51 protein-coding genes (1 of these 51 running past the window's edge) are annotated in these 57,671 nt (G+C 43.5%); 47 read left to right on the top strand and 4 right to left on the bottom strand.

The genetic code is table 11. The annotated features are described in order from the left end of the window. From ESE_RS0110070 to ESE_RS0110040, 7 genes are all read left to right on the top strand, one after another. Window positions 1-1,296, top strand: the 3' portion of a protein-coding gene (locus ESE_RS0110070; RefSeq protein WP_010374986.1) for an acyltransferase family protein. Its footprint begins 588 nt before the window's first position; only the last 1,296 of its 1,884 coding nucleotides appear in the window; its start codon lies beyond the left edge, outside the window; its stop codon occupies window positions 1,294-1,296. Between the two features lie 138 nt (window positions 1,297-1,434). Further along, entirely contained in the window at window positions 1,435-3,099 is a 1,665-nt protein-coding gene (locus ESE_RS0110065) for a phage tail family protein (protein WP_010374985.1), read from the top strand. A 24-nt stretch (window positions 3,100-3,123) separates the two neighbouring features. Next, window positions 3,124-4,146, top strand: coding sequence for an SHOCT domain-containing protein (locus ESE_RS12590; RefSeq protein WP_010374984.1), 1,023 nt, complete (start codon window positions 3,124-3,126; stop codon window positions 4,144-4,146). A gap of 126 nt (window positions 4,147-4,272) precedes the next feature. Further along, complete coding sequence (locus tag ESE_RS0110055; RefSeq protein ID WP_010374983.1) at window positions 4,273-4,737, top strand: MarR family transcriptional regulator; 465 nt, start codon at window positions 4,273-4,275, stop codon at window positions 4,735-4,737. Between the two features lie 123 nt (window positions 4,738-4,860). Then, window positions 4,861-5,808, top strand: a complete 948-nt coding sequence (locus tag ESE_RS0110050) for a metal ABC transporter solute-binding protein, Zn/Mn family (RefSeq protein WP_010374981.1) — start codon at window positions 4,861-4,863, stop codon at window positions 5,806-5,808. Then, window positions 5,808-6,503, top strand: a complete 696-nt coding sequence (locus ESE_RS0110045) for a metal ABC transporter ATP-binding protein (RefSeq protein ID WP_010374980.1) — start codon at window positions 5,808-5,810, stop codon at window positions 6,501-6,503. The genes ESE_RS0110050 and ESE_RS0110045 overlap by 1 nt, the downstream gene beginning before the upstream one ends. Further along, window positions 6,496-7,278 carry a metal ABC transporter permease gene (locus ESE_RS0110040; protein WP_010374979.1) on the top strand — a complete coding sequence of 261 codons (783 nt, stop codon included), beginning with the start codon at window positions 6,496-6,498 and terminating at the stop codon, window positions 7,276-7,278. The genes ESE_RS0110045 and ESE_RS0110040 overlap by 8 nt, the downstream gene beginning before the upstream one ends. A 173-nt stretch (window positions 7,279-7,451) precedes the next feature. Here ESE_RS0110040 and ESE_RS12080 read toward each other — a convergent pair whose 3' ends face one another. Continuing rightward, entirely contained in the window at window positions 7,452-7,667 is a 216-nt protein-coding gene (locus tag ESE_RS12080; RefSeq protein ID WP_010374978.1) for an ATP-binding protein, read from the bottom strand. 240 nt (window positions 7,668-7,907) lie between these two features. Here ESE_RS12080 and ESE_RS0110030 point away from each other — a divergent pair, with 240 nt between their 5' ends. Together ESE_RS0110030 and ESE_RS0110025 are read left to right on the top strand one after the other, a co-directional pair. After that, window positions 7,908-9,539, top strand: a complete 1,632-nt coding sequence (locus ESE_RS0110030; RefSeq protein ID WP_010374977.1) for an ABC-F family ATP-binding cassette domain-containing protein — start codon at window positions 7,908-7,910, stop codon at window positions 9,537-9,539. A 149-nt stretch (window positions 9,540-9,688) separates the two neighbouring features. Next, a complete protein-coding gene (locus tag ESE_RS0110025; protein WP_010374976.1) occupies window positions 9,689-11,062 on the top strand; it encodes an MATE family efflux transporter in 1,374 nt (457 codons plus the stop codon). Between the two features lie 314 nt (window positions 11,063-11,376). On the opposite strand, the gene ESE_RS0110020 is transcribed toward ESE_RS0110025, so the two are convergent. Further along, window positions 11,377-11,892, bottom strand: a complete 516-nt coding sequence (locus tag ESE_RS0110020) for a hypothetical protein (RefSeq protein ID WP_010374975.1) — start codon at window positions 11,890-11,892, stop codon at window positions 11,377-11,379. Between the two features lie 145 nt (window positions 11,893-12,037). Beyond that, window positions 12,038-13,123: a GntR family transcriptional regulator gene (locus ESE_RS0110015; RefSeq protein ID WP_010374974.1), complete on the bottom strand. Its 1,086-nt coding sequence runs from the start codon at window positions 13,121-13,123 to the stop codon at window positions 12,038-12,040. Between the two features lie 410 nt (window positions 13,124-13,533). On the opposite strand from ESE_RS0110015, the gene ESE_RS0110010 reads away from it, so the two are divergent. Further along, a complete protein-coding gene (locus ESE_RS0110010; protein ID WP_010374973.1) occupies window positions 13,534-14,508 on the top strand; it encodes a glycoside hydrolase family 43 protein in 975 nt (324 codons plus the stop codon). A 26-nt stretch (window positions 14,509-14,534) separates the two neighbouring features. After that, a complete protein-coding gene (locus ESE_RS0110005; RefSeq protein ID WP_010374972.1) occupies window positions 14,535-15,812 on the top strand; it encodes an oligosaccharide MFS transporter in 1,278 nt (425 codons plus the stop codon). Window positions 15,813-16,167: 355 nt separating this feature from the next. Here ESE_RS0110005 and ESE_RS11690 read toward each other — a convergent pair whose 3' ends face one another. Continuing rightward, window positions 16,168-18,084 carry a metallophosphoesterase gene (locus ESE_RS11690; RefSeq protein ID WP_010374971.1) on the bottom strand — a complete coding sequence of 639 codons (1,917 nt, stop codon included), beginning with the start codon at window positions 18,082-18,084 and terminating at the stop codon, window positions 16,168-16,170. Window positions 18,085-18,783: 699 nt separating this feature from the next. On the opposite strand from ESE_RS11690, the gene ESE_RS0109995 reads away from it, so the two are divergent. From ESE_RS0109995 to ESE_RS11950, 36 genes are all read left to right on the top strand, one after another. Next, window positions 18,784-20,451, top strand: a complete 1,668-nt coding sequence (locus ESE_RS0109995; protein WP_010374970.1) for a xylulokinase — start codon at window positions 18,784-18,786, stop codon at window positions 20,449-20,451. Next, window positions 20,420-21,133, top strand: coding sequence for an L-ribulose-5-phosphate 4-epimerase (locus ESE_RS0109990; RefSeq protein WP_010374969.1), 714 nt, complete (start codon window positions 20,420-20,422; stop codon window positions 21,131-21,133). The genes ESE_RS0109995 and ESE_RS0109990 overlap by 32 nt, the downstream gene beginning before the upstream one ends. 33 nt (window positions 21,134-21,166) lie before the next feature. Further along, window positions 21,167-22,594 carry an L-arabinose isomerase gene (gene araA / locus ESE_RS0109985; RefSeq protein WP_010374967.1) on the top strand — a complete coding sequence of 476 codons (1,428 nt, stop codon included), beginning with the start codon at window positions 21,167-21,169 and terminating at the stop codon, window positions 22,592-22,594. 419 nt (window positions 22,595-23,013) lie between these two features. Continuing rightward, the gene (locus tag ESE_RS0109980; protein WP_010374966.1) at window positions 23,014-23,862 is read left to right on the top strand and encodes an aldo/keto reductase; all 849 of its coding nucleotides are present in this window, start codon (window positions 23,014-23,016) and stop codon (window positions 23,860-23,862) included. 85 nt (window positions 23,863-23,947) lie between these two features. Continuing rightward, window positions 23,948-24,916, top strand: coding sequence for a Fic family protein (locus tag ESE_RS11685; RefSeq protein WP_010374965.1), 969 nt, complete (start codon window positions 23,948-23,950; stop codon window positions 24,914-24,916). A gap of 456 nt (window positions 24,917-25,372) precedes the next feature. Further along, the gene (locus tag ESE_RS0109970; RefSeq protein ID WP_010374964.1) at window positions 25,373-25,588 is read left to right on the top strand and encodes a hypothetical protein; all 216 of its coding nucleotides are present in this window, start codon (window positions 25,373-25,375) and stop codon (window positions 25,586-25,588) included. A gap of 23 nt (window positions 25,589-25,611) precedes the next feature. Beyond that, window positions 25,612-25,839: a DUF2922 family protein gene (locus ESE_RS0109965; RefSeq protein WP_010374963.1), complete on the top strand. Its 228-nt coding sequence runs from the start codon at window positions 25,612-25,614 to the stop codon at window positions 25,837-25,839. A gap of 215 nt (window positions 25,840-26,054) precedes the next feature. Next, a complete protein-coding gene (locus tag ESE_RS0109960) occupies window positions 26,055-27,128 on the top strand; it encodes an acyltransferase (protein ID WP_010374962.1) in 1,074 nt (357 codons plus the stop codon). A gap of 218 nt (window positions 27,129-27,346) precedes the next feature. Continuing rightward, the gene (locus ESE_RS0109955; protein WP_010374961.1) at window positions 27,347-28,750 is read left to right on the top strand and encodes a sugar porter family MFS transporter; all 1,404 of its coding nucleotides are present in this window, start codon (window positions 27,347-27,349) and stop codon (window positions 28,748-28,750) included. Window positions 28,751-28,965: 215 nt separating this feature from the next. Continuing rightward, window positions 28,966-29,697: an amino acid ABC transporter ATP-binding protein gene (locus ESE_RS0109950; protein ID WP_010374960.1), complete on the top strand. Its 732-nt coding sequence runs from the start codon at window positions 28,966-28,968 to the stop codon at window positions 29,695-29,697. A gap of 17 nt (window positions 29,698-29,714) precedes the next feature. Continuing rightward, window positions 29,715-31,178, top strand: coding sequence for an ABC transporter substrate-binding protein/permease (locus ESE_RS0109945; protein ID WP_010374959.1), 1,464 nt, complete (start codon window positions 29,715-29,717; stop codon window positions 31,176-31,178). 82 nt (window positions 31,179-31,260) lie between these two features. Then, complete coding sequence (locus tag ESE_RS0109940; protein WP_010374958.1) at window positions 31,261-32,109, top strand: metallophosphoesterase family protein; 849 nt, start codon at window positions 31,261-31,263, stop codon at window positions 32,107-32,109. Between the two features lie 53 nt (window positions 32,110-32,162). Continuing rightward, window positions 32,163-33,224 (top strand): GNAT family N-acetyltransferase, encoded by a 1,062-nt coding sequence (locus ESE_RS0109935; RefSeq protein WP_010374957.1) that lies wholly within the window; start codon window positions 32,163-32,165, stop codon window positions 33,222-33,224. A 128-nt stretch (window positions 33,225-33,352) separates the two neighbouring features. Continuing rightward, on the top strand, window positions 33,353-34,270 hold the full coding sequence (locus ESE_RS0109930; RefSeq protein ID WP_229103694.1) for a hypothetical protein: 918 nt from the start codon (window positions 33,353-33,355) through the stop codon (window positions 34,268-34,270). Window positions 34,271-34,294: 24 nt separating this feature from the next. Next, window positions 34,295-34,435, top strand: a complete 141-nt coding sequence (locus tag ESE_RS12390; protein ID WP_010374955.1) for a hypothetical protein — start codon at window positions 34,295-34,297, stop codon at window positions 34,433-34,435. Between the two features lie 375 nt (window positions 34,436-34,810). Then, the gene (locus tag ESE_RS0109920; RefSeq protein ID WP_010374954.1) at window positions 34,811-36,319 is read left to right on the top strand and encodes a helix-turn-helix domain-containing protein; all 1,509 of its coding nucleotides are present in this window, start codon (window positions 34,811-34,813) and stop codon (window positions 36,317-36,319) included. Between the two features lie 184 nt (window positions 36,320-36,503). After that, window positions 36,504-37,379 (top strand): hypothetical protein, encoded by an 876-nt coding sequence (locus ESE_RS0109910; protein ID WP_010374952.1) that lies wholly within the window; start codon window positions 36,504-36,506, stop codon window positions 37,377-37,379. Continuing rightward, window positions 37,372-37,518, top strand: coding sequence for a hypothetical protein (locus ESE_RS12385; protein ID WP_010374951.1), 147 nt, complete (start codon window positions 37,372-37,374; stop codon window positions 37,516-37,518). The genes ESE_RS0109910 and ESE_RS12385 overlap by 8 nt, the downstream gene beginning before the upstream one ends. Then, a complete protein-coding gene (locus tag ESE_RS0109900) occupies window positions 37,518-38,828 on the top strand; it encodes a glycosyltransferase family 2 protein (RefSeq protein ID WP_010374950.1) in 1,311 nt (436 codons plus the stop codon). The genes ESE_RS12385 and ESE_RS0109900 overlap by 1 nt, the downstream gene beginning before the upstream one ends. Window positions 38,829-38,838: 10 nt before the next feature. Further along, complete coding sequence (locus ESE_RS0109895; RefSeq protein ID WP_010374949.1) at window positions 38,839-39,966, top strand: glycosyl hydrolase family 8; 1,128 nt, start codon at window positions 38,839-38,841, stop codon at window positions 39,964-39,966. Next, window positions 39,959-41,062, top strand: a complete 1,104-nt coding sequence (wecB, locus tag ESE_RS0109890) for a non-hydrolyzing UDP-N-acetylglucosamine 2-epimerase (protein ID WP_010374948.1) — start codon at window positions 39,959-39,961, stop codon at window positions 41,060-41,062. The genes ESE_RS0109895 and wecB overlap by 8 nt, the downstream gene beginning before the upstream one ends. 122 nt (window positions 41,063-41,184) lie before the next feature. Continuing rightward, window positions 41,185-41,679 (top strand): YbaK/EbsC family protein, encoded by a 495-nt coding sequence (locus ESE_RS0109885; RefSeq protein WP_010374947.1) that lies wholly within the window; start codon window positions 41,185-41,187, stop codon window positions 41,677-41,679. A 2-nt stretch (window positions 41,680-41,681) separates the two neighbouring features. Beyond that, window positions 41,682-42,401 (top strand): membrane protein, encoded by a 720-nt coding sequence (locus ESE_RS11960; RefSeq protein WP_010374946.1) that lies wholly within the window; start codon window positions 41,682-41,684, stop codon window positions 42,399-42,401. Between the two features lie 19 nt (window positions 42,402-42,420). Continuing rightward, window positions 42,421-43,095, top strand: coding sequence for an HD domain-containing protein (locus ESE_RS0109875; protein ID WP_010374945.1), 675 nt, complete (start codon window positions 42,421-42,423; stop codon window positions 43,093-43,095). 9 nt (window positions 43,096-43,104) lie between these two features. After that, window positions 43,105-44,490: an MDR family MFS transporter gene (locus ESE_RS0109870; protein ID WP_010374944.1), complete on the top strand. Its 1,386-nt coding sequence runs from the start codon at window positions 43,105-43,107 to the stop codon at window positions 44,488-44,490. Between the two features lie 183 nt (window positions 44,491-44,673). Next, complete coding sequence (locus ESE_RS0109865) at window positions 44,674-45,258, top strand: sugar transferase (RefSeq protein ID WP_010374940.1); 585 nt, start codon at window positions 44,674-44,676, stop codon at window positions 45,256-45,258. 88 nt (window positions 45,259-45,346) lie between these two features. Beyond that, the gene (locus ESE_RS0109860) at window positions 45,347-46,078 is read left to right on the top strand and encodes a GntR family transcriptional regulator (RefSeq protein ID WP_010374938.1); all 732 of its coding nucleotides are present in this window, start codon (window positions 45,347-45,349) and stop codon (window positions 46,076-46,078) included. A 209-nt stretch (window positions 46,079-46,287) separates the two neighbouring features. After that, window positions 46,288-48,747 (top strand): phosphoketolase family protein, encoded by a 2,460-nt coding sequence (locus tag ESE_RS0109855; protein WP_010374936.1) that lies wholly within the window; start codon window positions 46,288-46,290, stop codon window positions 48,745-48,747. Between the two features lie 270 nt (window positions 48,748-49,017). Next, window positions 49,018-50,568 carry a lipopolysaccharide biosynthesis protein gene (locus tag ESE_RS0109850; protein WP_062358849.1) on the top strand — a complete coding sequence of 517 codons (1,551 nt, stop codon included), beginning with the start codon at window positions 49,018-49,020 and terminating at the stop codon, window positions 50,566-50,568. Then, window positions 50,561-51,640: a polysaccharide pyruvyl transferase family protein gene (locus ESE_RS0109845; protein WP_010374933.1), complete on the top strand. Its 1,080-nt coding sequence runs from the start codon at window positions 50,561-50,563 to the stop codon at window positions 51,638-51,640. The genes ESE_RS0109850 and ESE_RS0109845 overlap by 8 nt, the downstream gene beginning before the upstream one ends. Then, the gene (locus ESE_RS0109840) at window positions 51,637-52,626 is read left to right on the top strand and encodes a glycosyltransferase family 2 protein (RefSeq protein ID WP_010374931.1); all 990 of its coding nucleotides are present in this window, start codon (window positions 51,637-51,639) and stop codon (window positions 52,624-52,626) included. Before ESE_RS0109845 ends, ESE_RS0109840 begins: the two co-directional genes overlap by 4 nt. Window positions 52,627-52,770: 144 nt before the next feature. After that, window positions 52,771-53,772, top strand: a complete 1,002-nt coding sequence (locus tag ESE_RS11675; protein ID WP_010374928.1) for a stealth family protein — start codon at window positions 52,771-52,773, stop codon at window positions 53,770-53,772. Between the two features lie 6 nt (window positions 53,773-53,778). Next, window positions 53,779-54,774 carry a glycosyltransferase family 2 protein gene (locus tag ESE_RS11955; protein WP_010374926.1) on the top strand — a complete coding sequence of 332 codons (996 nt, stop codon included), beginning with the start codon at window positions 53,779-53,781 and terminating at the stop codon, window positions 54,772-54,774. Window positions 54,775-54,797: 23 nt separating this feature from the next. Then, window positions 54,798-55,631, top strand: coding sequence for a glycosyltransferase (locus ESE_RS0109825; protein ID WP_010374924.1), 834 nt, complete (start codon window positions 54,798-54,800; stop codon window positions 55,629-55,631). A 27-nt stretch (window positions 55,632-55,658) separates the two neighbouring features. Beyond that, the gene (locus ESE_RS0109820; protein ID WP_010374922.1) at window positions 55,659-56,645 is read left to right on the top strand and encodes a glycosyltransferase; all 987 of its coding nucleotides are present in this window, start codon (window positions 55,659-55,661) and stop codon (window positions 56,643-56,645) included. 2 nt (window positions 56,646-56,647) lie between these two features. After that, window positions 56,648-57,646, top strand: coding sequence for a glycosyltransferase family 2 protein (locus ESE_RS11950; protein ID WP_010374920.1), 999 nt, complete (start codon window positions 56,648-56,650; stop codon window positions 57,644-57,646). The last annotated feature ends 25 nt before the right edge of the window (window positions 57,647-57,671 follow it).

The following is a 57,671-nucleotide window of genomic DNA, read 5'->3' as shown; positions in this document are numbered from 1 at the left end:
ATCAATCGCGCTTATTACGGGACAGATACACGTATTTTCGCGGTGCTGTTTGGAACGGCCTTGGCGTTTACGTGGCCCTCAAATCGGATGAAGATGACGTTGTCACCACGTGTGAAACGCAACTTGGATATGTTGGGGATTGGTAGTTTAGTGCTAACGATTATTGGGTTCTTCTGGCTCAATGGTCAATGGTCAGCGACATACATGGGCTTGATGTTTGTCTTTACGGCAGTCATTGCGGGCTTGATTGCGATTACGTCGCACCCGGCATCCTTCCTGAGTCACGCCTTGGATAACAAGGTGCTGAATTATCTAGGAACGCGTTCATATAGTATCTATTTGTATCAGTTGCCAGTCTTTGTGTTCTTCGACAAGTTTACGCATCATAATGATTCATTCATCGTGAACTTATTGAAGATTGCGGTTGTCTTGGGAATTGCGGAATTGAGTTATCGCTACGTCGAAAATGTTTTCCGTCGTTTCAAGAAGCCAGCTATGCAACCAGGTGTAACGCTGAAGGCGCGCTTCTTTGCGAGTCGCCAGGCGAAAATTATGGCGACCGTCGCAGCAGTATTCTTGTTGGGAACGGTTAATGCGGTGGCTGCCAAGCAATCAGCAAAACCACGCCCTGAAACGCAATTGCAAAAGCGTCTTCACGCCAATGCATCGGAGATTAGTGCGAAAAATAAGCGTGCACTTGAGGCTGCGAAGGCATCAAATGCGAAGAAGAAGTCAGCTAAGAAGGGTTCGGCGGCAGCTAAGGCGGTTGACCCAGCCTTGTTAAGTAAGTACGGTCTAACCAAGGACCAACTTGGCAAGATTAGCGGTAACGCGGTCACGGCAGTTGGTGACTCAGTCATGGTTGACGTCGCGCCAGATTTGCAAGAATTGATGCCGAACACGGTCGCAGATGCGGCGGTTGGTCGTCAGGCCTACTCAGTGCCAGGCATCTTGCAATCGTATGCTGGTCGCGGTGTCTTGGCACCGAACGTCATCATTTCGATTGGGACGAACGGTACGATTGGTGAAGATGTCTTTAAGCAAATCATGAATACAGTCGGTGACCGCCAAGTATACTGGGTTAACGGTTATGCGGATCGTTCATGGATTGCGACAAACAACCAATTCCTCACTAGCCAAGCAAGTCAGTATCCAAATCTGCACATTGTGGATTGGTATGATGCTGTTAAGGATCACGCTGATTGGTTAGGCGACGATCATGTCCACCCAAATCCAAATGGTTCGGTACAATACGCAGCTGAAATTGCTAAGGCAATGGCTAATAGTAAGAAATAAACAAAACGTCTGTAGCGATACAGGCGTTTTTTGTATGTCTCCCTACCACACTTTTCGTTAGTAAGTCAAGAGTTCGGAAATGTTATTTTTTTTCGTAACGCGGTAAAATCTAGATGATTAATAGCAGGGGGTGTATAGATGGGTAAACAAAGCGAATTAATACAGCTAAGTCAAGTACAGTCATATGGGGCACATAAATTTAATATTGATGGATTGCTCAAGTCAGTACGAGATCAAGTGCAGTCCAATTTAATTAGTCAGTTCGGGTTGGGTCCTCTATTCAATAATTTTCAAGATGGAGGTGGAGTTGATACTATACATAATGTTCGGAATGAGGTGTATTCGTCCAGCGAGGTGAAAGAAGATTTGCACAAAAAGACTTCTGGATATAGTAAAGAAATTGCGAACTCGAACAGAAAGGGGAGCGAAAACTATAAAAAAATAAATGCAATGCAGGCAGAAGCAAAAAAATCAGGAAAATTAATAGATCCTAATACAGGGGACAGGATAGGAATTAACGAAAAAACAGATTTAGATCACCGAGTTGCCTTGAAGGAAATTTTTGAAGATAAGGGGCGAGCTCTATCTGGTATGGATGTTGATGAGGCAGCTAACACTAAGACTAACTTGAAGCTCACTGATAGGAGTATCAATCGGTCTATGAAGGATGCGAATAAGTCTGATTATGCAAAAGATTTACCTAGAAAACGAGAAATTTGGGAAAAAGAGAGACAAGCGGTCAAAAATAATACGACTATCTCACCAGAAAAAAAGCGCGCGAAATTGGCGAATATAGAAAACAAGATGAGAGCAGACGCTGAAGCCATAGAGAAATCAGATAGGCAAGCGCGATTGGCTTATGAAATACATGTAAACTCCAAGTATTATCTTAGTTCTAACTTTCTTGGTGCGACGGTGAAAAACGCAAGTAGACAGGCCGGAATTCAAGGACTTAAAAGCGTTGCCGGTGCGGTGGTTTATCAGCTTTCAGATTTATTATTTGATGTATTGATGCCGATTGTTAAATCTTGGAATAGTTACGAGTCTATGAAAGATCGAGTTGAGGATTTTAAAACTAGACTTTACAAATCTTTTGATACATTGAAACAACGAATCGTATTGGTAAAGGATTTGTTGCTGGCCGGGTTGAGTGGTGGCTTCTTGTCTGCGATAGCCAATACATTAATTAATGCGTTTTTGACTACCGGGAAAAACTTCGCTCGAATTATCAACGACACTTTTGTTTCACTGTGGCAAGCAGTAAAGCTGTTAACGACAAAAACAGAAGTGCCACTCAGTGTCCGGATTAAAGAAGCTTTTAAGCTAATTACAACAGCTTTAATTGCAACCGGAGGGTTTATGTTAGGCGAAGCTGTCAGTGCTTCTCTTGCAGGAACTCCATTTGCACCGATTGCCGATATCATTGGCACAGGCGTTGCAGCCGTGATGACGGGGATGGCAACGGCTCTTGTTGTATATTTGTTCGATCATTTTGCTGAAGTGGTCGATGGAGTAAAGAGCATTATAAAAACGATGGCTAAAGGTATGACGGTTACGTCAGATCAGCTGAAAGCCGATTACGAACAGGCGATTATCAGGATTGATGGAATTTATCGTGATGTCTTGGAAGAGATTTATGTACAGTATGATCACTTGAATAAATTGGCAGATTTGGCGTTTGATTTAGGGTTGAAACCAGCTAAACAATTTTATGCTAGTCAAGAATATGCAGATGAAGTAGGTGTAGATAGGGACAGAGTGTTGCGAAGTCGAGAAGATGTAAAAAAGTATTTTAAAAATTAAAAGATTATTTAGGAGGGATTTGGAATGGGATTTGATCCGTTAAATATCAGTGCTAAGAAGGATGCTAAGGCAAAGTTGGAAAAGTTGGTATCTGATCACAATTATGAAACGCAACGTTTAACAGAAGAGTTCGTGGAGTTGCAATCAGAGCGGGAACAATTAGTTGTCTACTTACGTCAAGTGGAATCAATAATTAATGCTATTAAGAATACACCAGAACGTTTTAATAAAGATATTCAAACGTTATCACTTAGTTTAGAGCGTTATGATAAGCTTTTGAAGGAAGCAGAAAATGCATCTGCGGATATTCAAAAAGGAGCTGGAGCTGGACTGGCTGCAGGTTTAGCGACTGATGGTGCTGTAGCGGCATTTGGCGGAACAGCTTTGACTGCCGTAGCGATGTCAATCGGTACCGCCAGTACAGGTGCTGCTATTAGTGGGTTAACCGGAGCTGCGGCTACAAATGCTGCGTTGGCATGGCTTGGCGGTGGTGCTGTAGCAGCTGGAGGTGCGGGGATGGCAGGAGGGTCGGCACTGCTGGCACTGACGGGACCAATTGGCTGGGCAATTGGCGGTGCATCGGCGATAGCAACAGGCATCTGGGCTCGGGGTAAAAATGCAGATGCCGCTGAGGATATGCTTAAGCAAGCCGCTAGTGTACAAGCTGGAATTAATTCAGTTAAGGCAATTACATCGGAAGTTCGTGAGAGAACGAAACTGGTTACAAGAACGTATGTTGATTTATCGGGCCGAATTTCAGTTGCGTCGAGTTGGCCGGATGATTTTGATGATTTCACGGATTCACAAGTTGACTTAGCGGGTGCTTTGGTTAACAACGCTTTAAGTGCTGAGAAGATTTTAAATTCTAAATTAGGTGAAGATGGTAAGTTTCACGAACAGGAAACAGAAGAATCAAAAAGTGCTAAATCTGACAAGGGAGACTATTTCGAAGAAAAAATGGAGAAACTTGAGCGCTTAAAGGATAAAGGTATTCTTACAGAAGAAGAATATCAATCAAAAAGAGCTGAGTACATTAATTCGTTGTGATAGTATTTGTCGTAGCTAACGTATGTAAGTAATGAAGGACGAGAAATCGTCCTTTTTTCTGTTGTCAAAAAAGTAAGTCCGTGTTATTCTTAACTGGTTAATTAACCGGTAAAGGAATGTGGTGACATGGCAACAGAGGAATATGCAGAACAGTTAGATCATTTTTTAAATGATGTCCGCGTGATGGCAGAAAACCAACGCGAAATTTTGTTAGGTGAGTCAAATTCAGCGATTACGACAACGCAAGGTCACGTTTTGATGCTCCTTGCTCAGAATGGACCGCAAACGAATTCAGAGTTAGCCCGCGCACTGGGCGTGTCTGGTGCCGCAATTACGAAGGCGATGAGGGGCCTGGCTGGTGAAGATGATCCAATGGTCAACGCCATTCCAGATCCTGATGATGGGCGTGTGAGTCGTTGGTCATTAACGGGACTAGGCATCTCAATGGCCTCAGCTCACGCCCAACGCCACCGTGAGACATTAGCGGAATATCAAAATGTCTTTGCGGTCTTTACCGAATCTGATCAAACGGCGATTAGCCATTTTTTGACGCTGGTCGCTGATCGGTTGCATGGGGACACAGACAACTGATAATTACGAGGGACGCCATTAAGGTAACTTCAAGCTTGCGTAATTATGGTGAAATTGCGAGTTAATTGACTTGAGAGGAAGTGAGTTGGTTGATAGACAACCGACTTCACGGAGGAAATAGACATGAAGAAACAGAACCGTCGCTGGGTATTGGCAATCCCGGCCGTTGCCGTTGTTGCGATGATTGGTGGCGTGATTTATCAAGCCGCTACGAAGAATGCCACTGATCGTCAGTCCGGCAAAATCAAAGTTGTCGCAAGTTTAGATAGTTATGGTGAAATCGCAAAGGCGATTTTAGGTAACCAAGGTTCTGTGACCAGTGTGATGGATGATCCAGATATGGATCCACACGAATTTGAGCCGACAACATCAGATGCTAAGCTCTATCAACAAGCCAATGTCATCATCTCGAATGGTGGCGGTTTTGATAATTGGAGCCTGAATTTTGCAAAGCAAAATAAAGATGCCAAAGCTGTGTCATTAGCTAAGTTGTATCACTATACCGATGGTGGTCATGACCATGAAACGGATCACGACCATGATGACGACGCAATCGGTAACGAACACTTCTGGTATAAGACGGATGCAGCTGAACGTCTATCAAAGCAGTTAGTTAAGACATATGCGCAGCTGGAACCAAGTAAAAAAGCTTACTTCCAAGCCAACGCGGATAAATACATGGCTAGCTTAACCGACTTGCAAGCCATGCAAAAGCAAGTGAAGGCTGATTTAAAGGGCAAGGACGTGATGGCAACGGAACCGGTGTTTGATAATACGTTGATTGATTTGGGGGCCACGGTCTTGAACCAATCATTCTCAAAGGCGGTTGATGAACACCAAGATCCGACGCCAGCGGACATTCGCGCTTGGAATAGTGCGATTGATGATGGCAAGGTGGCGGTGGTGATTTACAATCCACAATCAACGGGTAAGTTAGCCAAACAAGCTATGCAGTATGCTAAGGATCATGACGTGCCGGTTGTGCAAGCGACTGAAACACGACCAAAGGGTGATACGTATGCAGAGTGGCAATATAAGCAATTGAAAGCATTGGACGAGGCATTAAAGTAATGACAATTTTAACTGGTTCAGGGGTAGGCATTCAGTTTGGGGAGCGGTGGTTATACCAAGATGTCGCATTTAAACTTGAAAAAGGTCGCGTGCTCGCACTGATTGGGGATAATGGTGTGGGTAAGACGACGTTACTACGTGCCATCTTAGGCCAGTTAGAGCTAACCGCCGGTGAATTAGACTGGCAAATTGACGTCAAAAATCGCATGATTAGCTACGTGCCGCAGTATCGCCCAGACATGCAGGCGTTTCCGCTGAAAGTAACTGATTTTGTATCGTTGAGTTTCGACAAAGGGATTTTGCCCTGGTTGAAACCGACTGAAAAAGAACGTCTCCAGCATGTACTAGCTGATACGCATTTAACCAAGATTGCAAATGCGCGGATTGATACGGCATCGGGTGGTGAACGCCAACGTGCGTATTTAGCACAGGCGTTGGTGCAAAATCCAAACGTGCTCATTCTGGACGAAGCCACGGCTAATTTGGATAATGTGGCAAAGTATGAATTAATGAACGTGGTGCGCGATTATCGTGACCATCACGATTTGACGACCATCATGGTCAGTCACGACTTAGATATTATCGGTAAATATGCGGATGATTATTTGTTGTTGACGCCAAATGGGAGTGAGTTTGGTCCGATTGACCAACTTGATATGACAAAATTGAAAGTAGGTAATCAAGATCATGCTTAATTATCCATTTATGCAAAACGCCTTTGTGGCGGGGACGTTGATTGCCATTGTCAGTGGCTTTGTTGGCACGTTTGTGGTTGCGCGACGGATGTCGTTTTTAACCCACACATTGAGTGAAATTGGGTTTGCTGGGGCGTCATTTGCGCTATACATGAGTTGGTCGCCCTTGGTGGGGATGCTCCTGTTTTCTGTTGGGGCCTCGATGACCGTTGGTGAAATGGGTGTCAAAGAAAGTCGGTCCGAATCGCTAATTTCAGCGGTGAGTGCGATTGCGATTGGACTAGGAATTGCCTTCCTGGCCTTATCAAAGAAGAACGCCACCGCTGCGACGGGGATTCTGTTTGGTTCGATTTTCAGCATCAGTCGCACGGATGTGGTTGAAGTGGTCGTGCTAGCTATCTTGGTTTTGTTAATCGGGTTAGCAATGTTTCGGCCACTGCGCCACTTTGCCTTCGACTACAGCACGGCGCTATTTAGTTTGAAGAACATTCGCTTGATTGAAGTGGCATTCTTGGCCTTGATGGCAACAACGGTGGCGGTTTCTGCCCAAGTGGTTGGATCATTATTGATTTTCATCTTGATGATTCTACCGGCTAGCTCAGCAATGCGCTGGGGACGGACTGTTTGGCAGATTATTGGCCTCGCTATTTTGTTTGCCGTAGTTGGGGTCTGGGTGGCGCTTGTGCTGTCATACACGCTGAACCTACCCGTCTCATTTTTCATTGCCATTATTGAAGCCGGCATTTATTTTGTCAGCTTGATTGGTAAGAAATAAGCACGAATAGTTAAAGAGAGTGAGCCAACAGGCGCTTCGAATCCCATGATGACGTTATAGTAAGGGTTCGGCCTGTCGGAAAACGTTTAAAAGCCACCAATCCGCCGATTTTAAATCGGCAGATTGGTGGCTTTGTGTCTGAGGCAGAGATTTCTGTCCCGAACGCTTTATTTTTAGTCGTTTTCGTTAACCAACCAGTCGATGATATTGATGACGGGGATGCCGTCGATATCAGGATTGCCAAAATAATTTTGTGTAATCAACAGTTTCTCATAATTATCTCGAATGTGAAGGAGATTGTCGGTTTCGCGGGTTGGGTTTTCCGGAATTTGATAAGTTACTTGAATGTATGTGACTTGACCGTTTCGTTTAGCGTTTTGGACGTTCAATCATGGGGGCTTCCTGTGAACTAAAATATACTTTAACTTAACGCGAAAACTTCTGTAATCTAAAGTATATTTTAGATTAAGGGCAAAATCTCGATAATCTAAAATATACTTTAGATTATCGGCGGATTTTGCAATGTGCCAATAAAAATTCTAATCCGGAAAACCCACCACCAAAAATGTTCACATTTTCTGTATAATGGAAAATGACATTAAATTGAAGAAAAGGAAACGTAAACAAATATGCTAACTGTTTCAAATGTATCAGTATCTTTTACTGGTAAGAAGCTATACGATGACGTTAACTTGAAGTTCACGCCTGGTAACACATACGGTGTTATCGGTGCCAACGGAGCAGGTAAGTCAACGTTCTTGAAGGTCTTGGAAGGCAAGTTGCAACCAACGACTGGAACGGTCTCAATGGAGGCTAACGAACGTATGTCATCATTGGTGCAAGACCACTTTGCCTATGACGCATTCACGGTCTTGGACACTGTTATGCAAGGACACAAGGAATTGTATGACGTGAAGAACCAAATGGACGAAATCTACACGCACGACCCATTTACTGATGAAGACGGTATCAAGGTTGGTGAGTTGTCAGCTCGTTTCGAAGAATTGGACGGTTGGTCAGCTGAAACTGAAGCGGCCCAATTGTTGCAAGGCTTGGGAATTTCAGAAGATCAACACTACATGATGATGTCTGACTTGCCCGAAGTAACCAAGGTTAAGGTTTTGTTGGCCCAAGCGTTGTTTGGTAACCCAGACATCTTGATCCTCGACGAGCCTACCAACGGTTTGGACACGAAGACGATTGCTTGGTTGGAAGACTTCTTGGCTGACTACCAAAACATCGTGATCGTTGTTTCCCACGACCGTCACTTCTTGAACGCCGTTTCAACGATGATTTTGGACGTTGACTTCGGTAAGATCAAGTTGTTCGTTGGTAACTACGACTTCTGGAAGGAATCTTCAGAATTGGCACAACGTTTGCAATCACAAGCAAATGCCAAGAAGGAAGAGCAAATCAAGGAATTGCAAGACTTTATCGCCCGTTTCTCAGCAAACGCCTCAAAGTCAAAGCAAGCCACTTCACGTAAGAAGCAATTGGAGAAGATCACGCTTGATGATATCCAACCTTCAACGCGTAAGTACCCATACATCAACTTTGAAATTCAACGCGAAATCGGAAACGATATGTTGCGCGTTGAAAACTTGTCAAAGACAGTTGATGGGGTGAAGTTGTTGGACAACGTGTCATTCACGGTGCGCCCTAACGAAAAGGCCCTTGTGATGGCTGAAAACGACGTTGCCGCAACGGCATTGTTGGACATTATCGCCGGTAACGACGAACCTGATGAAGGTACGGTTACTTGGGGTGTCACGACGTCTCACGATTACTTGGCTAAGGACATGAATGTTAACTTCCCTAAGCCAGAAATGCCAATCTTGGACTACTTGCGTGACTTTGCTTCTAAGGAAGAAAGCGACAACACGTTCTTGCGTGGTTTGTTGGGACGTATGTTGTTCAAGGGTGAAGACGCCGAAAAGACGTTGGATGTTTTGTCTGGAGGAGAAAAGGTCCGCGTTATGTTGTCTAAGTTGATGTTGACGAAGCCAAACGTATTGGTTTTGGACGACCCAACGAACCACTTGGACTTGGAGTCAATCACGTCATTGAACGATGGTTTGATCAACTTCAAGGGTGGTATCATCTTCACGTCTCATGACCACACGTTTGCGCAAACGATTGCGGATCACATTATCGTGGTTTCAGATCAAGGTGCCATCGATCGTGCCGAGACGACTTACGACGAGTTTATGGCGCACCCAGAAGTGCAAAAGCAACTTGCCGAAAAGAACATTACATTGTAATTAATGATAAAAAGAGACGGACTGCTATGGCGGTACGTCTCTTTTTCATTACAAACCTGCACTAATTTCATGAATTTTCACACTTTACACAAAAAGTCTCTATACTATGAATTAATAAGGTTAAAAGAACGAGGGGGATGTCTGTAGTCATGCAAGATTTGACGAAGAGGAACCCAGCAAAGTTGATTATGATGTTTACCATTCCGTTAGTGATTGGATATTTGGTACAACAGTTATACAACATCTCTGACACGTTGGTTGTTGGACAAACGCTGGGGGTAAAGTCACTGGCCGCCGTGGGTGCGACGGGTAGTATTCAGTTTTTGGTAATGGGATTTGTACAAGGGTTTAGTTCGGGGATGTCGATTATCACTGCTCAACGTTTTGGGGCCCACGATATGAATGGTGTCCGCCAATCGTATGCAACAAGTATTATTGCCGGGATTATCATGTCAGTTATTTTGACAGCTTTGAGCTTGGCATTCATTAATCCGCTGTTGCGCTTGATGCAAACACCTGCTGACATTTTTGTCGAAGCGCGCGTGTTTATTGCAATCATTTTGGCTGGTACGATTGCGACGATGGGCTACAATATTATCTCAAACGCGATGCGTGCGGTTGGTGATAGTAAGGCGCCACTGTACTATTTGATTGTCGGGATGATTTTCAATATCACGGTTGAATTAATTTTGATTTTGAAGTTTGGTTGGGGTGTTGAAGGAGCGGCCTTTGCGACGGTGATGGCGCAGTTTGTGTCGATTGCCGCTTCGCACTGGCACATTAGTCGTTATACCGATACGTTGCATCTGACTTGGGCGGATTTCAAGTTGCCAAAGGGTGAATTGCGTCAGCACATGTTGGCCGGCGTGCCAATGGGCTTCCAACAATCAATTATTGCCATCGGGTCAGTCACGTTGGCTGCTGCTGTGAATACATTGGGAACGGATGCCGTTGCTGCCAATACAGCGGCTTCTAAGGTCGATCAAATCATCATCATGGTGGTGATGTCATTTGGTGTGACGATGGCTACGTATACCGCGCAAAACTTTGGTGCTGGTCAATATGGCCGTATTCTGCAGGGCGTGAAGGTGGCGTTGGCCATGGGAATGATTGTTGGGACGATTCTAGGAATCTTAGAAATCGCCTTCGGTCGCGATTTGGTCACGTTGTTCGTTGGTCAGGGTCAACATGAAGTCATGGATTTGGCGCAATTGTACTTCTGGGCAAACGGACCGCTCTACGCTATCTTGGCAACGCTATTTGTACTCCGTTACACATTGCAAGGTTTGGGCGATGTTAAGACGCCAACCCTTGCCGGTGTCGGTGAAATGGTCGTCCGTTCAGTCGCCGCCTTTTCATTGGTCGTTTGGTTTGGTTTCTTCGGAGCCAGCCTAGCCAACCCACTAGCTTGGATTGGATCACTGATTTTCTTGGTCCCAGCCTGGCTTAAGGTTGTTCGCCAATTAAAGCAAAAAATCGCAACAGAACAAGTTGCGCCTGAAGCGATACCAGAATTAGATTAAGCAAACCAAATTAAAGAGGTCAGAACGCACACGGGTCTGACCTCTTTTTCATGCGTATGAAAATCAAACTAACAAAGAATATCTTGGCGGCTGGCGTGGCGGTTGGGGTGTGACGTAGCGATTGGCCTGGGTGAACTCACAAGTTCGGCCGACCGCCGGTTAGATAAGGCGCCAGGAACCCGATCCTTATCCCAATTATTTGGGAGCTAGCCGGTGCTCGCGCCGGCGGATTTTACCCAGGCCAATCTTTGTCGAAGTCACGCCCTAATCACCACGCTTCGTCGCAACGCGACGACACAACAACACACAAACGGTTAAGAAGGCCGCTTAAAATGATCGGCCAGTGAATCCTCCAACCGTGTCTCCAAACGACGCCCCCACTTGCTCCAAACTAGGATAAACCAGGCGATAATCAGGCCAATGGTTAAGACCAAGGAACAAATCTCAGCCGCCATCTTTGGCATCCCGATACTTTCAAGAACCAGCAAAACTAATAGAAAGATAAATGGCCCTGCGACAACTAAGCCTAGGGTCATGGCGAGGGTGTCTTCCTTAGACTTGCGAATGGCCACGGCTTCCTCTTGGCCTGCAATGACAAGGTCAATCAATTCATCCTTAGTCGCAATCTCCAAATCCTTGCGCTCGTAAGCCGAAAAGGTTTGTTCGAAGGCCATTGCCTCTTCGATGTGCTCGCCAATCCCATAGGGGGCAATCGTTTCAGCAAATGCGTGCCGACTCAGGTTAAATAATTGTTCGAGACCGAAGTCTTGTGTGCCGTCTTCAAAATAGAATGTTAACGTTGTTGCTTGTTTATTAACCAGATAGTACATAACCGAAACCCTCCTATATAAGAATGACTCACGTTAATGTACATCAATTATCCTATTGTTACAGAATTGTTTCAAATAATCTGCTCATGAGGCGTTCGGTTTGACAGAGAACAAAAAAGAGCTACCAACAGTAGCTCTTTTTGTGTTAATTCACGTGATGGTTAGATGAATCGCGAATGATAATGTCGCTATCGTAGCGGACGTTTTCCACGGGGTGGCCCTTGATCAACTCAAGGAGCATCCGCCCAGCATCACGCCCCATCTTACCTTGTGGGTGACGCGCCGTCGTTAGACTTGGCGTCATGTAGTGAGACATCGCATAATCGTCAAATCCGACAATCGCAATATCCTCTGGTACCCGCAAACCAAGTGATTTCACCAAATCAATCGTTTGAATGGCCAAGGCATCATTGTACAAAGCCAAGGCAGTTGGTCGATCAGCGGATTCCAAGTGTGTTTCAATCTTATTCAAGATTTGTGCATTGCTAGCCTCATCGTTTGATTGATACATGATGATGTTACTGTGCAACGCAATCGCCGGGTGCTGTTGATATGCCTTGTAGAAACCTTGCATACGGTGCGCGCCTTGGACGTCATCGACCTTAAACACGCCCAAAATGCGCTCGTGTCCCTGTGCAATCAGGTGATTAATCAAATCAGCTTCTGAATTGGTATCGTCCACCTCCAAGTAGGGGAAGTCGAAATGTTCATAAGTAGAATTGATAAAGACGGTCGGAATGCCAAGTTCGCGAATTTGATCATATAAATCTTTATTGGCGTTTGGCAAAGCGGACATGGTTGGTTCGATAATCAACCCGTTCACGCCTGTTTCAATCATGCGCATCAGGCTTTGGCGCTCACGTTCATACGTGTTGTGCGTATTACTAATGAAGAGCGAGTAGCCTTCATCTGAAATCACGCGGTCGATGCCGCTGATAATCTCAGGGAAGATATAGTCGGCTAGGTGGGTTGTAATCACCCCGATGACCTTATTGTCAGAAGTTGTTGCCGGCGCTTTATTCCAATCATCAACATACATACCACCACCTTGAACGCGGTAGAGGAAATGTTCTTGTTCTAAATCACTGGTTGCACGACGGACGGTATAACGACTGACGCCATATTGTTCGGTTAAGTTAGCTTCGGTTGGTAATTTGTCGCCAATGGCGTATTTACCAGAAAGTATATCATCTCGAAGCCCTTTCTTAACGATATCGTATTTCGTATCCATATTAGACCCAATCTCTCTGTCGTGTTTATTTATGATATTCATTATACAAGTAATTGTCCGGTTGTGTTAGACAAAACCGTGAATTGTTATGAAAAACAGACGTAAATAAGCAATAATCAATCATTGTCCGTACAAATGTAAGCGCATCCGGAATAACGGACAACAATCACTAGCGTAAAGTTCATTCTGGTACAAAACAGGCCTAAAATTATACGTAACGCCTATAAATAGGCGTTTTTCTAACTAAAAAACCGTATTTTTAATTTGTGATAAATGTATCAAAGTTTAAGAAAATGTGAATTGAACGTGAACTGAATGCTTTTGGGGTTGTAAGTTGTCCGTACAAGTGTTTTAATAATACTCGTAAAAGAAAGAAAACGCTTTCAAGAAATTTTAGGAGTTTAACAGATATGACAGTTCGCTACGAAAACCCAGTGATCATCCAACGTGCTGATCCATATATCTACAAGCACACGGATGGTTATTACTACTTTGTTGCTTCGGTACCAGCTTACAACTTGATTGAGTTACGTCGTGCGAAGACGATTGATGGTTTGGCTCACGCAATGCCACGCACAATCTGGCGTAAGCACGATTCAGGGACCGGCGCACAAAGCGAATTGATTTGGGCACCAGAGTTACACTACACGGAAGGTAAGTGGTATGTGTACTATGCTGCTTCACATACAACGGCATTTGATGAAAACGGCATGTTCCAACACCGCATGTTTGCCATCGAGTGCGACGCAGAAGACCCAATGGAAACAGAAGAAAACTGGGTTGAAAAGGGACAAATTGAAACGCACCTTGATTCATTTGCCCTGGATGCAACGTCATTTGAATTAAACGACAAGCTGTACTACGTTTGGGCGCAAAAGGACCCGGAGATTAAGGGTAACTCAAACTTGTACATCGCTGAAATGGAAAATCCATGGACGTTGAAGACGGCGCCAGTTATGTTGTCAAAGCCAGAGTTCGACTGGGAAACTAAGATTTTCTGGGTGAACGAAGGACCAGCTATCTTGAAGCGTAACGGCAAGGTGTTCTTGACGTTCTCTGGCTCGGCCACTGATGAAAACTACGCGATGGGGATGTTGTGGATCGAAGATGACAAGGATGTCTTAGACGCTGCAAACTGGCATAAGTTGGACCACCCTGTTTTCCAATCAGATATGGAAAACGGTTTGTACGGTCCGGGTCACAACTCATTTACGGTTGCTGAAGATGGTGAAACCGATTTGTTGGTTTACCACGTGCGTAACTACCTGGATATCAAGGGTGATCCTTTGTATGATCCAAACCGCCACACGATGGTACAACCATTTGAGTGGGACGATGAAGGCTTCCCAGTGTTTGGCAAGCCACAACCATTTACTTTTAACTAATTGAATGAAAACTCAGGGGGATTATCATGAGTCAAGTTGTTAAGGAGAGCAAGCATTTCTGGGGATTTGCGGCTTCGCACTTTAGTTACTTCTTTATTTGGGCGATTACATATGGATTCTTGACGCTTTGGTTAGGTCAACAAGCTGGCCTATCAGGCGCGCAATCAGGGGTGGTCTTCTCATTGATGGCTGGAATGTCATTGCTGTTCCAACCGTTGTTCGGAGTTATTTCCGATAAGTTGGTCTTTAAAAAGACGTTGTTAATTACGATTGCAATTGCTGGAATCTTTATCGGCCCTTACTTCCAATGGGCCTTCATGCCAATCTTGGCCATCAGCCCAGTTTTGGCTTCAATCGTAACTGGTATTGTGTTGGCCTTCATCTTGAATGGTGGTGTGTCAGTTATTGAGCAGTACGTACAACGTGCCTCATTGGCAAACAAGTTTGAGTTTGGTCACTCGCGTATGGGTGGATCAGTTGCCGGAGCCGTATCAGCTTTGGTAGCCGGTCGTTTGTTCTTGTGGCAACCAAACGCTATCTGGTGGGCCTGCTCGGCGTCAGCTGTTTTGTTGACGATGTTGTTGTTGTTCTCAACGAAGATTAACTTCTCAAACGCAGCCGCTGCAATGGGTGCTTCAAACGAAAAGTTGACTAAGAAGGATATCTTCTCAATCTTCAAGTTGCGTAACTTCTGGATTTTGGCCTTGTTCTACATGGGTGCCTCAGCTTTGTTCGACGTGTTCGACCAACAATTTATCGTCTTCTTCAAGACGTTCTTTGAGACTGACTCACAAGGAACAATCATGTACTCATACATGAACTCAGCGCAAACAGTGATTGAATTGTGCTTGATGATTCCGATGCCTTACATCATCAACAAGATTGGTGCGCGTAACGGTTTGTTGATTTACGGATTCTTGACGTTCGTGCGTATCTTCGGATCAGCCATGGCACCATCATGGGAGTGGATTGTCTTCTTCCGTTTGCTAGCTGGTTTCGAAATGCCATTGTTGTTGGTTTCAATCATGAAGTACATCTCAGGCGCCTTCGACATCCGTCTGTACGCAACAGTTTACGCCTTGGCATCTAACTTTGCTAAGCAAATCTCAGTCTTTATCTTCTCAACAGTCGCTGGATCAATGTACGACAAGGTTGGTTACCAATCAACGTACTTGATGATGTCAGCTGTGGTTATGGTTATCACGTTGGTAGCCGTATTCTTCTTGGAGCGTGAGAAGAAGGTTAACCCAGTCGAAGAGGCAGCGGGTGGCCCCGTGGAGCAGGTAACTGAATCCCAGGCGTAACGCCAATTAACCCTTAAAAATTGTGAGAGATTTTTTAGGCTAATAATTCCAAAATTATCCCAGTAAGTCCAGCGAGGCTTGCTGGGATTTTTGTTTGATCGGAATTTTGAATCTATGACAAATGGCGAAATACATACCTATTTGTAATAGTAAACGCTCATAAAGTGCCTTTGGAAACCAAAAATTTAAAGTGCAACTACAGCGACTTGTTATTTTTGGTGAAGTCAATTTGTTTCAAAATCTTCTTGCTAGTCGTCTTATCCACGTTCTGAGGAGTGGTTACTAAACCACGGAAATAGTTGCGGATTGACCATGTAAAAAGCCACCGCAAACTAGTACAATGCGGTGGCTTTGATTAATGTCCGTTCAATTGGTTCAGATAAGAAATTGCTTCAGCCTTATTTAAGAAGCGTTTACGTATATGCTTGCCATCGATAGTTTTATCAACAGTATAACGATTACGTGGCTTCTCATAGGTCAGGCCAACGACTTGTTTAATATCATCATCTACAGTGTATTCGCGGGTCTTGGCTTCGATACGGGCTTTACGTGCAGCTAGTTGATTTGGGTTGTTCCGTTTTTCTGACTCTGCAGCGCGGCGCTGACGAGTGAACTCTTTTTCTAATTCTTGGCCTGTATTGTTATTGGCATAAATTGAGTCGATAACAAACATAGGTCGTCCGAACTGTTTAACAATCTTATGCCAGTTCGCTTGAGCAGCTGGAATATGATGGTGTCCGTGGACCACGCCAACGACGTTGTACTGCGTGAATATCTTGGCCAGCTGATTATTGGACAAAGCATACTTATCATTGAACGATTTGCTCTTTTTTGACAGCATGCTCAATTCATTGAAGATGGGGGCGTGACTAACTACAACTGTTGGTGTGGTGGTGTCATCTCCCAGGATTCGAATCAATTCATCGGCAATCCATTGCTGCTCAGTCGCCTGATTTGAAAAACGAATTGGGACCGTCAAACCAGCATAACGTACGCCGGCGTACATCGTACTTTCATTGTTCAACACCTTTAACTGTGGAAATCTAGACTGAACGTCATCGGCGATATAGGCATAGATGTCGTTGTCACCAGCAGGAAGTAGTGGCCATGCATCGTTTCCAAGATTCGCAACCAGCAATTGGAACCATTGATAGTCACGATACTTTGCCAATGTGTCGTCTTTCGACACGATCGTGCCAGCTAACACATCGGTCATATCGTGATTTCCAATAACGTATATCCCTTTGATATTTTTGTCAGACACGCGACCATCAGACGCGTCGCCGGCAATGATGTTGAAGTTATCATTGCTGAATGGTAACGAAGTCAGATTCTTATTTGCTACACCGGCGTGGATGTCGGATACAACGTTGATTTTATTGTTATTTGACGTTGGCAACACAATTTTGTAGTACGGATCAATAAGTTTAGGGTTTACTGAGTGTGCCGTATAGTTTTGACGTGCTTTAGACAATTCTGCGCCAACAACAGACTTTAACAAAATTTGCGTGTCGGGATCATCATATTGACCTTCATTTATATTAGACACAGCGCGCGAGTTAAACCCGGCCGCCGTTCCTGCAGGTAATAATTCCGACACGCGGGTCAGGTCTGTATCTGCAGACACATATAAATTCTCAAGATTCGTCCCTTCGGACAACGACATAACACCCGAACCATCGGTAGAAATCTGCAGATCATCAGTAACTTGGGCGATAAACTTCATGTATTCCGAGATGTAGCCTATAATACCGGTGAACCGATTGCTGTCGTACAGGAACTTACCAGCAAGATTAGCAGATAATGGACCGGTTGAGTCATGTTGCATCAGGCGCCCCAGAACTTGAATTTCAAATAAAGGATGTTCAAAGATTTTATGGTACTCAGCAGTTATGTGTGTTTCGTTTTTAGCGACGAACTCATCGACATCGGGTCCATAAGGATACATAACGCCGGCTTGCTGCATTAAAGCTTTGCCAATGTATGTTTTGATGTTATCTTCGTGGCTTTCTAAATACCGTCGAGTTTTCTCTGGGCTCAACATTGAGTAACGCGCGGCACGCTCGATATAGTATCGGGCCGTGTCATAGGGAATCGCAGAGAACACCAAATCATTAGCAACGATGCTGAATGTGTTCTCTTTAATGTTGTTCTCCAATGCGAAGTATCGATTCGCATATACCACCTTATTTACAGGTCGGCGTCTGTTCTGTGGGTATTGTTTTATTTGCTCCTCAATCAATCGGGGCAAGTTGTTGTTTTCGTTAGTCATATCACTAGCCTCTCTGCGAAACCGTGTACCACTTCCAGGTGTAGCGGTGCATAGATGGTTTTACAGACATATCTATATTTAAATATATACGTAGAAGAAAAATCCCCAGATCACGATTAAGTGAAATGGGGATTTTGTGTAGTGTCAGGATGTTCTCTGCCGTGTTTGATTATATCCATGACAATCAAACAAACATAGAATAACTTGGCTGCTGGCATAGGGGTGCGGGATTAGCGTAGCGATTGCAGGTAGGGAACTCACAAGTTCGGCCGACCGCCGGTTAGACAAGGCGATACGGAACCAGACCCTTAACCCAATTATTTGGGAGCTAGCCGGTGCTCGCGCCGGCGGAGTTGCCTAGATGCAATCTTTGTCGAAGCTAATCCCGCACCCCTATGCCTCGTCGCAACGCGACGACACGCTATAAACGTAACAACGCACCGTTTAAACTACCAACAACCAACATTTGTACGCAAAATTAAAACAACCGCTACATTTGTCCGGAATTAAAGAAATGCCCGAGAATAGGCGTTTTAAACGACTTAATCCGGACAACTAACGTGAATTAACTGTGATTTATATGTCCCAATTGTGAATTGTCCGAATTTGTTCTTGATTTGTACGGACAAGTGATTTAATATAATTCATGTAAACGATTACAAAACGCAAAATGATTCTCGTTTGAGGGGAAACGGAATAATGAATAAAGAACAAATTCAAAACGAAATTATGAACGGTCAAGCCGCTTTGGGAATTGAGTTCGGCTCAACTCGTATCAAGGCTGTCTTGGTTGCCACAGACTTCTCAACAATCGCTGTTGGAAGTCATGAATGGGAAAACAAGCTTGAAAATGGCGTGTGGACTTACTCACTAGAAGATATCTGGTCAGGTGTCCAAGATGCTTACCGCGATATGGCGGATCAAGTCAACATCGAATATGGCACAGTTATCCGTAACTTGTCATCAATTGGTTTCGCAGCGATGATGCACGGTTACATGGCCTTTGATAAGGGCGGCAACTTGTTGGTACCTTTCCGAACTTGGCGTAACGCCATCACGGGTCAGGCCGCTAGCCAATTGACAGAGTTGTTCGACTTTAACATTCCACAGCGTTGGAGCATCGCCCACTTGTTCCAAGCTATCTTGAACCAAGAGGCGCACGTGAAGGATATCGACTTCATGACGACGTTGGCTGGTTACGTGCACTGGCAAGTAACCGGTGAAAAGGTATTGGGTGTTGGGGATGCCTCAGGGGTCTTCCCAATCGATTCAAACACGGTCGATTATGACGAAGGCATGTTGAACAAGTTCAACGAGTTGAAGTCAGTCCAACAATATCACTGGACGTTACGCGACATCTTGCCAACGGTTAAGTCAGCTGGTGAAGAGGCCGGCCGCTTAACAGACGAGGGTGCTAAGTTGCTGGATCCAAGCGGTTTGCTGGTTGGTGGTGCGGTTGCCGCAGCACCTGAAGGAGACGCTGGTACAGGAATGGTTGCGACGAACTCAGTTAAGCAGCGTACGGCTAACGTGTCAGCTGGTACATCAGCCTTTGCCATGATCGTCTTGGAAAAGGCTTTGTCACAAGCCCACGAAGATATCGATATGGTGACGACGCCTGATGGTTCAGCAGTTGCCATGGTTCACGCCAATAACAGCTCATCAGAAATTAATGCTTGGGCTCGGATGTTTAAGCAATTCGCACAAGCTATTGGCGTTGAGTTGAGTGCCAATGACTTGTACGGTGCCTTGTTCCGTTCCGTTTTGGATGCCCGCCCAGACGCGGGTGGCTTGCTAAGCTACGGTTACCACTCAGGTGAAAACATCACGGGTGTTAACGAAGGTCGTCCGGTATTTGTCCGCACGCCAAATGCGGAATTCAACTTGCCTAACTTGATGCGCATGCACCTCTATTCAGCTTTCGGTGCCGTTAAGATTGGGTTGGACATCTTGAAGCAAGAAGATGTTGTGATGGACTCAGTTGTTGCCCAAGGTGGTATTTTCAACACACCAGTTGTTGGTCAAAAGATTTTGGCCGCAGTTATGGACGCCCCAGTGACGTTGATGACGAACGCTGGTGAAGGTGGCCCTTGGGGAATGGCAATCTTGTCACAATATGTGACGATGCGTGAAGCTGGTGAGTCATTGGCGGACTTCTTGGAGAACCGTGTCTTCGCGAACCAAGACAGTACAACGATGGCACCTGACCCAGTTGACGTCGCTGGTTTTGAAGAATTTATGGTCCGTTACAAGGACGGTATCGCGATCGAAAAGGCCGCCATTGATGCCATCTCGGACGAACCGGTAGTTGCAACAGTAGAGGAGGATGAAATTCATGTTGGAGAACTTGAAGCAGCGCGTGTATGAGGCAAACATGGCTTTGCCAAAGCACGATTTGATTAAGTTTACTTGGGGAAATGTTTCAGAAATTGATCGCGAAAGTGGTTTGTTCGTGATTAAGCCATCTGGGGTTGATTATGATGATTTGACGCCAGATGACATGGTTGTCGTTGATTTGGACGGGAATGTCGTTGAAGGAGATTTGAACCCTTCAAGCGACACGGACACACACCGTGTCTTGTACAAGGAATTCCCAGATATCGGTGGCATTGTGCACACGCACTCACCATGGGCTGTTTCATTTGCGCAAGCTGGCGTGGATATTCCAGCAGCTGGTACAACACACGCGGATACGTTCTACGGTGATATTCCAGCCACGTCATTAATGACGGAAGCTGAAATTAATGGGGCTTACGAGTTGGAGACGGGAAATGTCATTGTAAAGACGTTTGAAGACCGTTTCATCGACCCTAACGAAGTACCAGCGGTTCTGGTACAAGATCACGGCCCATTTGTTTGGGGACCAAATGCCGAGAAGGCGGTTTATAACTCAGTTGTGTTGGAGGAAGTTGCACAAATGGCCTACCACACCATGATGTTGAACCCACACAACGTGCACATGTCACAAACGTTGTTGGATAAGCACTACTTGCGTAAGCACGGTGCGAACGCCTATTACGGTCAAAAGAAGACAGAAGTTACTAACTAACATTCGGGAAATTACTTAAGGGGAATAATGATTATGTTTAACACTAACAACTACAAGTTCTGGTTTATCACGGGTTCACAATTCTTGTACGGACCTGAGACGTTGCAAGAAGTTGAATCAAACGCGAAGAAGATTGTCGATGGCTTGAATGAATCAGGTGTCTTGCCATACCCAGTTGAATTCAAGTTGGTGGCAACGACATCAGAAAACATTGCAGCTGCCATGAAGGAAGCTAACTTCGACGATTCAGTTGCCGGTGTAATTACGTGGATGCACACGTTCTCACCAGCTAAGAACTGGATCCGTGGTACGCAATTGTTGCAAAAGCCATTGTTGCACTTGGCAACGCAATTCTTGAACAACTTGCCTTACGACACGATTGACTTCGACTACATGAACACGAACCAATCAGCCCACGGTGACCGCGAGTACGCCTTCATCAACGCCCGTTTGGGTATCAACAACAAGATCATCTCAGGTCACTGGGCTGACCAAGAAGTGCAAGAAGCCGTTGCTAACTGGATGGACGTAGCAGTTGCCTACAACGAATCATTCAAGATTAAGGTTGTGACATTCGGTGATAAGATGCGTAACGTGGCTGTTACTGACGGTGACAAGGTTGAAGCACAAATCAAGTTCGGTTGGACGGTTGATTACTGGGCTGTTGGTGATTTGGTTGAGGCGGTTAATGCCGTTAACCCTGACGACATCGATGCTAAGTACGCTGAATTGGAAAAGGAATACGACTTCGTTATCGGCGACAATACACCAGAAAAGTTTGAGCACAACGTGAAGTACCAATTGCGTGAGTACTTCGGTATCAAGCACTTCATGGACAAGAATGGTTACACGGCCTTCACGACCAACTTCGAAGACTTGTTCGGTTTGGAGCAATTGCCAGGTTTGGCAGCACAATTGTTGATGGCTGAAGGTTACGGATTTGCTGGTGAAGGTGACTGGAAGACGGCTGCCTTGGTACGCTTGATGAAGATCATGGCCCACAACGAGTCAACGGTCTTCATGGAAGATTACACATTGGACTTCCGTAAGGGTCACGAAGCTATCTTGGGCTCACACATGTTGGAAGTTGACCCAACGATTGCTTCAGACAAGCCACGTGTTGAAGTTCACCCATTGGGAATCGGTGGTAAGGACGATCCTGCACGTTTGGTCTTCACTGGTATGGAAGGTGACGGAATCGACGCCACGATGGCCGACTACGGTAACGAGTTCAAGTTGATGTCATACGATGTAACTGGTAACAAGCCAGAAGCTGAAATGCCTCACTTGCCAGTGGCTAAGCAATTGTGGACGCCTAAGCAAGGTTTGAACAAGGGTGCTGTTGGTTGGATGTCAGTTGGTGGTGGTCACCACACGGTCTTGTCATTCAAGATTACAGCCGAGCAATTGCAAGACTTGTCAAACATGTTCAAGTTGACTTACGTTGACATCAAGGACTAATTAATTAAAAACAAACCCAAAACGTTTTAACTTAACAAATTAACGAACACTCTCAAAATACATCTCGAAAATAACTTAAAAATCTCAAAAGCAAAAGCGACGTCCCCAAAGGCGTCGCTTTTGTGTGTAGGTGGGAACCAACTGACCGGGGTCGTAGCCTCCGACAAAGCTCAAAATCGGCAACCGAATGGCGCGGACGCCATTCAGCGGGGCAAATAATTCCCCCTAAGTCCTCAAGGCCTGTGTGGACTTTACTGAATGACGCCGGCCATGCGGCATGTTGCCGAGTTTTGAGCGCTCCGGCTACAACCCCGGTCAGTTGTGGTAGCCAAGATGTGTTTAGCAGCGATGTATAAGTCATAGAAAAGTTATATTTGTGCGGACAAAATCGGGTAAAATGAATGGTGGAGGGATTTAACATGTCTGATTTAACAACAAAGGTAACCCTTGCTGATGGCCATGAGATGCTGTTGCAAGGACTTGGATTATATAAGGTCACAAGCCAAGCGGAGCTAGCTGGTGTCGTCCAGTCGGCCTGGGAAAGTGGTTATCGTCTATTTGATACGGCGCAGATGTACAAGAACGAGGGGATGCTGGGGGCTGCAATTAAGGAGCTCTCATTACCACGTGACGAGATGTTTGTGACGACAAAGGTCGCAGAAGCTAATCAAGGTTACGATGCAACGTTGGCCTCTGTGGAAGCCTCATTACGCGAACTAGATATGGACTACGTTGACTTGCTATTGGTTCACTGGCCATTACACCAACACTTCTTTGAGACGTGGCGTGCTTTTGAACGGTTGAAGGATGAAGGGTTAGTGAAGTCGATTGGTACGTCAAATTACGGCATGGTTCACTTGCAATATTTGTCAACCAAGGCCAATGAACAACCCGTGGTTAACCAAGTCGAGAACCACCCTCATTTGACGCAGGACGCCTTGTTGCAGTATCACCAAGATAATCACATTGTGACGCAAGCATGGGCGCCATTGGGCCGTGGATCAGTTTTGGCAGAGCCTGTGATTGTTGACATTGCAGCGAAGTACCAAAAGTCACCCGCGCAAGTTGTTTTGCGCTGGCACGTCCAACGTGGCACAAGCATTATTCCAAAGTCATCACGTCCTGAGCGTGTAGTTGAAAACGGTAATGTTTATGACTTCGCACTAACTGACGAAGAAATGGCGTTGATTACTGCCTTGAACAAGTTCGAGCGTATCAGCCAAGAACCAGAACAGGTTTACGAGCGTGGGGCTCAGTATCCACATTAAAGCAGTTGCATAATTAGTTTAAAAATCCCGAAAAGCGCTATTTTCGGGATTTATTGCTATCCAAACGAAAAAAGGGGTCATGGGTATGGCAAAGCATCAATTGTTGAATAAGTATAAATATCAACTTAATGAGGCAGTCGAGCGCCGAACCGTTGGCTTGGAGCGAGAATATCAACGACGCATCAACGATGAAGCGACAGTTGTTACAAATCTATCCCCAAAGCTGTTTAATCAAAGCGAGTTAGGCGGTTCAGCAGATCCTCTTTTTATGGTGATGACTCAGCAAATAAAACAGTTACGCGCAGGAATTGCTCAAAATTCCTTGCAACTCACGATTTTAAAACAGGCATTGTCAGATGACGAACGAAGCCATTTAGTGAAACGGTTGGTGGTTGATGAAATTATATATACCAATGCAATTGAGGACGTATCAGTTGATGCAACCGCGTTGGAGGCGGTGGTTAATAATCCGGTGAAGCGGGTAACTGCACGATTGTCGGGTAGTGCGAGACGGTATCTGGCTGTATCCAACCGTGCCCCACTCGAAATTGCCAAGTTGTTAGATTTCAGAGTGATTTATGATGATCTGTTAGAAAATGAAATTGGCAATGCTGATTTACCAGACGGTCGATTATTTCGTGACAGGGAAGTCAGAATCGGTACACCATTTGAAACGACTCACGAACCACCAAAAACAGAAATAGAAATTAATGAAGTCCTTGAGGCAGTGATTTCATTTAGAAATACGTTGTCTGTGGACCCGGTTTTTAAGGCGATTATTACGCATTTTATGTTTGAGAATACTCATCCATTTAATGACGGCAATGGTCGGTTTGGACGATACTTACTCGCTAGTGATCTAGCACAGTCCTTGGATGAATTAACCGGCTTATCTATATCTACCGAGATTTCAAAAAATGTGCGCAAGTACTATAAAGCGTTTCAAGAAGCAAGCAGACCGAGTAATCGGGCTGAAGCAACGCTATTTGTGCAAGAGATGCTGGCAATAATCATTGCTGCACAACAGCGGATGATTGCATACTTGAATAACTAATAAAACTGTAGGCAGACTCTCTGAGGGTCTGCCTTTTTCGTGCTCAATCTCAAGTTAAACGAATCAAATTAAGAACATCTCGGCTGCTGGCGTGGTGGGTGGGGTGTGACGTAGTGATTATAAGGGGTGAACTCACAAGTTCGGCCGACCACCGGTTAGATAAGGCGAGCAGACCCTAACCCTTAGCGCAATTAGTTGGGAGCTAGCCGGTGCTCGTGCCGGCGGAGTTTACCCCTTATAATCTTTGGCGAAGTCACGCCCCACCCACCATGCCTCGGCGCGAAGCGGCGACTTGCAATGAACAATAAAACGACCCGCCAAAAATAAATTCAACGACTTTGCGACATTTTGCGCCCCTCGTTTCGTTAGTATAGGTGTCAGCAAATAAAGCTGATAACTCAGAACGAGTCGAAGTGGCCACGGGTACTCAAAATCAAAATACGGAGGACAGCAAAAATGTCAGAAAACCAAGTAATGGAAGTTGTTAAGGTACGTTTCACGGGAAATCACCCCGCCAACGACAAGATGATCACTCGGACGTTCTACGTCAAGCCAGGGACGGCGGAGGCGCAATTGCGTCAGTTCGCCAAGGTTGTCGAGGTATTGGGTGTGGAACCAGCTGTGACGGAAATCAAGGTCGTCGCCGCCAAGAACGTGCCGGTTGTTGCGTAATTCAAAACGAGGAGGAAATTAACATGAAGACATTAGATTTGGTATTTGCAGCTAAGAACACGGACAAGCCAGGGGCTAAGGCACACTGGAAGTTGAAGGATGTTGATGAGAATTTGGCACCGGCCGCGGTTGAGCAAGCCATGCGTGACTTGGCCAGCTTTGACTTCCTGGTCGACGCTAAGGGCGTGCAACGCTTTGGTGACCCAATCGGTGCAGCTTATGTCGTAACCCAGAAAGAATTGTTGTTTTAAACTAATTAGATAAGTGAGGCTACGCCCTGTTGTTTATCAATCTTAAATGATAAACAACAGGGCGTTTATATTTGGTTAGCAATTAATAAGAAAAATTTTAGTTGATATTTAAAAGCATCTTTAAATCACAAAGTATTATCGTCCTTCTTTTGTTCAAAAAATAATCATCTTATTTCTTTAGACTTTTAAACTAAAAGAGTGTGGAGGAAAGGATTTTGAGAAGAGAATATGGTGTTGATTTAGCGAGAATAGTGGCCATTTTTATGGTTTTTTTGATTCACAATCTTTGGAACGGTGGCGTTCTGGAGGAGACATACAAATCAAGAGCTTTTTTTAGCATGTGGTATATTGAAAATTTAGGGATTGTTGCAGTTAATATGTTTGCGATGATTACAGGATATTTAATGGCCACAAGAAAAATTAATTATGAGCGATTATTTAATGTAGTTGTTCAAACAATGTTTTGGTCTATCTTTATTGTATTTGCGTGCATTCCATTTGTAGAAAAAATTACATTGGGAAACATTTTGGAAAATGTTTTATCAATTTTTTCTGTGAGATATTGGTATGTTAACGCGTACATTGGAATGTTGTTAATGGCGCCGTTTCTTAATAAGGGGATGCAGCATTTGTCGGAGTTATACTTGACTAAATTGATTGTTGGCTTCCTAATTGTTGCATGTACGTTAGGATACGTTGATGGTTGGTTTTTATTGAGTGGTTACTCTAGCTTTTGGTTAGCCATAATGTATATGGTTGGTGGATACCTAAAAATATATAAACCGCTCCAAAAAATACAAACGAAATATTTGATGACTTTGTTTTTTGTGATGCCGGTTGCGTATTTAGTTGGTGAATTTTACGTTTCAGAGATGGGCTATGGCCCGTTAAGGATAATAAGCTATAATTCCCCATGGGTGTTTGTGCAAAGTGTTGCCCTGTTTGAATCAATAAGACGTTTTAAATTGCCTGATTCGAAAGGACGATTTGTGGCGGGATTAGGTTCATTGACTTTTGGTGCGTATATTATCAATGGATCTTATCTTTATGACTTATTAAAAAATCAACTGGAGTGGGTTAAGTCTTACAATCCTGTACAGCAATTATTATGGGTTTTAGGGATAACGACGATAATGTTCTTAGGAGCTTTGGTGATGGAATTTACCAGAATGCAATTATTTAAACGATGTGGGATAGATAAACTTATCCATAGTGTATTCGTTGGAATTGAAAACAGATTCCATAAATTAGTTATCTTGTTTGTTCGTCAGAGAGATGCTGAACTGTGATCTGTCGTTGCGAAAAGCTGATTGTCCACTATTCTAGACGAATTTCAAACGGTCATCCAGAAGTGGATGACCGTTTTTTGACCATTTGCGACTAAATATAGCAGAATAAGTGAATTCGCTTGCAAGCGCTTTCAAAATGAGTGTTATAGTTGATGTAGAGGTTGGTTGTATCGATAAATTAACTTATTTATTTTATATTAGTTCAGGAGAACGGAAACATGACAAATGAGAAAAAGTCACTTTCAACAAGTCTGATTTATTTCTTTGGTGCCTTGGGTGGATTGCTTTTCGGTTATGACACAGGTGTTATTTCAGGAGCTATTCTTTTCATCGAGAAGCAATTGAATTTGGGTTCATGGCAACAAGGATGGGTAGTGTCAGCGGTTTTGCTGGGAGCTATCATCGGAGCAGCTATTATTGGACCTTCATCAGATAAGTACGGTCGTCGTAAGTTGTTGATGGTCTCATCACTTATCTTTATCGTTGGTGCGTTGGGATCAGCCGTCGCTCATAACTTTGAGTTGTTGGTTGCCTCACGTATCGTTTTGGGAATCGCCGTTGGTGGTGCATCAGCGTTGATCCCAACTTACCTGTCAGAATTGGCACCCGCCGACAAGCGTGGTGGAATCGGAACCATGTTCCAATTGATGATCATGACCGGTATCTTGTTGGCCTACATTTCTAACTACGCGTTGTCAGGCTTTGACCTTGGTTGGCGTTGGATGTTGGGATTGGCCGCTGTACCATCAATTTTGATGTTCTTTGGTGGTATCGCATTGCCAGAGTCACCACGTTACTTGGTTCGTAAGGGTCAAGAAGACGAAGCTTTGGCTGTTTTGACAAAGTTGCAAGACAACTCAGAAGCCGCTAAGGATGAATTGGCTGACATTAAGTTGCAAGCATCAATGGCTAACGGTGGTTTCAAGGAATTGTTTGGTTTGATGGCCCGTCCGGTCTTGGTAATGGCCATGGGATTGGCAATCTTCCAACAAGTCATGGGATGTAACACGGTTTTGTACTATGCCCCAACAATCTTTACTGATGTTGGTTTTGGTGTCAGTGCCGCTTTGATTGCCCACATTGGAATTGGTGTCTTTAACGTTATCGTGACATGGGTTGCCATGAAGATGATGGACAAGGTTGACCGTAAGAAGATGTTGATCTGGGGTGCTTGGGGAATGGGTATTTCACTCTTCATCATGTCATTCTCAATGCACTTCTCAGGTCAATCACAAGCCGCAGCTTACATCTGCGCGATTGCATTGACGATTTACATCGCTTTCTTCTCAGCAACTTGGGGACCAGTTATGTGGGTGATGATCGGTGAGTCCTTCCCATTGAACATTCGTGGTTTGGGTAACTCATTCGGAGCCGTTGTTAACTGGGGTGCCAACGCCATTGTTTCATTGACGTTCCCACCATTGTTGAACTACTTCGGTACGGGTTCATTGTTCATCGGTTATGCCGTGCTATGTATCGCAGCCATCTGGTTCGTCAAGCACTTCACGATTGAGACGCGTAACCAAACGTTGGAGCAAATCGAAGCTGACTTGCGTTCACGTGCCCACGCAAAGGGTTGGCGCGAAGACGAAGCAAACATTACAGAACACATTGCACGCTAAGTGTTGTGCAAAGAGAGAGCTTAAGGCCCGCTATTCAATTAGCGGGCCTTTTTTCTGTATACAAAAAACTTTTTTGAAACCTGTAATCGTTGTAATGACGGCATTTGCACCCGTTTTCGCCTGTGATAAATATACAAAAACAAAGAAAGTTATTGCATAAAATTACACAACTTGGTAATATCTATTCATCGAGTACGAAACAAAGGAGTAGCAAGATGGCGATTATAACGATTAAGAATTTACACAAAGCGTATGGGGATAAAACCATCTTGCGCAGTATCAACGCAACGGTTGAAGAGGGTGATGTTATTGCCTTGTTGGGACCTTCTGGAACTGGTAAGTCAACATTGCTACGTGGGTTGAATATGTTAGACCGACCAACGTCTGGGGAAGTTATTTTTGAAGGGCAAGATATTACGCAAGCCTCAGAAAGTGAATTAGATAAGATTCGCCAGGATATGGGGATGGTATTCCAGAGCTTTAATTTGTTCCCAAATATGTCGGTGATTGAGAACGTCAAAATCGCTTTGGTTAAGGTCAAGGGCGTGGCGGATGCTGAAGCAACACAGACGGCTGAAAAGTTTTTGACGAAGGTTGGCTTGGCCGACAAAGCGACGGCATATCCAGCATCCTTGTCTGGTGGTCAACAACAACGTGTGGCGATTGCCCGTGCGTTGGCGATGAACCCAAAGATTATGTTGTTTGACGAACCAACCTCAGCGTTGGATCCAGAAATGGTTGGCGAAGTATTGAAGACGATGCGTGAATTAGCACAGGAAGGCATGACGATGTTGGTCGTTACGCACGAAATGGGCTTTGCACGTGAAGTGGCATCAAAGATTTGGTTTATGGCCGATGGTGACATGGCCCAATATGATGACCCAGAGGCGTTCTTTGAGCACCCGGATTCAGAACGGGCGCAAAGCTTCTTAGCGAAGATGTTGTAAAAAATGAGGGTTATTATATGCAAAAATGGGTAACGAAAATCATGGCCGCGGTCATGACAATGATGATGTTGGTCGGAATGGTCGCACCAGCGAGTGCTGCGCAAACCGATCCCGTCCTATCGAAAATTGAAAAAAGTGGCAAGCTGGTTGTTGGTACGTCAGCTGATTATGCGCCATACGAGTTCCACACGACCGTTAATGGTAAAGATAAGATTGTCGGGTTTGATATTTCGGTTGCCAATGAAATCGCCAAGCGTTTGGGCGTGAAGTTGGTCATTCAAGAAATGAGTTTCGATGCGTTGTTGGGGGCCGTAAAGACGGGTAAGGTTGATATGGTTGTGGCCGGGATGACGGCAACGCCTGAACGTGAACAAGAAGCATCGTTTTCAGAACCATACTTCGTTGATAAGAACGTAGTGATGACGCTGAAGAAGAACGCTAACAAGTTGACGAATCTAAACGATTTGAAGAAGGCCACATTGGCGGCGCAATTGTCATCGATTCAAGAAGATGCTGCTAAGCAAGTAGATGCGAAGAAGGTTGTGTCATTGAAGAAGGTTAACGATGCCGTGACCCAGTTGACACAAGACAAGGTTGATGGTGTCGTCGTACCGGATACGACGGCTGATAGTTACTTGGGTGAGAGTACACAATTTGCGGTTGCAAAGGCCGCTTTGCCAGGTGAAACGAATGGTTCTTCAGTCGTGATGGCCAAGAATGCGACTGTGCTGCAAAGTAAGGTTAATAACATCTTGGAAAAGCATGTTATCGGTGCCCCATTGGATAAGTGGCGCGATGAAGCAGTTGCACTGATGAACCACAAGGAATCATTCTTTGAAAAGTACTACCCTTACTTTGTTAAGGGAACGATTAATACGGTTGGCTTGGCTGTGATTGGTGTGTTCTTCGGAATTGTTTTGGGTATTTTGTTGGCGTTGATGAAGCTTTCAAGCGTTAAGCCATTAAAGTGGTTTGCGGTTGCCTACATCGAAGCTGTTCGTGGTGTGCCATTGTTGATTCAAGTATTCATTGTGTACTTCGGTACGCAAGTCATTGGTTTGAACGTTTCAAGTTTCATGGCCGGTGCCATTGCAATGTTCTTGAACTCCGCAGCCTATGTTGCTGAAATTATTCGTTCAGGAATTCAAGCTGTACCCGCTGGGCAAACAGAAGCTGCGCGTTCGCTAGGCTTCACGAAGATGCAAACCATGCGTTACATGGTGTTGCCACAAGCAATCAAGAATATCTTGCCAGCTTTGGGTAATGAATTTGTGACGGTTATCAAGGAAGGTTCAGTGGTTTCCGTTATCGGTGTTGGTGAGTTGACATTCCAGACGTCAGTTGTGCAAGGTGCGTCATTCAAGCCGTTCATTCCGTTGATTATTTCGGCAGCAATTTACTTCATTTTGACATTTGGTATTAGTCGTTTGTTGGGTCGCTTCGAGAAGAAGATGCAACAATCAGATCGTAAGTTAATCTAATGTAACACCACAGTTCCTTTTTCAGGGAATTGTGGTGTTTTTCGATTTACAATGAAACTTAATTAACGGGAGGTGACGAGTGATGAAAAAAGTAGCAGTTTTGTCGGATGTGCATGGTAATGTGACGGCGCTTGCGGCAGCCATTGCAGATGCACAAGCGGCGGGAGCAGATGAATACTGGTTCTTAGGGGACTTGTTCATGCCGGGACCAGGCGCACACGACATCGTTGACATGTTGCGTAAGATTAATGTCACAGTTTGGCTCCGTGGTAACTGGGATGATTTCCTATTTGCAGCATTGGAGCGGACTGTTGACTATAATAAGCCAACGCGTGTCTACACGGCGCGTTTGGCCGCTTACGTGATGCAAAACATGCCACGTGAGGACTACGACTTCATCATGGCGTTGCCGGTTGCGGATACCCATAACGTAGAGGATTTAACCTTTACGCTATCGCACAATTTGCCACAGAAGAATTCTGGACATGAATTGTTACCAATGAGCGATCAGTATTATTTCGACGCCTTGTTCATGGGGCGTGATGCGGACGTGGCGATTTATGGGCACACGCACCAAATGATTTACCGTACGGCATCGGATGGGCGCGCCATCTTAAACCCAGGTTCGGTCGGCAGTCCGTTCTCGTTGAAACGTAAGATGCGTCAGAACCGCGATGCCCGTTACCTAATGTTGACGGTCGATGGCACCCACTTCGCCTCAGATTTCCGTTCAATTCCCTATGACCAAGCGACCGAGATGCAGCTGGCTACAGAACGCAATTTGCCATACTTAGAGTTGTACCAAAACTTGGTCTATGAAGGCTTGGGGTACGTCCACGATGCCGGGACCGTTGGGGATGTGAACCGGCGCTTTGGTTATGTGCAAGAAACCAAAGAATTACTTAGCGAGTTACGACAGGTATATCGTTAGGCATCTGCGGTATAATTGAAGTACTGAATATTGACGATAGGAGGGCGTGCCAAATGGATGCGACGCGCTATACAGATTTTGAACAATTAGTCCGCATGTTAAATGACGCGGAAATCGTGCCAATCGTGTCGGGTGGCTTTGCTCTCGAAATTTTGTCGGGGTACGACTTAGATAGTAAGATTGCCCCATTAATTATTGAAGATGACTTTTTAGATGATGAACCATTAATTGATTCCATCATGCGTGCGGCCAAATTTGAACGGCTTGATGTGCCTGAATTGGTATACAGCAATTTTGATAATACGCTGTCAGTGGCTTACATGCCCCAAAGTGCAGTGGAACCGTTGATTGGTCATAAATTACCAGGCCAATTTATCTTTACACACACTGAACCAGAGTTCCGCGTGTTGACGACGTATGACCTGTATAACTTATTTGGTCATTTGATTGGTGATCCGGATCGCAGTGAGAAATTACGTCATGGTGATGCACAAAAGTTGCGTTTCATGAAGCAATTGGGTTACATTTTTGACCGTTTCCCAATGCGCCAGATGAATGCAACGCACCCATTGATTGACGTGCATTTTGAGTTCCTGACGGACAAGGACTTTGATAAGGTTGATCAGGTGATTCGCAAAGCATTCGACGATGCGAATTACAGTACCGGCGAGGAAGAAAAGTTAGTCCGACGGTTGCGTGCAGGCCAACCATTCGGTAAGCGACCAATTGAAATCGTGGCGAAGCGTGGGGATGAAGTCCTGGGGTACGTGATGGTTTCGGGTGCGACTGTGTCTGATAATCGCACGGGTTCATCGATTGGTGTTGTCGGCCCAGTTGTCGTCGACCCATTGTACCGGGGCCGTGGAATTGGTTGGCGTTTGACGCAAAACGCCGAAATTGCCGCGCGTTACGATGGCTATGGTGTCTTGGCGGCGATTGGTTGGCCAGGCTACTGGAACCAATTCGGCTATATCCGCTCATCAGAGTTTGGGGTTACGCCAGCCTTTGAAATTACGCCTGAATTCTTCATGGTGAAGGAACTTTATCCATCTGCTTTGTTGCGGACGAATGGTATTCTCCGCTTCCCTGATGAATGGCAATACGATCAAGAATAGTTTTAGATGAGAGACTGACGGAGATGTTGGTCTCTTTTTTCGCATAATCCACAAGTTTTCAAGACAATTGGACAATATTTATCCGGTACGATAACAGTACGATAAATAAAGACTAAGTTGAGGTGAACATGATGGAACCATTATTAACAGGATTAGCCCTTGAAAAGGATATGATGGCCGCACCGAAGGAAACGGTCAGCAAGAAATATGGTTGGGATTGTGGGGTCGTTAACCGCCAAGCAATCGTTGATGCGACTGTGTCAGTGTTAGAGCGAATGGATGAGTTGGCTGCAGTAATTGATGTCCGTGACAATGAATTGTATGAAGCCGATCGCGCCCGTATCTTGTCATTAGCAACGAGCCTAGAATTGGGTGACACGGTTGCTGAATTGTCAGCGCGTTTGACGGAATTCCGTATGCGCTTGATGTTTGCACCGTTGAAGTTCTATGAAGGCAATCGCGAGATGTTGAAGTTGGTCGCTGAAAACATTGTTGATTCATATGATGTTGCGTCAGAGGATCCAGTGATTGAAACGGCTTTGCAAGGTTTGCGCGAACAAACGAGTGAAGAACCAACGGCTGAAGACTATGAAAAGATGATTAAGTCATTCATCCGCTTTGTGCCAAAGTTCCGTGAGTCAAATGTGATGATGTTGGGTCAATTGATTCAATCAATGCACCGTGAAGCGGAAGTGTTTGGATTCAGTACTGACCCAGAAATCGTGACGTTCTTCCAACAACTTGATATCGTGGTGGCGGGTGCGATTCGCCCTGATGAATTCATGGCCATCACTGAAATGTTGAATGATTTTGAGCCAACGATTACGTCACGCGTGGTTGAATTGGCACCGCTTGAAACATTGCACCAGTTTACGGTCAACGTGATTGCTGGTGTGCAACAAGCCCGCCAAGAGGGCATGTCATTCGGTGCAGAAGCGGACGAAAAACTGGACAAGGCGTCAGATGAGCTAAATCATGGTATGCTAGAGCGTGAGCAGTACCGTATGATCCTACGAGGCATTCGAGAATTACACGTACAAGCTTAATCTAAGGAAAAGCGAGTCCTTGCCATGGTGCAAACTATTGTGAGTCTAGTCGGCCTATTTGTGGCTGCATCATTAATTGTGGTTGGTAAGGACATTCGGCGACCAATTCTAACGATTGCCGGTGTCCTCGTGGCTGTTGCGGCAGTGTTATATTGGTTGCATTAAGCAGAAAATAATCGATATATTAAGTCCTAAAACAGCAATGGCCCGTGTCATTGCTGTTTTTTGCTAAAAATAGAGAATATCTTGGCTGCCGGCATGGTGGGTGGGGTGTGACGTAGCGATTATAAAGGGTGAACTCACAAGTTCGGCCGACCGCCGGTTAGATAAGGCGAACGGACCCTAACCCTTAGCCCAATTAGTTGGGAGCTAGCCGGTGCTCGCGCCGGCGGAGTTTGCTCTTTATAATCTTTGCCGAAGTCACACTCCACCCACCATGCCTCGTCGCAACGCGACGACACCTGAAAAAAATTTATAATTTTATTAACATCAGTGGTGATATAATCGTCTTAAAATTTGGGGTTTAAATGGGGAATACATATGGAATGGATCTGGACAACGCAGGAACAGAATCGCATCTCAGTCTTTCGCTATATGGTGCGCAATCGCTTCACCAGACTAACGGACCTGATGGCTGAATTTCAGTTTTCACGCTACATGGTGATTTCAATCATCGAACAACTCAATGAAGATATTGCCGTCTTGACTGGCGAAACAGAAATACTGGTAATTGAAAAAGGTAACGTCATTATCTTTGATGCGCCACTAAATGTCTTGCCGGTTGATGAATTAAAACATTATTACCTATCACAATCGACACGGGCGCAGATTATTATGCACTTGGTTGCGGAAGATTTTGACTCTTGGGAAGAGTTGTCGTTTGAATTGGATGTGTCAACGCCGACTGTCTATAAAGAGCGGGCCATTGTGATTGAACACCTGGCAGAACAGGATATCACCCTGAATAAAAACAATCAGTTGGTTGGGCAGGAAGAGAATATTCGTTTCCTCCGTTTTGCCCTACTGACCATTTATAACGGGCAACGGACTGAAGAGATTTCAGACCGGGTGAAACAAGTCGCAGATTATTATATTGATAGTTTTATTACGCCGGAATTTGGTGATTTACGGGAATCGCAGCGCTGTATTATTTGGCACATGGCGGCAATTTGGACAGTTCGTTTCACCCAACGCCATTTTGTGACTGCTGCGTATACCGATCAATATTTAGTACCCACGTCTGAGATGTCACCCCAAAGTCAACGCGTGATTCAGGCGGTCAAACATTTAATGGGGCGGAGTGGTTTACTATCAGATGAAGATCTAGACAACGAAGCGCGCTTCATTGTGTTGATTCTGCATAGTTTAGGCGTTTTTGCTACAACACAAACCCATCAGGATGTGACTGCCCATGTAATACAGTGGTGGCAAGACTTCGATGCTAGTATTCAAGGTAGTTACCAATGTATCTTTTATCAACCTTTACATGGCACTGAGTCACGACGTCTCACGTACACCGTTGGGGATATTCTGATGCGGTTCTTGATGTATCCATACGGTGTCGGGGATGGCACGTATGATATGCAACACTTCAATGAATTTTCAAATCGCTATCCGTTATCAACGGAACTGGGTAATGAAATTGTGCAACGATTCGCTGATCAGCGCCAGATTAGTGCAGAGAAACTAAAGACAGTGTTGCTAACGGATTTGGTAGCTGGCATTGCGACAACGAGCACGTTCTTTATCGATGTGCCGAAAGTGCATGTTGCGCTTGATTTTGGTAATCATGTAAACGTCGAGCGGTTGCTCCTTGATCAATTTGGGGCGGTCACACGGACGACCATTCAAATTTCGAATCGGCGCACAGCGGACACCGATATTTTGCTGACTGACGTGCCTCGTGATCGCCAGGGGCATGAGGCTGTTTATATTTGGCGTGGCATTGAGTCACGGGCTTATATTGACCAGCTTTTGGATGAAATTAATCGCATTGGCATGGAAAAGTTCAATGAGTGGCGCCGAAAACAAGTGAATCTAACTGAATGAGAAAAGCCTCATGACAACGTTTGCAAATGTTGTCATGAGGCTTTTTTGGTACACGTATAGTCTGATAAAACGGACGGCTTTATATTTTTTCGTTGTTTTTTTGAAAGGCATTTTATTAACCAAGTTATCAAAACATGTCAGGATAGTACTCGTTTACTTTTTGTTCGTAAAAGGAGGGCAATAAATGACTTCGAGAAAAAATCTCATCACACGTAGCCGTTTAGCAATTTTCGGCTTCACCACCGCACTTATTTTATTCATTTGGTTGGCAGGGCTAACCTCTGGTGTTGTCCAAATTGCAACAGTGCTACTTGTGATTTTAGGAATTGCAACGGGGTTAATGTTGCCAAGCCTACTCGCAACTTGGTTAGCGATGCTCTTTTTAGTGATTAGCGTCATGGTATTGCTATTGGGTACTTTTGTGATGGATGTGACCGCCAAAATTTTTCTGATTGTCGCGTTTCCAGGGGCTATTTTCCTAACGAGTAGCTTACGGGCCATCGTCGGGAGCTTTGGGTGGTTAACGGAAAATCAGCACAATATTGCCGCGTTTACGAAAAATTACCACCCGGGCTTAAACCTGCAACGTTCATACAATGCGCGCAAAATTTTTGAAAAGGCCGTGACCCGATTCAACGGTGAACCTGGCTTAGCCGATATGTCACTTGATGTGACCGGCATTCAATGGGCACATAGCGAACAGTACCAGCAGTTCAATCCAGAGCAATACAACGATGTGTTAGCACAAGCCGCCAATGTCCTGAAAGAGCGGCGTTTGCCATCAGAATTCCTCTACATTTTAGATGATGACATGTTATTGATTGTGTCGTTTAGATTACCACGTGAAACGTATGATTATTTGACGGCTGCGACGAAGATTGATTTAGCATCGATTCGAGTCGGTGATTTCCGCCCACAGTTCCAGTGGGGCCACAAATATATTACGACTGAGAATATGCAGGACTATCAAACCCTAGATGACGCCATTAAGCATATCCGCCGTGATATGGAAACGGATTTAGTGACGGAGTACATGAAGAAAGGAACGTTAGATGATTAATGTATTTTACTGGTTAGCCATGTTTGTTAGTGGCGCCTTCTTAGTATTAGCTTTGGTGTTATTTGTGATGCAGTGGACGATTTATTCACGAGTTGAAGCAACCATGTGCAAGTTGTGGGAGCAGCGGGGTACCAACTAATGGTGCATCAATTGTTATTAATCATCACGTTGTTATCAATTTGGCTATCCCTCACAATGGCAATGGTTACGTTGTTCGGGGCTGTTCATTTTTGGTTGAAGAATAGTACTGAAGAAGTGGCAATTACCCCATTGAGCCGTTATCCAACGATTTCAATTGTGGTGCCAGCCCACAACGAAGATGTTGTCATTGCTCAGACGATGTCAGCCTTATTGAACTTAAATTACCCGGCTGACAAAGTGGAATTACTGCTTTATTCAGATAACTCCGAGGATCATACCGCTGACGAAATGCGGCGCGTTCAGCAATTACCAGAGTATCGTGATCGCAATATTGTGATTGTGGAACGAACTGGTAAAGGTGGTAAGGCGGGTGTTCTCAATGATTCATTAGAAATTGCGACAGGCGAATATATCGCCGTGTATGATGCGGATGCGATGCCTGAACGGAATGCTTTGTATTTCTTGGTGCGCAAAGCCCTTGAAGATCCAGAACGCCACGTGGCGGTCTTTGGTCGCAACAAAACCCGTAATGCGGAACAAAACTTGTTAACCCGCTTTATTAATCAGGAAATTGTCGTGACGCAACGGGTGCAACACATTGCGATCTGGCATCTATTCAAGATTGGGCGAATTCCAGGTACGAATTTTATTATTCGCAAAGATTACGTCACCGAAATCGGAGGGTGGCGTGATGGTGCGTTAACCGAAGATACCGATATCTCATTCAAAATTATGCAAAGTGGCAAGTTGATTGCCTTGGCCTACAATTCAGAGGCGTTCCAACAAGAACCCGAACACATTAAGGACTATTATTACCAGCGCCTTCGTTGGGCAAAAGGTAACTATCAGGTCGTAATCAATAACATCAAACATTTGTTTGATCGGAGTAACTGGCGCGTCAAAATTGAAACGTTTTACTACGCCGCAACCTTCTTCTGGTTCAATGCCGCGATTTTGTTATCAGACATTCTCTTTGTGGTAAACGTTGCGTTCTATATTGCAGGTCTGTTTAACCCAGCCATTACGATTCCCTTTACGTTCGGCACGAATAATGTGCTCCTAGCGCAAGTATTGTTGGTGAACTGGGTATTAATGATTCTGTTGTATATGCTCCAGATTAACATTGCCATGGCCACGCAGTTTGGTCAGGCAACGACGAAGCAAATCTGGCTGTCGTTCCTGTCGTATTTCACTTATACCCAACTGTTTATGGCCGTGTCTGTTCACGCGGTGTTGCAGGTAATGGGTGATGCGTTGTTCCACCGTAACGGTAATGTTTGGGTGAAAACAAAGCGCTTTAACGATTAGCGAGGAGAACATGGTTTTAAATAAAAAAATTTGGGTGGCCGTTGGTTTTATTATTGTGGCTTTCACATCAATCTTGGTGTACGCCCGTTTACATAATGAGCAATCAGTCACCGCTAATACGTACCAAACGTGGCAAAAAACGTTTGTGACGCGACAATCAGATCAAGCAACGTATGTAAATGCTGGCGTTGACGGCAAAAAGATGGCAATGTCAGAAGCTCAAGGCTTGGGCATGCTGATTACAGCGCAAGCCGGTCGCAAAGGCTGGGCGAGTCAGACGGACTTCGATCACTTGCTGGCCTACTACCAGCAAAATCGGTTGGTTGTGGCTAATCAGCAAACGCACTTAATGAATTGGCGTCAGCGAGATGTTAAGGGTGCGTGGCGAACCGACACGCATAGTGCCACAGATGGAGATTTGTATATCGCTTATGCCTTACAGGTGGCCGCATCGGTTTGGCCAAAGCAAGCAACAACTTATAACACGGTGGCCAAAGCAATCGCAGCGGATATTCTACGTTACGAGTACAATGACCAGCAACAACTGTTAACCGTTGGTGACTGGGCAACGGCCGACACGGCAGCTTACCGGGTGATGCGGACTTCGGACGTGATGCCAAGTGTGTTCGCATCGTTGGCCAAGTTAACGAATGATCAACGGTGGGGACAAGTTTCTGACAGCATGTTGACTAAGTTGGCAACGTTAAGCAAACAACATAAAACGGGCTTAGTCCCTGACTTTGCGGTCGTCACCAAGCAAGGCGTTCGGGCCGCTAAAGCCAAGGAAGTTGCGACGAAACAAGATGGTCACTATGCCTATAATGCAGCACGCGTGCCGATGATGTTGGCGGATAGTTCTGATCAACGTGCTGTGTGGATTAACCGCCGGTTGATGCACTTCTTTGATCAACAAACGCAACTATTAGCGGGCTATACCGTAACGGGTAAGGCGTTGCACAAGTATGAATCAAACGTCTTTAGCGCCCCAATCTTTTACGCGGCGCAATCAGATGCTGACCGCTATGGCAAACTCTACAAAACCGGCGCGACGATTTATAACCGCTCAGTTGCGCAACAACCGTATTATGACGCAACGCTCACAGCATTAGTTGCTGTAGGAGGATTCAAAAATGATTAAAGTAATGACTGTCTTTGGGACACGACCAGAGGGGATTAAGATGGCCCCAGTGGTGAAGGCCTTGGAAGCTGACGAACAGGTGACCCCGGTAACGGTGGTGACGGGGCAACACCGTGAAATGCTGCAACAAGTGCTGGATATTTTTGATGTGACCCCTGACTATGACTTGGCCATTATGGAACCGAACCAGAGCTTAGCGAAAATTACGAGTAAAGTGCTGATGGGGATGGATGATATTCTGACCACGGAGCAACCGGATATTGTGTTGGTCCATGGTGATACGAGTACCACGTTGGCCACAAGTATGAGTGCCTTCTTCCACCAAATTCCAGTTGGTCACGTTGAGGCTGGTTTGCGGACTTGGCAAAAGTACTCACCATTCCCAGAAGAAATGAACCGCCAGTTGACGGATCGGATTGCGGATGTTTACTTTGCCCCAACGCCACTGAGCGCGAATAACTTGGCACGCGAAGGTGGGGATGCTGACCGCATCTATACCACGGGTAACACAGCGATTGATGCGTTGCAGTATACGTTGCAACAAGATTATCATCACGAGGTATTACAACAGGTTAATCCCGACCACAAGATGATTTTGTTAACGATGCACCGCCGCGAAAACCAAGGCATGCCGATGGCAAATGTTTTCCGTGCGGTTCGTGATATTGTGGCGGAGAACCCCGATGTTGAAGTGGTTTATCCGGTTCATTTGAGTCCAGCGGTGCAAAAAACAGCGCGTGAAATTTTGGCCGACGTTGACCGGGTGCACTTGATTGATCCGCTTGATGTGGTGGACTTCCATAATATGGCGGCCCGCAGTTACCTCATTATGACGGACTCAGGTGGCGTACAAGAAGAGGCACCATCATTGAATGTGCCCGTGTTGGTCTTGCGTGATACGACTGAACGGCCTGAAGGGGTCGATGCTGGGACATTACGTTTGACGGGGACTGATTATGACACCGTCAAGACGACGGTTGAGGAACTATTGCATAATGAAGCTGCCTATCAAGAGATGGCTGATAATTTGAATCCGTATGGGGATGGTCACACGGCCGACCGCATCACCCGGATTATTAAAGACTTCATTCAATAACCAGAAAAACCGCCCATTCAATGAACGGACGGTTTTTCTGTATGTTTAGTGGCTGAGGCTGTTAGTGTGCGCGAATAAAGCGTATATTATATAGTTATCGGTTATAGATTGGAGAGTTGAAAATGGCGAAGAAAGAACGCATTAAGAAGATTTTAGTCGAACAAATCTTGGATAAAGCTAAGATTCCATATGAAAGTATTGTTTTTGCGGGCGGTATGAATCGCGACCAAGCGGAATTAGATAAATATGACCTCACGGATCATGATATTTATAAGACGCTGGCGTTGACGGGTAATGTCACTGGGCCGGTCATCGGGATTGTGCCAATGGATGCTCACTTAGATGAAAAGAAGTTTGCGGTGGTATCGGGTAACAAGAAAGTCACGATGATTCCAACAAAGGATTTGCAAAAGACGACGGGCTACATTCACGGTGCCAATAACCCAGTTGGTATTTGGCAGAACAAGAAGTTCCCCATTTATTTTGATAACATCGCTAAGGAAGCCGGTACGATTACCTTGTCAGCTGGTGAAGTTGGTCGTTCAATTCGCGTTGACGCAGTGCAATTGGCCGAATTTGTGCATGCACAATTTGCGGATATCCGCACGGACGCTTAAGTATGAGTTGGACCATTGTCTGGCAGTCGTGGGTGTTCATTGTTGGCATCTTTTTTGTCTTGCCACTTGTGGGTAGTGCATTGATTTCAGTGATTACCACCCGAACCAACCAACATCTCATGCGGGCATTTGGTCTGAATGCACCCCTGATTTTTGGCTGGTTTGGCGTCATGGTGCATGAAATATCGCACGCAGTCGTGGCGTTAATTTTTGGCCATCACGTGGATAAGATTCGGTTACTCCAGAATCCGTTTAAAGACGGTAATGAAAATCGGATGGGGTATGTGTCGCATGCCTGGAGCCCGAATAATAAATACCAGCAAGCCGGCAACTTTTTTATCGGCATTGCACCAATCTTTGGTATCGCAGCAGCGAGTTGGGGTGTTACCAAATTGGTGTGGCCCCAGTTATTGTTGAGTTACCACACGGGTGAAAGTGTGATGACTAATACTGCCTGGTGGCAAGTTGCGGTTTGGGCATATTTGATTTTGAATTTGAGTCTCGCTTTGAATTTAAGTGGGGCAGACTGGCAAAACACCAAAAGTGGTGTGATTTGGTATTTGATTTTTTTGACCATCGTCGGGGTGATTACGGGGCTGACGATTTCAGACGCCTTTATGATTTGGGAGACGGTTGGTCGCCCAGTTGCCTACTTCTTCGGTGGCCTATTGGGTGGTAGTTTTGTGTTGTATTTGCTAACGGCGTTAATTGGTCGTCGTTAAACAAGCGGGGAGTAATATTTTGACAGTAGTAGAAGAACAACAGTTAGCGGCAATGACGGCATTTATGCAGGCTGTGTTAGGCGGGGATGACACTGGTCATGATACGAGCCATATCGATCGCGTTGTTGCGTTAACAAAGCATATTTTGGCGACAGAACCAACCGCTGATGCGTTTATTGCGATTGCAGCGGCAACGTTGCATGATACGTATGATGACAAATTATTTAAAGATGTCACAAGCGCCAAGCGAGCGGTTGTCGCCATGTTAGCGGATAATGGGGTTAATGAGGCACAGCAGGCTGAAATTTTCCAAATTATTGATAATATGTCGTGGAGTAAGCAACGTTTTGGTAAGCCAGAGCCGTTGTCATTAGCCGGACAAATTGTTCAGGATGCCGATCGCTTAGATGCAATTGGGGCAGTGGCGACGGCCCGTGCCATCCAATACGGCTCGGTAAAGCGGCGGACATTGTACGACCCAGCGATTAAGCCACAAATTTTTACATCCAAGGCTGATTACCGGGCAGCAAATGACGAAACGACGATGAATCATTTTTATGAGAAGTTGTTCTTACTAAAGGATTATTTGAATACACGAGAGGGAAAGCGAATTGGGACGATTCGTGATCGTGCGATGCATGATTTCGTTGCCCAATTCGAGGCTGAATGGGCTGGAACAGATTATCTAGACTAGGAGGCATACATGAGCGGAATTTCAAAGAAAGAGCGAGGTGTGTTGATTATCTTGATTGCAGGGGTCTTCTTGGGCTTCTTGAATCAAACGTTAATGAACACGGCCTTGCCACAAGTCATGGCAGACTTCCACATATCAACGGCCTTAGGTCAATGGATGACTAATGGTTATATGTTGGTAAACGGTGTGATGGTGCCACTGACGGCGTATTTAATTCAACGATTAAAGACGCGAACATTATATTTAAGTGCCGTTGCAGTCTTTGCAGCGGGGACGATTATTGCGGGACTTGCGCCAACTTACCCAATCTTGATTTTGGGCCGTATGGTGCAGGCGGCCGGTGCCGGTGTGTTTGGACCACTGATGAACGTGGTGGTGATGAACTTATTTGCGGCTGACCGCCGTGGTGAAGCAATGGGTATTATTGGGTTGGCGTTGAACTTTGCGCCAACAATCGGGCCAACGCTATCTGGATTTGTGGTATCAAGCCACTCATGGCGTTGGTTGTTCTTGGGGATTGCCCCATTGATTATTTTGGATTTGATTCTGGCATCGATTTTCTTGAAGAATATCGGGGAACAAAAGTTCTTGAAGTTTAACTTCTTGGGGATGGTGCTCTCAAGTATCGGACTTGGTAGTTTGCTGTATGGGTTCTCAAATGCCGGTACGGGTAACTGGCTGAGTCCAGATGTGTGGGCGTTCTTGTTGATTGGTATTGTGGTAACGACGGTGTTCGTTTACCAGCAAACCCACTCAAAGATCCCATTGTTGAACTTTGATGTGTTCAAGTATCACAACTTTACGATGGCGACGTTGATTAACGTGGTTTTGATGGCCGCTTTGTACGGTGGGGCATTGATGTTGCCACTTTACATGCAAACGGTGCGTGGCCAATCAGCCTTTATTTCGGGGTTGGTTTTGTTACCAGGGGCGTTGATTACGGCGTTCCTATCACCAACGTCAGGTAAGTGGTACGACGAATTCGGGGTGAAGCGATTGGCACCGATTGGTCTAGGCTTTGTGGTGATTGGAACTATTATCTTAGCAACGTTGCAATTAGATTCGCCAATCTGGTTGCCCGCCGTTGGTCAATTCGTCCGTCAACTTGGGTTGGTTATGGTGACGATGCCAATTCAAACTGAGGCGTTTAATTCATTGCCATTGGAAATTGTGCCAGATGGCTCGGCAATGTATACGACAATCCGTCAGGTGGCGGCTTCGTTTGGAACAGCTGCTTTGATTACGGTGTACAGTTTAACGTCCGTGTCAGCACCTGCCAAGACAGCGCAAGCGACTGCTGACTTGATGGGGATTCACATGGCGTTCTGGATTGCGACCGGGCTAGTTGTGTTGGCGTTGGGCTTGACACAGTTGCTTAAGAAGCGTGACATCTAAATATTTCTTGTAAAAGCGACCGATTGCGGTCGCTTTTTTTATATACGTGTATTTTATCAGTCTTATTTTGTTCGATAACTTTCCCAAAACCGTTACGAATTCAGTCGTCCTAAAAGGCACACCCTTTAGGGATAATTTTCGTTGAAAACAACGACATTATCTAAAACGAGGGAGTGTTTGGGCATGTATGAAAGGATATGGAAACGCGCATTTGATATCTTAGGTGCGGTGTTTTTACTAACGTTGGCTTGTATACCAATGCTAGTCGTTGCCTTGTTGATCAAACTTGAATCACCGGGACCAGTTTTGTTTAAACAATTACGAGTGGGGCGACATTCAAAACCATTCTATTTGTATAAGTTTCGGTCGATGCGAGTGGATACACCGGAAGTGGCATCGTATGACTTACACGGCCATAACTATGTTACGTTTATCGGACGAATTATGCGTAAAACATCGGTTGATGAGTTGCCGCAGCTGTTCAATATTTTAAAGGGTCAAATGAGTTTTATTGGTCCGCGTCCAGTGATTGTATCTGAAGAAGAGCTGGTGTCGGAACGTCGTAGTCGCAAGGCTGACCGTTGCTTACCAGGGATTTCAGGCTGGGCGCAAGTCAACGGCCGTGACCGGGTGACGATTTTGCAGAAAGCTATGTATGATGCGGAATATGCGTTAGATATTAACCTGTGGCGCGATATTAAAATTCTGTTCTTAACAATCTGGAATATCTTGTTCGCCCGTGGGGTTGTGGAAGAAAAAATCCAGTAAATATCTTAAAAGTGGTCCAACCAAATGTTTTGGTTGGACCACTTTTTGTGTTAAGATAAAGTCCGAAATAAAGTAGGAGGGCAGATTGATGCCGGAGGAAGTCCTTTATATGAAGGTGTTGGGTGATTTGAAGGACCGCATTTATAGCGGTGAATTTCCCAATTTAAAGCTGCCAGATGAGCGATCATTGGCATCATCATACGAGGTGTCACGTAGCTCGATTAAGCGGGCACTGAACGTTTTAGCCCAACAAGGTATTATTTTTAAAAAGCGTGGATCAGGTACATTTGTAAATCCGCTGTATTTAAAGAACCAATCGATGTTTCACTCGATTGGTAACAATCTAGGTGTGTCTGATTCGTATCGGTTTAACGGTGAATCACCGGCCATCGAACTGTTGTCGTTCGAGACGGAACAAGCTGACGAAGAAACACGCTTGGCATTATTCCTCGAAGATGGGGAAGAAGTTTACCGGATTAAACGGCTCCGTAAGTTACAGGATCAAGCATTCATGATTGAGAACGCGTTGGTACCAGTCAAGTTGCTGCCAGCATTGACGGCGGAAGACTTAGGTCACTCAATGTTCCACTACGCTGAAGAGACAACCAAAAAAGCAGTTACGAAATCATTTATGACCGTGACCGTTGAACCATCTAGTGAAGATGATCGTGACCATTTAGCTTTGTCTGAGGTTGAACCAGTTGGGGTCATGGCTGGTATTTACTTCTTGGATGACGGTACGCCGTTTGAAGTTGGGTCAATGCGCGTGCACTATAAATACATGCGTTATAACAGTTTCGTCAGTTTGGACGGCGAATAGCGCGAAATTCACAATTTGTTCAAAAATGGCGCAAATGCGATGAAACCGGCATTTGTGGGTGAAAAATAAGAAAAGCACAAAATTGGACCGCACCAATTTTGTGCTTTTTATTGTACGTAATTTTGAAATCTGTTATTATAGTACTTGTAATCCAGAAGATAACTTCTGCGATTGAACCTTTCTCAAAATTATAAGGAGATTTAATCAAAATGGCAGTAGATTTTGATTCAAAGGAATACCTTGCTAAGGTTGATGCTTGGTGGCGTGCTACCAACTACCTTTCAGCAGGTATGATCTTTTTGAAGAGCAACCCATTGTTCTCAGTAACTAACACGCCAATTACGGCGGACGACGTTAAGGTTAAGCCTATCGGTCACTGGGGTACTATCTCAGGACAAACTTTCCTTTACGCTCACGCAAACCGTTTGATCAACAAGTACGATTTGGACATGTTCTACATCGGTGGACCTGGTCACGGTGGACAAGTTATGGTTACGAACTCATACTTGGACGGTTCATACACTGAAAACTACCCTGAGATCACTCAAGATGTTGAAGGTATGTCACGTTTGTTCAAGCGTTTCTCATTCCCTGGTGGAATCGGATCACACATGACTGCACAAACGCCAGGTTCATTGCACGAAGGTGGAGAGCTTGGATACTCATTGTCACACGCAACTGGTGCTGTTTTGGATAACCCAAACCAAATCGCATTTACTGTTATCGGTGACGGTGAAGTTGAAACTGGTCCTTCAATGACTGCATGGCACTCAATCAAGTTCTTGAACCCTAAGAACGACGGTGCTGTTTTGCCAATCTTGGACTTGAACGGATTTAAGATTTCAAACCCAACGATCTTCTCACGTATGAGCGATGAAGAGATCACGAAGTTCTTCGAAGGTTTGGGATGGTCACCACGTTTCATCGAAAACGATGACATCCACGATTACATGGCATACCACGAGCTTACTGCTAAGGTTATGGACCAAGCAATCGAAGACATCCAAGCAATCCAAAAGGACGCCCGTGAGAACGGTCGTTACGCAGACGGCGAGATCGCAGCATGGCCTGTAATCATCGCTCGCTTGCCAAAGGGTTGGGGTGGTCCTACTCACGACCAATCAGGAATGCCAATCGAAGATTCATTCCGTGCCCACCAAGTGCCACTTCCTTTGGCACAAAAGAAGTTGGCTACGTTGCCACAATTCGAAGAGTGGATGAACTCATACAAGCCAGAAGAGTTGTTTAACGCTGATGGTTCATTGAAGGCTGAATTGGCTGAAATGGCACCTAAGGGTGACAAGCGTATGGCTTCAAACCCTCTTGCTAACGGTGGACGTGCTCGTGGCGAAAAGGCTGAAGATTTGGCATTGCCAGACTGGAAGTCATACGCTAACGACATCAACGAGTCAAACCGTGGAACTGAATTGGCTGATTCAAAGCGCAACATGGACATGAACGTGTTGTCAGGATTCTTCGCTGAAATCTCAAAGATGAACCCAACGTCATTCCGTATCTTCGGACCTGACGAGACGATGTCAAACCGTCTATGGGACATGTTCGAAGTAACGAACCGTCAATGGATGGAAGAAGTTAAGGAGCCAAACGACCAATACGAAGCCCACGAAGGACGTATCTTGGACGCTCAATTGTCAGAGCACCAAGCTGAAGGTTGGTTGGAAGCTTACACGTTGACTGGTCGTGTTGGTGTATTTGCATCATACGAGTCATTCCTACGTGTAGTTGATTCAATGATTACACAACACTTCAAGTGGTTGCGTCACGCCTCAGAGCAATCATGGCGTAACGATTACCCATCATTGAACTTGATCTCAACTTCAACTGTATTCCAACAAGACCACAACGGTTACACTCACCAAGATCCTGGTATGTTGACGCACTTGGCTGAAAAGAAGTCTGACTTCGTTCGCCAATACTTGCCAGCCGATGCTAACTCATTGTTGGCTGTATTCGGTCGTGCATTTACTGAGCGTCACAAGGTTAACCACGTTGTTGCATCAAAGCAACCACGTCAACAATGGTTCTCAGTTGCTGAAGCTGAAGAATTGGCAACTGAAGGTTTGAAGGCTATTGACTGGGCTTCAACTGTTGCTGAAGGTGAAGAAGCTGATATCGTCTTCGCATCTGCTGGTGTTGAGCCAACGATCGAAACTTTGGCAGCTTTGAACTTGGTTAACGCTGCATTCCCAGCCGTTAAGATGCGTTATGTAAACGTTGTTGAATTGCACCGTTTGCAAAACAAGAGCGGTGAGATGAACCACGAGCGCGCTTTGTCAGATGACAAGTTCAACGCTTTGTTCGGTGAGTCAGGAACGCCAGTTGTCTTCGGATTCCACGGATACGAAGACTTGATCGAGTCAATCTTCTACGAGCGTCAACACTTGGGATTGCACGTACACGGTTACCGTGAAGATGGTGACATCACTACGACTTACGACATGCGTGTATACTCAAAGTTGGATCGCTTCAACCAAGCTAAGGATGCTGTTGCCGTATTGAAGGCTAACGGTGTTGTTGAAGCTGCTGAAGCTGATGCATTTGACAAGAAGATGGATGACATCTTGGCAAAGCACTTCGAAGTTACTCGTAACGAAGGTCGCGACATCGAAGAGTTCACTGACTGGAAGTGGACTGCTTTGAAGAAGTAATCTACTGCCGTACGATTAATTCTAAAAGTAAATAAAACTAAAGCTGATTTCGATCGGCTGCGGTAATTAAAGACCGCTACTAATTCTGTATGGAGTTAGTAGCGGTCTTTTTTTATCTTAAACTTATATATGCATAAAACTTGAATTAAATACCTGTTTACGTACTGCTCTCAGGATGTTTATTTCAGTATTTTTCATTAGAAATTCAAAAATAGGGGCTATTCTGAAAAATGAATTATAAAAATGTAGAGAGAAATAATCGGTGGAATAATGAGTCAAAGACGTTATGGGGCTATGGTTGCGTATGCAAATATTTTATTAAAGAACCTTATCAGCTTTATGTACATTCCTATCTTATTAAAATTTGTTGGTGGTAATCAATATGGTTTGTACCAGATGACAAGTTCGGCCGTGGGGATGCTGTCGCTTTTATCTTTAGGGATGTCGGCATCCTATGTTCGCTTTTTTTGGCAGGCAAAAAGAAGAGATGGAGATGAAGGCGTTGGCAGAATTAATAGTGCATACCTAAGCTTCTTTTTGCTTATATCAGTTGTTTGCCTTGCTGCAGGTGGTGTACTTACCAATAATGTAGAGATTCTTTTTCAGAAAAATTTCTCGGAATCTGAAATAGAAACCACAAAAATGTTGATGGTGATATTGTCTGTCAACGTTGCCGTTACACTGCTCTCGTCAGTATTCGATTCGTATATCATTGCTAATGAAAAATATTTAGTCGAGCAACTTAGAGTGTTGTTTTCAACTCTTTTACAGCCCGTTTTTTCAATAATTTTATTGATTGGCGGTGGCGATATTGTTGCCGTCGCGACTGTACAATTATTGGTAACATTGATTTTTATATTTTGGAATATGATATATGCAGTTTCAAGACTGAAAATGAAATTTAAGTTTACGAACATCAGAAACTTAGTTGAAACGGGCAAAAATATTTTGCCTTTTTCAGGTGTGATTCTTATTAATCAGATAATTGACTTAGTGAATAATAATTTTTCAACGTTGTTGGTTGGAAATATGTTAGGTCCAATGAGTGTGGCTGTTTTTGCGATAGCAAATCAGCTTAAAGGTTTGTTCTATCAGCTTACGTTCACTATATCTAGACTCTATGTTTCAAAAGTTCACCAAATGATTTCGTTTGATGCAACTGATGGCGATCTTACAAATTTGATGATTAAAATTGGGAGAATCCAATTGTATCTTCTGGTTTCTGCGTTTGGTTTGTTCGTTGTGTTGGGACAAAGTTTTATAGAGTTTTGGGCTGGAAAAGATTATGGAGAGGCATATTGGTTAGTTGTATTAATGATGACTTCTTTGTTAGTACCGTTGTCACAAAACATAGGATTAGAAATTCAGAAAGCGAAAAACTTGCATAGATTCAGGATTATCCTTATGTGTTTTTCAACCCTTTTTAATTTATTTGCGTCTATTATATTTATAAAAAAATTTGGTGTATTGGGTGCTGGAATTGGTTTTTCAATTAGCACAGTAGTGGTGAATGTCGTGGTTATAAATATTTATAACCATAAAGTAGTTGGACTCGATATGTTCAAATACTGGCGTAAGGTCTCGAATGTTATTTTGGGTCCAGGAATAGCTATTTTGCTGACGGTTGGCTTCAATTGTCTATTCGGCGGAAATAGTATTTTGAAAGTGATGATTGATGTAATTTTGTATGGAACTCTAACTCTTTTGATACATTGGATTTTTTCTTGTGATGAAAATGAAAGAAAAATAATTACATCGAGTCTTAACGGTTTATTGAACAAAGCTATATTGAGAGACAAAGGAGTTGAAAATTGTGAATAATCAAATATTAGTGTATGAATGGATGCTGCCAGGCGGGAATAAAAATTTTGGTGACTTGTTATCAAAACCCATAATTGAAGGCGTTTTGAAACGTAAAGTGATACAAGTCACTGATGGAAGTGCGAATATTTTGGGCATCGGTTCTGTTTTGGATCCAATTAATACAGAATTTAATAATGTAAAGTACATTTGGGGAAGTGGGTTTATTCGGGAAGGAAATAAACTGGAGCGCCAAGATGTGCAGGTGTTGGCTGCAAGAGGGGAACTAACAAGAGCGCGCCTAGGAAAGGACGTGCCACTTGGGGACCCAGGATTACTAGCGTCTAAATATTTTAAACGAAGTGACGAAATGCTGGATAAAATTGGCATCGTGTCACATTTCTTAGATACCGACAATCCAAAGTTTAAAAAGTGGAAAATGGATGACAGGTTTGAATTTATTGATGTTTGCAGAGACCCGCAAGAAGTAATTTTGGATATTACAAAATACAAGGCAATCATTTCGACAAGTTTGCATGGATTGATTATTTCGGATTCGTTTAATATTCCAAATTTTTGGGGGACTCTCTCACCAGAGGTCGGAACGTATAAATTTTACGATTATTATTCAGGCGTTGGTAAGGAATATGAATTACAAGATGCACAAGGCATCTTTGATAAAACTTATGAAGAAATTCTAGTGTTAATTAAAGGTTGGACGGGAGTTAATGGTCTGGATAAAATTCAGAATAATTTGGAACAATCATTAAAAGAAGGTGTTGACAATTTAGAAACACCTGATGATTTGTTGCATACAACAATCCCAGAATTTGAAATTCCGAAAGATTTTACTATAGATAGGGTTATGATTCATACCCATAGAAGGTTCATTCGTGATGTGCCTAATTCGAGTCATGTTTTGCGAACTATGCGAAAGTTGGGTTTTACAGAGATATATACGAATCAACATGTATCTGAGTGGTCAAAATTACCGATAGGAATTAATAAAATTAAGCTCCGAACGAATAGTTATGTAAGAGATTATAAGTGGCTTGTTAAGAGACAATTGAAGAAAAGGCGAGTTAATCAATGAGCGGTTTAAGTATTGTAATTCCCACCTATAATTGTGGGGAGTATATTGAGACGTGTATTAATTCGTTAGCGAGATTGGAGTATGACGAGTTAATCATAGTTGATGATGGATCAACGGATCAAACGGAAGAGATTATTGATAGTCTTTCTAACAAAAAGCTTGTGTACATTAAAACAGATGGAAATTTTGGGGTTTCAGCGGCTAGAAACATTGGGCTAGAACGTGTTCGATCTAAGTATGTAATGTTTATGGACGCGGATGATAGTTTGGTGCTACATCAAAGTCGTTTGATAAACGGTGTGGTTAATAAAGATTTTGATTTGGTTGTTTTTGGAAATGAAATTCAGAACGAAGAGTTTTTCGGAGATGAAATACCAAAAGATGAGATATATCTCAGTTTAGCTGGATATAAGCAATACCCGGGATTCATAACAGCTGTATTTTCAAAATTATATCGGGTTGATATGTTGCGGATGGGGCATATTACCTTTAATGAGAGCGTTAAAAAAGCTGAGGATGCTATCTTCAACTTAGAAGTTGTACAATCTATTGATAGTGTGAAATTTGTACAAGCTGGATTATATAAATATCGTAATAATACAAACTCGATAACAAAATCAGTATCGTATAATGTTTCAAAAAATTATATCGTAACAAGTACATGGTTTGCCGAATTTTTCTCTAATCAGCTTTCTTCAGAACAGCATAATTCACTGCAATTGAATTGGATGTTGAGAGATATATATTGTTTGACATTAAGCAACCAAAATCCGGCAGATAGTTTAAGGGAAATCATGAGTCATTACCGAAAGATTGTTGTAAGTAGATACATGGTTAATTGGCGAAATATACGTAATAAGCATCGGGTGATTTATGTCTGCTTATTAATGCGATTGTATCCGGCGGCTGTATTTTTTGAAAAGTATAAACGGGAAAAAGAGTTGAACTCTGGAAGTTATGCAGTTGAGGCGTTTGAAGTCTTATGAAGTATATATAGTGGAAAAAGGCATTTTGAACAACGCGTTCAAAATGCCTTTTTTATTCACAGATTAATCAACGTTGTTATGAAGATTAGCAGTATTTCTAAATTATCATTGAATGTGACTGAATGGTTCGAGAGGGAAATGAATATGAAGCCTAATTTTAATATAGATATTGTTGTACCTTGGGTTGATGGACAAGACCCAGAATGGTTGCATAAAAAAAATGTTTACGAAGATGAAACATCAGTTGATAGTCGAGTTAATGGGGATGAGCGTTACCGTGATATGGGAACGTTTGAATACTTTTTTCAAGGCATTAAAAAGTTTGCAACATGGGCTCACAAAGTGTACGTCATAACAGATAATCAAAAACCTAAATTTGAAATTGATGATAATCGGGTGATATTCATTGATCACAAGGATTACATTCCAACGGAGTATTTACCAACGTTTAATTCGAATACGATTGAAATGAATATTGATTTAATACATGATTTATCAGAACATTTTGTTCTATTTAATGATGATACTATTTTGATTAGCCCAACAGAGTACACGGATTTTTTCTCGGAAAAAGGTGTGCCGAAGGATTGTGGTGCATTTGAAATATTTCGACCGTTTGATGATTTTTCACACATTGTGTTAAACGATTTGAAGTTAATAAATGACACTTTTGATAAAACAGCGGCACTAAAAAATCATGGCTATAAGTATTGGGGGACTAGTTGTGCAAAGCCTAGTCTAGCTAGAATTACAGGAATGGCTGATTCAGCGTGGCTTGGGTGGGTAGATCCACATTTGCCTATGCCATATACGAAGACGTTATTTAAGACCGTTCACAAGGAATTTCCACATTTACGAAACGAACAAGGAATGCGTCGCTTTAGAACGCCGCTAGATATTAGTCATTGGTTAGTGAGATATTATCGATTAGCTACAGGGGAGTTTATGCCAAGTAACATCTGTAAATTAGGCTGCACAGCAGTAGTAAAACCCGGAGAAGAACAACCTGAAATTCGAAAGGCGTTTTCTAAGAATAAAAAAATTGTTTTGCTGAGTGACCAGCCGATGAGAAAAAAGGACTTTGAATTGGCAAAAAAAAGTATGGACCGCCTTTTTTTTGAAAAATTCAATGAATGTGAGGGATAAGAAAATATGTTTCAAAATTTGACTGTCATTATTCCGGCATACAACGCTGCTAAATATATAAAGGAGTGCATTGAGTGCTTTTTAGATTATCCGGAAATGAAAGTGTTAATCGTTGATGACGGATCAACGGATGACACGGTAGAGCGTGCGAAACAATACGAAAAATGCATGCGTTTGAAGGTTTTGGAAGGAAATCATGGGGGTGTTTCTAACGCTAGAAATATAGGCTTAGTTAATACGGAAACTGAGTATGTGATGTTCATGGATGCTGATGACCTAATTAATTTATCTAAACTCCCCGATGAAGTTTTCGAAATGATTGAGAAAAAAATTGACTTGATTGATTTGTCTGCCTTGCATGGACGTGAAAATATAGTCGCCCAATTAAGTGAGGAGCAAAAAAAAGACATCATTCTAGGACTATCTGGATTTAAAGGACAGAAAAATAGTGTGAAGTTAGGTGATTCAGGCCCAATTGCTAAGCTATATAACATGAAAATTATAAACAAAAAAAATATTAGGTTTAACACTGATATATACAAAGGAGAAGATGCGTTATTTGTTATGCGGTTTGTAACATATGCTTCTAGTCTGGCAAGAGTACCAGTTTCAATATATCGATACCGTCAACACGAAAATAGTGTAACTAAGAAATTTCCATATAGTATCCTAAACAATCATCAAAATTATGTTACTGAAGTGTTGAATATTGCGGAATTAAATACGTTGCCAGTCGTTTATCGACGGGAATTGCAACTTAGAAGCACAATAAATGATGCACTTGATTGTATAAGACAACAAAGAAATGAAGACTATTATAAAATATCTCAAAGCTTGAATACTTATACGATTAAACAGCTTCGTTCCTTACCAAAACGGCTTTTATTAGTAGCCGTAGTGATGAAATTTAATCAACTGTGGCTGTATAGGTCTATCAGAAACATACGAGTTAATTTAAAAAAAATAAGGAAAAGTCAGCCTGTAGATTTTATTGATATTTAAATTAAAAAGAGGGGGATGGAGATTTGAACGAAAATTTCAAGGAATTTAGTGTTTTGATGGCAATATATGACAAAAATGATCCGGAGGAATTACGAGAAGCATTAAAAACGGTTTTTGATAATACAATCTTACCTAAGCAATGCATTATCGTTGAAGATGGGCCAATTAACAAGATTCTAAAAAATGTTATTAACACTTTTCAAAAGAAGTATCCAGGAGTCATTGAGACAATCAGTATTGCTAGAAATTGTGGATTAGGTAGTGCACTATCTGAGGGACAAAAATATATAAAATATCCATATGTAGCGCGAGTAGATTCTGATGATTTAAATGAAGCAGAACGATTTGAAAAGCAATTAGAAGTTCTTGAAAGCGATAGTTCAATTGGCATGGTGGGATCGTATATTCAAGAGTTCGAAGATGATGCAAGGCTAGATTTTCGCGTGGTGCCAATAGAACATCGTGAAATTTTTAAATATGCAAAGTATAAGTCACCAATGAATCATATGACCGTTATGATCCGAACGGAGGTCCTTGAAGAGACGGGTGGATATCGAGATATGCTACTTTTTGAAGATTACGATTTATGGCTTCGAATTCTACATACTGACTGGCAATGTAGAAATATAAGCGAGCCATTAGTGAAAGCTAGAATTTCATCAAAAATGTTTAAACGGCGGGGCGGGTTCAAATATTTGCTGTGTTACTTGAAGTTTAGGGTAGATGCCTTAAAGAATAAACGCATCAATTTTTGGCACTTTATAAGCATGGCGTTTATACATTCGACGGTCATAATGATGCCAAATTCTTTACGTAGTAATATCTATTCGACTTTTTTAAGAAAGACGAGTGTGTGATGAACGATTAGATATGGAGTGAGAAAGATGGAATTAATATCAGTAGTTGTACCAGTGTATAACGTTCAAGAATATTTACCGGCATTTCTGGAGAATATGAGTAATATCAAAAGCAGGCAGTTTAGGTTTTACTTTGTGGATGACGGTTCTAGTGATAATTCAGGATTAATTTTAGATGGATATCAAGAAAAATTGGGTTCTGAAAAAGCGGTGGTTTTGCATACCGATAATGCAGGGCTTAGTGCAGCTAGAAATGCAGGTTTAGAAGTAGCACAAGGTAAATACGTTTGGTTTTTGGACCCCGATGATTTAATAAATACTAATATAATTGGGGACATGATTTCCTTATTGCAACAGTATGATCTAGATATTGTACAGTTTTCGTTTGATACATTTAGTACAACATATAGAAAGTCAGAAGTTAAAAGTATCGAGACAACTGACTGGAAAAAACTGACGGGAGACGACTTATTTGAGTTACTTTGTAATCCAAAAAGTTCTGTTGAAAATTATTCGTGGAGTCACATTGTTAAAAGGGAAATATATATAAATCATGAAATTTTATTTCCGGTTGGTAAAAACTATGAGGATTGCGCTACAACGTTTTTGCTATTCGATAATGCTCGTGAGTGTGGGTTAATTGATTTACCAGTAATTCATTATCGAAGTAGACGAGGTTCAATTTCTAAAACGCAATCGATTCAAAATTATGATGATTTTTTTGATTCGATAATGCTGATTAAAAATTCGAACACAAAATTTAGTCAAGAAGTTAAAAACAGATATTTATTAACCCGATTCATGACGTCATTTGATCAGACATCATGGCTTAAGGACAAGCGGCAAACCGAAATCAGACGGCGACGAGTGTTAAATCAGATACAACAATTAAATCTTGAACAAGATACATTCAGGTATAGGATATTATCGTGGCTGATTAAGAACAAAATTTGTTTTTTGAGTCGATCTTATTCAGTTTATCAGACTTTAAAACTTAGGAGGTCAGGGGTGTAATTATGGTTAAAGTTTCTGTTATTGTTCCTCTGTATAATTCCGCCAAGTATGTTGATGAATTGGCTGTTAATTTGAATAAACAGAATTATCATTCTGCACAGTTTATATTAATAGACGATGGTTCCATAGATGGAACAGAGATGTTGTTGCGGGAACACCCTTTGGTGAAGGCGGACAAGAGATTTGAAATTTATAGTATTGCTAATGGCGGTGTATCCGGAGCGAGGAACTACGGCCTAATACAGGCTAAGGGGAAATATATTATTTTTTTAGATGGGGACGATTATTTTGATGAAAAATTGATTTCTTCATACGTGGAAGCGATAGAAAGTAAAGATACCGATATTGACTTTTTCAAGATTACATTAGTAGATGAAATGAAAAATGCACCATTACCAGATAAGTTTCAACTTAATTATGGGAGTGCAGTGAAAGACACGGTAGTTGGACAAGAAGAATTATTGAGCTATCTTTGTGACGGAACAATTAAAGGGTATCCGGTTGCTTACATTAGTAAACTAGAATTGTGGCAAAATGTATCGTTCCCTGAAAAATATAGAGTAAATGAAGATTTGAGTGCGCTGTTTCAACTAATTAGCGAAACGACCCATTTGAAAGCACGCATTCACGATGAGACACATTATGACTACATCATGCATGAAGATAGTGCAGTACACAGTATGTCTTTGGAAGATATGGTTAACGTTAACAATCTACTACATAATATTGAAACATCAATTTTGGTGCAGAAGGGTCATAAAGAGAAAATATCGGATATGCGATTTGTGGAAAACATCGGCCACTTGATATGGGCTACTAAGTATGCCAGTAGTGTGCATAAAAAATTATTCAGATTTGAAATTTTGAAGAGGCTACCTTTTGCCAAAGTGAGTTCAAAGTTAAAAATGAAAGCTGTGATGGTTACTATAGCATCGATGATTTTAAATGGTAAATCGTTTGAACGAGCGTATGAGTTCGTTTTAAAGCGGCAATTACAGTAGACTGCATTTCGTGTGCTTGAATGCA

Origin of the sequence: Weissella cibaria KACC 11862 (assembly GCF_000193635.1) — a bacterium.
In the GTDB taxonomy this organism is placed as follows: domain Bacteria; phylum Bacillota; class Bacilli; order Lactobacillales; family Lactobacillaceae; genus Weissella; species Weissella cibaria.
This window is presented reverse-complemented; position numbering and strand designations above follow the sequence as displayed.

Bases quoted from the DNA above. Each gene is read 5' to 3' on its own strand.
- ESE_RS0110045 (WP_010374980.1), top strand. From the start codon at position 5,808: ATGACAATTTTAACTGGTTCAGGGGTAGGCATTCAGTTTGGGGAGCGG.
- ESE_RS0110065 (WP_010374985.1), top strand. From the start codon at position 1,435: ATGGGTAAACAAAGCGAATTAATACAGCTAAGTCAAGTACAGTCATAT.
- ESE_RS12390 (WP_010374955.1), top strand. From the start codon at position 34,295: ATGGTGCAAACTATTGTGAGTCTAGTCGGCCTATTTGTGGCTGCATCA.
- ESE_RS0109930 (WP_229103694.1), top strand. From the start codon at position 33,353: ATGATGGAACCATTATTAACAGGATTAGCCCTTGAAAAGGATATGATG.
- ESE_RS0109970 (WP_010374964.1), top strand. From the start codon at position 25,373: ATGTCAGAAAACCAAGTAATGGAAGTTGTTAAGGTACGTTTCACGGGA.
- ESE_RS11960 (WP_010374946.1), top strand. From the start codon at position 41,682: ATGAGTTGGACCATTGTCTGGCAGTCGTGGGTGTTCATTGTTGGCATC.
- ESE_RS0109860 (WP_010374938.1), top strand. From the start codon at position 45,347: ATGCCGGAGGAAGTCCTTTATATGAAGGTGTTGGGTGATTTGAAGGAC.
- ESE_RS0110010 (WP_010374973.1), top strand. From the start codon at position 13,534: ATGACAGTTCGCTACGAAAACCCAGTGATCATCCAACGTGCTGATCCA.
- ESE_RS0110025 (WP_010374976.1), top strand. From the start codon at position 9,689: ATGCAAGATTTGACGAAGAGGAACCCAGCAAAGTTGATTATGATGTTT.
- ESE_RS12590 (WP_010374984.1), top strand. From the start codon at position 3,124: ATGGGATTTGATCCGTTAAATATCAGTGCTAAGAAGGATGCTAAGGCA.
- ESE_RS0109840 (WP_010374931.1), top strand. From the start codon at position 51,637: ATGAGCGGTTTAAGTATTGTAATTCCCACCTATAATTGTGGGGAGTAT.
- ESE_RS0109945 (WP_010374959.1), top strand. From the start codon at position 29,715: ATGCAAAAATGGGTAACGAAAATCATGGCCGCGGTCATGACAATGATG.
- ESE_RS0109910 (WP_010374952.1), top strand. From the start codon at position 36,504: ATGACTTCGAGAAAAAATCTCATCACACGTAGCCGTTTAGCAATTTTC.
- ESE_RS0110005 (WP_010374972.1), top strand. From the start codon at position 14,535: ATGAGTCAAGTTGTTAAGGAGAGCAAGCATTTCTGGGGATTTGCGGCT.
- ESE_RS0109995 (WP_010374970.1), top strand. From the start codon at position 18,784: ATGAATAAAGAACAAATTCAAAACGAAATTATGAACGGTCAAGCCGCT.
- ESE_RS0109980 (WP_010374966.1), top strand. From the start codon at position 23,014: ATGTCTGATTTAACAACAAAGGTAACCCTTGCTGATGGCCATGAGATG.
- ESE_RS12385 (WP_010374951.1), top strand. From the start codon at position 37,372: ATGATTAATGTATTTTACTGGTTAGCCATGTTTGTTAGTGGCGCCTTC.
- ESE_RS0110015 (WP_010374974.1), bottom strand. From the start codon at position 13,123: ATGGATACGAAATACGATATCGTTAAGAAAGGGCTTCGAGATGATATA.
- ESE_RS0109870 (WP_010374944.1), top strand. From the start codon at position 43,105: ATGAGCGGAATTTCAAAGAAAGAGCGAGGTGTGTTGATTATCTTGATT.
- ESE_RS11675 (WP_010374928.1), top strand. From the start codon at position 52,771: ATGAAGCCTAATTTTAATATAGATATTGTTGTACCTTGGGTTGATGGA.
- wecB (WP_010374948.1), top strand. From the start codon at position 39,959: ATGATTAAAGTAATGACTGTCTTTGGGACACGACCAGAGGGGATTAAG.
- ESE_RS0109855 (WP_010374936.1), top strand. From the start codon at position 46,288: ATGGCAGTAGATTTTGATTCAAAGGAATACCTTGCTAAGGTTGATGCT.
- ESE_RS11950 (WP_010374920.1), top strand. From the start codon at position 56,648: ATGGTTAAAGTTTCTGTTATTGTTCCTCTGTATAATTCCGCCAAGTAT.
- ESE_RS0109965 (WP_010374963.1), top strand. From the start codon at position 25,612: ATGAAGACATTAGATTTGGTATTTGCAGCTAAGAACACGGACAAGCCA.
- ESE_RS0110055 (WP_010374983.1), top strand. From the start codon at position 4,273: ATGGCAACAGAGGAATATGCAGAACAGTTAGATCATTTTTTAAATGAT.
- ESE_RS0109820 (WP_010374922.1), top strand. From the start codon at position 55,659: ATGGAATTAATATCAGTAGTTGTACCAGTGTATAACGTTCAAGAATAT.
- ESE_RS0110020 (WP_010374975.1), bottom strand. From the start codon at position 11,892: ATGTACTATCTGGTTAATAAACAAGCAACAACGTTAACATTCTATTTT.
- ESE_RS0109935 (WP_010374957.1), top strand. From the start codon at position 32,163: ATGGATGCGACGCGCTATACAGATTTTGAACAATTAGTCCGCATGTTA.
- ESE_RS11955 (WP_010374926.1), top strand. From the start codon at position 53,779: ATGTTTCAAAATTTGACTGTCATTATTCCGGCATACAACGCTGCTAAA.
- ESE_RS0110050 (WP_010374981.1), top strand. From the start codon at position 4,861: ATGAAGAAACAGAACCGTCGCTGGGTATTGGCAATCCCGGCCGTTGCC.
- ESE_RS0109950 (WP_010374960.1), top strand. From the start codon at position 28,966: ATGGCGATTATAACGATTAAGAATTTACACAAAGCGTATGGGGATAAA.
- ESE_RS0109940 (WP_010374958.1), top strand. From the start codon at position 31,261: ATGAAAAAAGTAGCAGTTTTGTCGGATGTGCATGGTAATGTGACGGCG.
- ESE_RS0109885 (WP_010374947.1), top strand. From the start codon at position 41,185: ATGGCGAAGAAAGAACGCATTAAGAAGATTTTAGTCGAACAAATCTTG.
- ESE_RS0110030 (WP_010374977.1), top strand. From the start codon at position 7,908: ATGCTAACTGTTTCAAATGTATCAGTATCTTTTACTGGTAAGAAGCTA.
- ESE_RS0109920 (WP_010374954.1), top strand. From the start codon at position 34,811: ATGGAATGGATCTGGACAACGCAGGAACAGAATCGCATCTCAGTCTTT.
- ESE_RS0109900 (WP_010374950.1), top strand. From the start codon at position 37,518: ATGGTGCATCAATTGTTATTAATCATCACGTTGTTATCAATTTGGCTA.
- ESE_RS0109990 (WP_010374969.1), top strand. From the start codon at position 20,420: ATGTTGGAGAACTTGAAGCAGCGCGTGTATGAGGCAAACATGGCTTTG.
- ESE_RS0109955 (WP_010374961.1), top strand. From the start codon at position 27,347: ATGACAAATGAGAAAAAGTCACTTTCAACAAGTCTGATTTATTTCTTT.
- ESE_RS0109850 (WP_062358849.1), top strand. From the start codon at position 49,018: ATGAGTCAAAGACGTTATGGGGCTATGGTTGCGTATGCAAATATTTTA.
- araA (WP_010374967.1), top strand. From the start codon at position 21,167: ATGTTTAACACTAACAACTACAAGTTCTGGTTTATCACGGGTTCACAA.
- ESE_RS0110040 (WP_010374979.1), top strand. From the start codon at position 6,496: ATGCTTAATTATCCATTTATGCAAAACGCCTTTGTGGCGGGGACGTTG.
- ESE_RS0109865 (WP_010374940.1), top strand. From the start codon at position 44,674: ATGTATGAAAGGATATGGAAACGCGCATTTGATATCTTAGGTGCGGTG.
- ESE_RS0109895 (WP_010374949.1), top strand. From the start codon at position 38,839: ATGGTTTTAAATAAAAAAATTTGGGTGGCCGTTGGTTTTATTATTGTG.
- ESE_RS11690 (WP_010374971.1), bottom strand. From the start codon at position 18,084: ATGACTAACGAAAACAACAACTTGCCCCGATTGATTGAGGAGCAAATA.
- ESE_RS11685 (WP_010374965.1), top strand. From the start codon at position 23,948: ATGGCAAAGCATCAATTGTTGAATAAGTATAAATATCAACTTAATGAG.